General features: G+C 51.3%; 63 protein-coding genes and 4 pseudogenes (1 of these 67 only partly in view). 23 read left to right on the top strand and 44 right to left on the bottom strand.

Translation table 11 applies throughout. The features are described 5' to 3' along the window. From DQX05_RS31395 to DQX05_RS10590, 4 genes are all read left to right on the top strand, one after another. Nucleotides 1-212 (top strand): hypothetical protein (locus tag DQX05_RS31395; RefSeq protein ID WP_220483168.1); only part of this gene is annotated, 212 nt, incomplete at its 5' end. Between the two features lies 1 nt (nt 213). Then, a complete protein-coding gene (gene pepV, locus DQX05_RS10580) occupies nt 214-1,653 on the top strand; it encodes a dipeptidase PepV (protein ID WP_182914707.1) in 1,440 nt (479 codons plus the stop codon). A 112-nt stretch (nt 1,654-1,765) separates the two neighbouring features. Then, nucleotides 1,766-2,137 (top strand): phasin family protein, encoded by a 372-nt coding sequence (locus DQX05_RS10585; RefSeq protein ID WP_119793337.1) that lies wholly within the window; start codon nt 1,766-1,768, stop codon nt 2,135-2,137. After that, a complete protein-coding gene (locus DQX05_RS10590) occupies nt 2,127-3,791 on the top strand; it encodes an ABC1 kinase family protein (RefSeq protein ID WP_119793339.1) in 1,665 nt (554 codons plus the stop codon). Before DQX05_RS10585 ends, DQX05_RS10590 begins: the two co-directional genes overlap by 11 nt. A 56-nt stretch (nt 3,792-3,847) precedes the next feature. On the opposite strand, the gene DQX05_RS10595 is transcribed toward DQX05_RS10590, so the two are convergent. Next, nucleotides 3,848-4,396, bottom strand: coding sequence for a peroxiredoxin family protein (locus DQX05_RS10595; RefSeq protein WP_119793341.1), 549 nt, complete (start codon nt 4,394-4,396; stop codon nt 3,848-3,850). A gap of 269 nt (nt 4,397-4,665) precedes the next feature. On the opposite strand from DQX05_RS10595, the gene DQX05_RS10600 reads away from it, so the two are divergent. Genes DQX05_RS10600 through DQX05_RS10610 form a run of 3 tightly spaced genes read left to right on the top strand, consistent with a single transcriptional unit; the run spans nt 4,666 to nt 7,457 of the window. Next, on the top strand, nt 4,666-6,312 hold the full coding sequence (locus DQX05_RS10600) for an ABC transporter ATP-binding protein (protein ID WP_220483169.1): 1,647 nt from the start codon (nt 4,666-4,668) through the stop codon (nt 6,310-6,312). Nucleotides 6,313-6,314: 2 nt separating this feature from the next. Further along, nucleotides 6,315-6,854, top strand: a complete 540-nt coding sequence (locus DQX05_RS10605; protein ID WP_119793345.1) for a MauE/DoxX family redox-associated membrane protein — start codon at nt 6,315-6,317, stop codon at nt 6,852-6,854. 24 nt (nt 6,855-6,878) lie between these two features. After that, on the top strand, nt 6,879-7,457 hold the full coding sequence (locus tag DQX05_RS10610; protein ID WP_119793347.1) for a TlpA family protein disulfide reductase: 579 nt from the start codon (nt 6,879-6,881) through the stop codon (nt 7,455-7,457). Nucleotides 7,458-7,931: 474 nt separating this feature from the next. Here the strand turns inward: DQX05_RS10610 and thpD are convergent, their stop codons facing one another. The 9 genes from thpD to DQX05_RS10660 form a co-directional block, all read right to left on the bottom strand. Then, nucleotides 7,932-8,834, bottom strand: a complete 903-nt coding sequence (gene thpD / locus DQX05_RS10620; protein ID WP_310735658.1) for an ectoine hydroxylase — start codon at nt 8,832-8,834, stop codon at nt 7,932-7,934. A 97-nt stretch (nt 8,835-8,931) separates the two neighbouring features. Next, complete coding sequence (locus DQX05_RS10625) at nt 8,932-9,315, bottom strand: ectoine synthase (protein WP_119793463.1); 384 nt, start codon at nt 9,313-9,315, stop codon at nt 8,932-8,934. A 114-nt stretch (nt 9,316-9,429) separates the two neighbouring features. Next, on the bottom strand, nt 9,430-10,713 hold the full coding sequence (ectB, locus tag DQX05_RS10630) for a diaminobutyrate--2-oxoglutarate transaminase (protein WP_119793352.1): 1,284 nt from the start codon (nt 10,711-10,713) through the stop codon (nt 9,430-9,432). Next, complete coding sequence (ectA, locus tag DQX05_RS10635) at nt 10,710-11,255, bottom strand: diaminobutyrate acetyltransferase (RefSeq protein ID WP_259391900.1); 546 nt, start codon at nt 11,253-11,255, stop codon at nt 10,710-10,712. The genes ectB and ectA overlap by 4 nt, the downstream gene beginning before the upstream one ends. After that, nucleotides 11,252-12,118, bottom strand: a complete 867-nt coding sequence (gene ehuA, locus DQX05_RS10640; RefSeq protein ID WP_119793354.1) for an ectoine/hydroxyectoine ABC transporter ATP-binding protein EhuA — start codon at nt 12,116-12,118, stop codon at nt 11,252-11,254. The genes ectA and ehuA overlap by 4 nt, the downstream gene beginning before the upstream one ends. A gap of 16 nt (nt 12,119-12,134) precedes the next feature. Further along, entirely contained in the window at nt 12,135-12,785 is a 651-nt protein-coding gene (ehuD, locus tag DQX05_RS10645; RefSeq protein ID WP_119793356.1) for an ectoine/hydroxyectoine ABC transporter permease subunit EhuD, read from the bottom strand. A 3-nt stretch (nt 12,786-12,788) separates the two neighbouring features. Continuing rightward, nucleotides 12,789-13,451 carry an ectoine/hydroxyectoine ABC transporter permease subunit EhuC gene (ehuC, locus tag DQX05_RS10650; protein WP_119793358.1) on the bottom strand — a complete coding sequence of 221 codons (663 nt, stop codon included), beginning with the start codon at nt 13,449-13,451 and terminating at the stop codon, nt 12,789-12,791. Between the two features lie 4 nt (nt 13,452-13,455). Then, nucleotides 13,456-14,358, bottom strand: coding sequence for an ectoine/hydroxyectoine ABC transporter substrate-binding protein EhuB (gene ehuB, locus DQX05_RS10655; RefSeq protein WP_119793360.1), 903 nt, complete (start codon nt 14,356-14,358; stop codon nt 13,456-13,458). Nucleotides 14,359-14,694: 336 nt separating this feature from the next. Then, nucleotides 14,695-15,588, bottom strand: coding sequence for a DUF2268 domain-containing putative Zn-dependent protease (locus tag DQX05_RS10660; RefSeq protein WP_119793362.1), 894 nt, complete (start codon nt 15,586-15,588; stop codon nt 14,695-14,697). Between the two features lie 361 nt (nt 15,589-15,949). Between DQX05_RS10660 and DQX05_RS10665 the strand changes: the two genes are divergently transcribed. The 3 genes from DQX05_RS10665 to DQX05_RS10675 all read left to right on the top strand — a co-directional run bounded on the left by DQX05_RS10665 (nt 15,950) and on the right by DQX05_RS10675 (nt 17,230). Further along, nucleotides 15,950-16,252, top strand: coding sequence for a hypothetical protein (locus tag DQX05_RS10665; RefSeq protein ID WP_119793364.1), 303 nt, complete (start codon nt 15,950-15,952; stop codon nt 16,250-16,252). Nucleotides 16,253-16,686: 434 nt separating this feature from the next. After that, nucleotides 16,687-16,950, top strand: coding sequence for a hypothetical protein (locus DQX05_RS33410; RefSeq protein WP_472924367.1), 264 nt, complete (start codon nt 16,687-16,689; stop codon nt 16,948-16,950). Nucleotides 16,951-17,044: 94 nt separating this feature from the next. Further along, nucleotides 17,045-17,230: a CGNR zinc finger domain-containing protein gene (locus tag DQX05_RS10675; RefSeq protein WP_259391901.1), complete on the top strand. Its 186-nt coding sequence runs from the start codon at nt 17,045-17,047 to the stop codon at nt 17,228-17,230. A gap of 62 nt (nt 17,231-17,292) precedes the next feature. Here the strand turns inward: DQX05_RS10675 and DQX05_RS10680 are convergent, their stop codons facing one another. The 11 genes and pseudogenes from DQX05_RS10680 to DQX05_RS10725 form a co-directional block, all read right to left on the bottom strand. Further along, entirely contained in the window at nt 17,293-17,541 is a 249-nt protein-coding gene (locus DQX05_RS10680; protein ID WP_259391902.1) for a Fic family protein, read from the bottom strand. Then, a complete protein-coding gene (locus tag DQX05_RS31925) occupies nt 17,475-17,642 on the bottom strand; it encodes a hypothetical protein (RefSeq protein ID WP_259391916.1) in 168 nt (55 codons plus the stop codon). Before DQX05_RS31925 ends, DQX05_RS10680 begins: the two co-directional genes overlap by 67 nt. Before the next feature lie 143 nt (nt 17,643-17,785). Continuing rightward, nucleotides 17,786-20,368 carry a metallophosphoesterase gene (locus DQX05_RS10685; protein WP_119793365.1) on the bottom strand — a complete coding sequence of 861 codons (2,583 nt, stop codon included), beginning with the start codon at nt 20,366-20,368 and terminating at the stop codon, nt 17,786-17,788. After that, on the bottom strand, nt 20,352-21,635 hold the full coding sequence (locus tag DQX05_RS10690) for a class I SAM-dependent methyltransferase (protein WP_119793367.1): 1,284 nt from the start codon (nt 21,633-21,635) through the stop codon (nt 20,352-20,354). The genes DQX05_RS10685 and DQX05_RS10690 overlap by 17 nt, the downstream gene beginning before the upstream one ends. 837 nt (nt 21,636-22,472) lie before the next feature. Continuing rightward, nucleotides 22,473-22,912 (bottom strand): annotated as a pseudogene (locus tag DQX05_RS10695) (helix-turn-helix domain-containing protein); the annotation flags it as partial. Nucleotides 22,913-23,151: 239 nt separating this feature from the next. Then, the gene (locus DQX05_RS10700; RefSeq protein WP_119793369.1) at nt 23,152-24,114 is read right to left on the bottom strand and encodes a siderophore ABC transporter substrate-binding protein; all 963 of its coding nucleotides are present in this window, start codon (nt 24,112-24,114) and stop codon (nt 23,152-23,154) included. A gap of 123 nt (nt 24,115-24,237) precedes the next feature. Beyond that, the gene (locus DQX05_RS10705) at nt 24,238-24,996 is read right to left on the bottom strand and encodes an iron ABC transporter ATP-binding protein (protein WP_119793371.1); all 759 of its coding nucleotides are present in this window, start codon (nt 24,994-24,996) and stop codon (nt 24,238-24,240) included. After that, nucleotides 24,990-25,940: an iron chelate uptake ABC transporter family permease subunit gene (locus DQX05_RS10710; protein ID WP_119793373.1), complete on the bottom strand. Its 951-nt coding sequence runs from the start codon at nt 25,938-25,940 to the stop codon at nt 24,990-24,992. Before DQX05_RS10710 ends, DQX05_RS10705 begins: the two co-directional genes overlap by 7 nt. Next, a complete protein-coding gene (locus DQX05_RS10715) occupies nt 25,930-26,883 on the bottom strand; it encodes an ABC transporter permease (protein WP_119793375.1) in 954 nt (317 codons plus the stop codon). Before DQX05_RS10715 ends, DQX05_RS10710 begins: the two co-directional genes overlap by 11 nt. A 459-nt stretch (nt 26,884-27,342) precedes the next feature. Continuing rightward, nucleotides 27,343-28,527, bottom strand: a complete 1,185-nt coding sequence (locus DQX05_RS10720) for a dicarboxylate/amino acid:cation symporter (RefSeq protein ID WP_119793467.1) — start codon at nt 28,525-28,527, stop codon at nt 27,343-27,345. A gap of 184 nt (nt 28,528-28,711) precedes the next feature. Continuing rightward, the gene (locus tag DQX05_RS10725; protein WP_119793376.1) at nt 28,712-28,981 is read right to left on the bottom strand and encodes a YqkE family protein; all 270 of its coding nucleotides are present in this window, start codon (nt 28,979-28,981) and stop codon (nt 28,712-28,714) included. A gap of 238 nt (nt 28,982-29,219) precedes the next feature. Here DQX05_RS10725 and DQX05_RS10730 point away from each other — a divergent pair, with 238 nt between their 5' ends. Both DQX05_RS10730 and DQX05_RS10735 read left to right on the top strand, forming a co-directional pair. Further along, a complete protein-coding gene (locus DQX05_RS10730) occupies nt 29,220-29,774 on the top strand; it encodes a PadR family transcriptional regulator (protein WP_119793378.1) in 555 nt (184 codons plus the stop codon). Between the two features lie 12 nt (nt 29,775-29,786). Beyond that, nucleotides 29,787-30,260 (top strand): DUF4188 domain-containing protein, encoded by a 474-nt coding sequence (locus DQX05_RS10735; RefSeq protein ID WP_111156642.1) that lies wholly within the window; start codon nt 29,787-29,789, stop codon nt 30,258-30,260. Nucleotides 30,261-30,318: 58 nt separating this feature from the next. On the opposite strand, the pseudogene infC reads toward DQX05_RS10735, so the two are convergent. Next, nucleotides 30,319-30,808 (bottom strand): annotated as a pseudogene (gene infC, locus DQX05_RS10740) (translation initiation factor IF-3). 63 nt (nt 30,809-30,871) lie between these two features. On the opposite strand from infC, the gene DQX05_RS10745 reads away from it, so the two are divergent. The 3 genes from DQX05_RS10745 to DQX05_RS10760 all read left to right on the top strand — a co-directional run bounded on the left by DQX05_RS10745 (nt 30,872) and on the right by DQX05_RS10760 (nt 32,931). Then, nucleotides 30,872-31,204 (top strand): hypothetical protein, encoded by a 333-nt coding sequence (locus DQX05_RS10745; RefSeq protein WP_119793380.1) that lies wholly within the window; start codon nt 30,872-30,874, stop codon nt 31,202-31,204. Nucleotides 31,205-31,584: 380 nt separating this feature from the next. Then, entirely contained in the window at nt 31,585-32,037 is a 453-nt protein-coding gene (locus DQX05_RS10750) for a GNAT family N-acetyltransferase (protein WP_119793382.1), read from the top strand. 225 nt (nt 32,038-32,262) lie between these two features. After that, complete coding sequence (locus tag DQX05_RS10760; RefSeq protein WP_119793386.1) at nt 32,263-32,931, top strand: DUF559 domain-containing protein; 669 nt, start codon at nt 32,263-32,265, stop codon at nt 32,929-32,931. A 351-nt stretch (nt 32,932-33,282) separates the two neighbouring features. Here DQX05_RS10760 and DQX05_RS10765 read toward each other — a convergent pair whose 3' ends face one another. The 20 genes and pseudogenes from DQX05_RS10765 to DQX05_RS10860 all read right to left on the bottom strand — a co-directional run bounded on the left by DQX05_RS10765 (nt 33,283) and on the right by DQX05_RS10860 (nt 45,709). Continuing rightward, entirely contained in the window at nt 33,283-33,978 is a 696-nt protein-coding gene (locus DQX05_RS10765) for a preprotein translocase subunit SecA (protein ID WP_147385171.1), read from the bottom strand. Between the two features lie 403 nt (nt 33,979-34,381). Further along, a pseudogene (locus DQX05_RS33415) lies at nt 34,382-34,639 on the bottom strand (preprotein translocase subunit SecA); the annotation flags it as partial. 223 nt (nt 34,640-34,862) lie between these two features. Further along, nucleotides 34,863-35,327, bottom strand: a complete 465-nt coding sequence (locus tag DQX05_RS10780; protein ID WP_119793393.1) for a flavodoxin — start codon at nt 35,325-35,327, stop codon at nt 34,863-34,865. Nucleotides 35,328-35,436: 109 nt separating this feature from the next. Continuing rightward, nucleotides 35,437-36,114 carry a cobyrinic acid a,c-diamide synthase gene (locus DQX05_RS10785; RefSeq protein WP_119793395.1) on the bottom strand — a complete coding sequence of 226 codons (678 nt, stop codon included), beginning with the start codon at nt 36,112-36,114 and terminating at the stop codon, nt 35,437-35,439. A gap of 189 nt (nt 36,115-36,303) precedes the next feature. Continuing rightward, nucleotides 36,304-36,819, bottom strand: coding sequence for a GNAT family N-acetyltransferase (locus DQX05_RS10790; protein WP_119793396.1), 516 nt, complete (start codon nt 36,817-36,819; stop codon nt 36,304-36,306). Nucleotides 36,820-36,885: 66 nt separating this feature from the next. After that, complete coding sequence (locus DQX05_RS10795) at nt 36,886-37,569, bottom strand: HAD family hydrolase (protein ID WP_259391904.1); 684 nt, start codon at nt 37,567-37,569, stop codon at nt 36,886-36,888. Nucleotides 37,570-37,834: 265 nt separating this feature from the next. Further along, the gene (locus DQX05_RS10800; protein WP_119793400.1) at nt 37,835-38,716 is read right to left on the bottom strand and encodes a DMT family transporter; all 882 of its coding nucleotides are present in this window, start codon (nt 38,714-38,716) and stop codon (nt 37,835-37,837) included. A gap of 105 nt (nt 38,717-38,821) precedes the next feature. Then, on the bottom strand, nt 38,822-39,079 hold the full coding sequence (locus DQX05_RS10805; protein WP_259391905.1) for an MmcQ/YjbR family DNA-binding protein: 258 nt from the start codon (nt 39,077-39,079) through the stop codon (nt 38,822-38,824). Continuing rightward, a complete protein-coding gene (locus DQX05_RS10810) occupies nt 39,076-39,285 on the bottom strand; it encodes a hypothetical protein (RefSeq protein ID WP_147385172.1) in 210 nt (69 codons plus the stop codon). The genes DQX05_RS10805 and DQX05_RS10810 overlap by 4 nt, the downstream gene beginning before the upstream one ends. 315 nt (nt 39,286-39,600) lie before the next feature. Continuing rightward, a complete protein-coding gene (locus DQX05_RS10815) occupies nt 39,601-39,840 on the bottom strand; it encodes a hypothetical protein (protein WP_147385173.1) in 240 nt (79 codons plus the stop codon). 248 nt (nt 39,841-40,088) lie between these two features. Continuing rightward, on the bottom strand, nt 40,089-40,451 hold the full coding sequence (locus DQX05_RS30270) for a hypothetical protein (protein WP_147385174.1): 363 nt from the start codon (nt 40,449-40,451) through the stop codon (nt 40,089-40,091). 253 nt (nt 40,452-40,704) lie between these two features. Next, entirely contained in the window at nt 40,705-41,376 is a 672-nt protein-coding gene (locus tag DQX05_RS10825; RefSeq protein ID WP_259391906.1) for a carboxylesterase family protein, read from the bottom strand. Between the two features lie 109 nt (nt 41,377-41,485). Further along, nucleotides 41,486-42,033: pseudogene (locus DQX05_RS10830) on the bottom strand (hypothetical protein). Nucleotides 42,034-42,060: 27 nt separating this feature from the next. Continuing rightward, on the bottom strand, nt 42,061-42,357 hold the full coding sequence (locus DQX05_RS10835; protein WP_119793409.1) for a DUF6509 family protein: 297 nt from the start codon (nt 42,355-42,357) through the stop codon (nt 42,061-42,063). 87 nt (nt 42,358-42,444) lie between these two features. After that, the gene (locus tag DQX05_RS10840) at nt 42,445-42,804 is read right to left on the bottom strand and encodes an SH3 domain-containing protein (protein ID WP_119793411.1); all 360 of its coding nucleotides are present in this window, start codon (nt 42,802-42,804) and stop codon (nt 42,445-42,447) included. A gap of 18 nt (nt 42,805-42,822) precedes the next feature. Then, on the bottom strand, nt 42,823-43,410 hold the full coding sequence (locus tag DQX05_RS10845) for an RCC1 domain-containing protein (RefSeq protein WP_147385175.1): 588 nt from the start codon (nt 43,408-43,410) through the stop codon (nt 42,823-42,825). Between the two features lie 62 nt (nt 43,411-43,472). Further along, entirely contained in the window at nt 43,473-43,559 is an 87-nt protein-coding gene (locus DQX05_RS33080; RefSeq protein ID WP_397335257.1) for a hypothetical protein, read from the bottom strand. After that, nucleotides 43,547-43,882, bottom strand: coding sequence for a hypothetical protein (locus DQX05_RS10850; RefSeq protein WP_119793415.1), 336 nt, complete (start codon nt 43,880-43,882; stop codon nt 43,547-43,549). Before DQX05_RS10850 ends, DQX05_RS33080 begins: the two co-directional genes overlap by 13 nt. 235 nt (nt 43,883-44,117) lie before the next feature. Then, nucleotides 44,118-45,140, bottom strand: a complete 1,023-nt coding sequence (locus DQX05_RS10855) for an HD-GYP domain-containing protein (protein WP_259391907.1) — start codon at nt 45,138-45,140, stop codon at nt 44,118-44,120. A gap of 107 nt (nt 45,141-45,247) precedes the next feature. Then, complete coding sequence (locus DQX05_RS10860; RefSeq protein WP_119793417.1) at nt 45,248-45,709, bottom strand: 2-thiouracil desulfurase family protein; 462 nt, start codon at nt 45,707-45,709, stop codon at nt 45,248-45,250. A gap of 347 nt (nt 45,710-46,056) precedes the next feature. Between DQX05_RS10860 and DQX05_RS10865 the strand changes: the two genes are divergently transcribed. The 6 genes from DQX05_RS10865 to DQX05_RS10890 all read left to right on the top strand — a co-directional run bounded on the left by DQX05_RS10865 (nt 46,057) and on the right by DQX05_RS10890 (nt 55,186). After that, nucleotides 46,057-47,790 carry a sensor histidine kinase gene (locus tag DQX05_RS10865; RefSeq protein WP_119793418.1) on the top strand — a complete coding sequence of 578 codons (1,734 nt, stop codon included), beginning with the start codon at nt 46,057-46,059 and terminating at the stop codon, nt 47,788-47,790. After that, nucleotides 47,783-49,408, top strand: a complete 1,626-nt coding sequence (locus DQX05_RS10870; protein ID WP_182914699.1) for a response regulator — start codon at nt 47,783-47,785, stop codon at nt 49,406-49,408. Before DQX05_RS10865 ends, DQX05_RS10870 begins: the two co-directional genes overlap by 8 nt. Before the next feature lie 172 nt (nt 49,409-49,580). Beyond that, nucleotides 49,581-50,492, top strand: a complete 912-nt coding sequence (locus tag DQX05_RS10875; protein ID WP_259391908.1) for an ABC transporter permease — start codon at nt 49,581-49,583, stop codon at nt 50,490-50,492. Nucleotides 50,493-50,504: 12 nt separating this feature from the next. Then, on the top strand, nt 50,505-51,398 hold the full coding sequence (locus tag DQX05_RS10880; RefSeq protein WP_119793423.1) for a carbohydrate ABC transporter permease: 894 nt from the start codon (nt 50,505-50,507) through the stop codon (nt 51,396-51,398). A gap of 61 nt (nt 51,399-51,459) precedes the next feature. After that, complete coding sequence (locus DQX05_RS10885; protein WP_119793425.1) at nt 51,460-53,112, top strand: extracellular solute-binding protein; 1,653 nt, start codon at nt 51,460-51,462, stop codon at nt 53,110-53,112. Nucleotides 53,113-53,167: 55 nt separating this feature from the next. Continuing rightward, nucleotides 53,168-55,186, top strand: coding sequence for a glutaminase family protein (locus DQX05_RS10890; protein ID WP_472924369.1), 2,019 nt, complete (start codon nt 53,168-53,170; stop codon nt 55,184-55,186). A 110-nt stretch (nt 55,187-55,296) separates the two neighbouring features. Here DQX05_RS10890 and DQX05_RS33085 read toward each other — a convergent pair whose 3' ends face one another. Both DQX05_RS33085 and DQX05_RS10895 read right to left on the bottom strand, forming a co-directional pair. Further along, complete coding sequence (locus DQX05_RS33085; protein ID WP_397335247.1) at nt 55,297-55,404, bottom strand: hypothetical protein; 108 nt, start codon at nt 55,402-55,404, stop codon at nt 55,297-55,299. After that, on the bottom strand, nt 55,359-56,108 hold the full coding sequence (locus tag DQX05_RS10895; RefSeq protein WP_472924368.1) for an ABC transporter permease: 750 nt from the start codon (nt 56,106-56,108) through the stop codon (nt 55,359-55,361). Before DQX05_RS10895 ends, DQX05_RS33085 begins: the two co-directional genes overlap by 46 nt. A gap of 199 nt (nt 56,109-56,307) precedes the next feature. Here DQX05_RS10895 and DQX05_RS10900 point away from each other — a divergent pair, with 199 nt between their 5' ends. Both DQX05_RS10900 and DQX05_RS10905 read left to right on the top strand, forming a co-directional pair. Next, nucleotides 56,308-56,883: a TetR/AcrR family transcriptional regulator gene (locus DQX05_RS10900; protein ID WP_119793429.1), complete on the top strand. Its 576-nt coding sequence runs from the start codon at nt 56,308-56,310 to the stop codon at nt 56,881-56,883. A gap of 23 nt (nt 56,884-56,906) precedes the next feature. Further along, nucleotides 56,907-57,671: the beginning of a cation-translocating P-type ATPase gene (locus tag DQX05_RS10905; RefSeq protein WP_119793431.1), read on the top strand. Its footprint extends 1,884 nt past the window's final position; 765 of the gene's 2,649 nt are visible here — the first part of the coding sequence; it begins with the start codon at nt 56,907-56,909; its stop codon lies beyond the right edge, outside the window.

The following is a 57,671-nucleotide window of genomic DNA, read 5'->3' on the forward strand; positions in this document are numbered from 1 at the left end:
CGAAACGGACCGAAGGCGAGCAGCGGACTGGAGCGACAGCAAGCGGCGAAACGGCGTTCAGACGGGGAAAGTTGAGTATTTTGCGCCTCCCGCTTTATACTACGTATAGAGCGAAGCTTGACTTGGCTTGCATCCGTTCCCGCATTCGGGAAGGAGAAGGGCAGATGGATACATTACATGAATTCGAACGCCATGCTGAAGGAGCGTGTTGACATGAACTGGTTGGCGGAAGTCGACAAGAGAAAAGAAGAACTGCTGCAAGACCTGCAAGGCCTGCTCCGCATTGAGAGCACGAAGGATAACGCTACGGCCGGGCCGGGACAGCCGATGGGCCGAAATATCGCCCAGGCGCTGGACTACATGCTCGGGCTGTCGGAGCGGGAACAATTCCGCACTGGCAATCTTGACGGCTACGTCGGCTATGCCGAATACGGAAATGAGGCGGCGCTGGAATATGTGGGCGTGCTCTGCCATCTGGACGTCGTCCCGGCGACCGGGCAGTGGACCACTCCGCCGTTCGAGCCGGATATCCGCGACGGGAAGCTGTTCGCCCGGGGCGCGATCGATGACAAGGGCCCGACCATGGCCGCCTTCTACGGTCTCAAGCTCGTCAAGGATCTGGGCCTGCCGCTCAAGCGCCGGGTGCGCGTCATCTTCGGTACGGACGAAGAGAGCGGAATGGAATGCATGAAGACCTATACGGAGCGGGAAAAGATGCCGGTATCCGGATTCGCTCCGGATGCGGACTTCCCGATAACTCATGCCGAGAAGGGGCAGATCAATACGAAGTTCTACCTGCGCGGCTTCGGCAGCTCTTCAGCCAGCGAGGGTGCGGCCCCGCAATACGAGCTCGTCCGCTTCGATGGCGGGGGCATCGCCAATATGGTGCCGGAATCGGCCGTCGCCGTCGTCGCAGGCGAACCGGAAGCGCTCGCCTCCCTCGCCAAGCGCTATGAGGCGTACTGCGCGGATGCGGGACTGGCCGGCACCGTAGAAGTGAGCGCAGGTCAAGCGACACTGCGCATGCGGGGCAAATCGGCTCACGGGATGGAGCCGCATGTCGGCGTCAACGCCGCGTTGAAGCTCATCCGCTTCCTGGGCGGATACAGCTTCCAGCCGGACGCCGCCCGGTATATCGGGTTCATCGACAAGCATCTGGTCGATGACCATCTGGGCACCGCCCTTGGCATTGCCTGTGTCGATGACATTACCGGGCCGCTTACGGTCAATGCCGGGATTTTCCAATACAATAGTGCGTCGGCTCCGTTCTTCCATCTCAATATCCGCTTCCCGGTCTCCTACAGCTCTGCCGATGTGCTGAAGCCGCTCGAGGAGAAAATTGCGGAATACGGCATCGAGATGGATCGCGAGATCGATCTGAAGGAACCGCATCATGTCGATCGGAACCATCCGATGATCCGGACACTCCAGACCATCTACGAGGAAGAGACTCAGTTGGAGCCTAAGCTGCTTACGACCGGCGGCGGCACCTATGCCGCCTTCCTCGACAACGGTGTAGCCTTCGGCGCCCTCTTCCCGGGACGCGAAGAGACCGCGCATCAGGTCGATGAGTACATTATTATTGACGACCTGCTGAAGGCAACGGCTATCTATGCCCGCGCGATCTATGAATTAGCCAATCTGGAAGACTGATCGAAGCAGATGCTCGCTGATCCCTGTCCTCCCTCCGCCTCTAGGGTGTATCAATGAAATCGGACCCTCCTGGGCATATTAGGGATATAACGATGAGGGAGGGATTGGGAACGTGAGTGATTTGTTGAAAAAAGCGGTCTCCCTGGGCTGGGGCCTCGCCGTGGTCAGCAAGGAGAAAATCGAGGCGGTCGTCGACGAGCTTGTCCAGAAGGGAGAGATCGCTCCCGAGCAGTCAAAAGCACTGGTTAACCAGCTCGTGGAACGGGGGGAAGAGGAGCAAGCCTCCTTCAACGCCTCGATTCAGGATACGGTGAAGCGCAAGCTGCAGGACTTCGATGTGGCCGCCAGCTCCGACCTGATCGCGCTGAAGCAGCGGGTGATGATGCTGGAGCAGCGGGTTGCCGCGCTCGAAGGGGCTGGCCCGGATGAACCCGGCGATGAGGATGGACAGCCGAATATGGAGACGGACGGCCGTGCGGATTAGGCATGCGGGCCGCTACCGCGATATCGCCATGGCGCTGATGCGTCATGGCTTCGGCTATGTTGTGGAGGAAATCGGGCTGAGCCGGGTATTGTCCCTGCCCCGCCGCTGGATTACGCACGAGACGCCGCAGACGAAGACGCTGGGCGAACGGCTTCGCCTCGTGCTGGAGGAGCTCGGCCCGGCGTTCATCAAGCTCGGCCAATTGCTCAGCACCCGGGCCGATCTGCTGCCGGACAGCATCATTCAAGAGCTGGAGAAGCTGCAGGATCAAGTGCCGCCCTTCACCGGCGCCGAAGCCGGCCGCATCATCGAGGACGAGCTGGGCCGGCCGCTTGGGCAGCTTTTTCGGCGCTTCGATGACACCCCGCTCGCCGCCGCCTCCATCGGCCAGGTTCACAGGGCTTGGCTGATGAACGGCGAAGCGGTAGCCGTCAAGGTGCAGCGGCCTGGCATTACCTCCATCATCGAGCGGGATCTAGAAATACTCCAGGGGTTGACCGAAGCGGCAACGCGCCGTTGGGCCTGGGTGTCCGAGTATCAGATCCCGGAGATGGTTCGGGAATTCGCCAAATCGATGATTGCCGAGCTCGACTATCAGCATGAAGGGCGCAACACCGACAAGATGGCGCAGCTGCTGCGCAGAGATCCCGGCATCCATATTCCGCGTATCGATTGGGAACGCTCCTCGGCCAAGGTGCTGACGATGGAATATGTGGACGGCATGATGCTGAACCACTATACGGAACGGTTCCCGAAGGGGCCGGAGCGCAAGTCGATCGCCGAGCGCCTCGTGCATGCGATGCTGCACCTGATCTTCATCGACGGCTTCTTCCACGCCGACCCCCATCCAGGCAATATTATGGTGCTCGATCAGAATCGGATCGCCCTGATCGACTTCGGCATGGTCGGACACCTGAACGGGGAAATGAAAGAGAATTTAGCGGAGCTGATTATTGCGCTGATGCAGCACCGAACGTCGGGCATGCTCCGGGCGATTGCCCGGCTCTGCCTCATCTCCGACAAGACGGATATGGATGCGCTTCGCCGCGACCTGGATCAGCTGCGGGACCGGTATTACGACGTGCCGTTCTCCGAGGTGAGTCTCGGCCAGTCCCTTCACGACTTGTTCGCCGTCGCCGAGAAGCACCGGATTGTCTTCCCTCCCGATCTGATTCTGCTGGCCAAGGCGCTACTCACCTTGGAGGGCATCGTGGAGAGGCTCGATCCGACCATCTCTATCCTCGATATGGCCGAGCCGTTCGGCGTCAAGCTGCTGAAGGAGAAGTACAGCCTTCGCCGCATCCAGAAGAAGGTGGTCGGCGGCGCGCTCGATCTGGTGCAGGCGGTGTCCGATCTGCCGATGCAGGCGAACCGGCTCTCCTCTCTGCTCAGCCGGGGCAAGATCAAGGCCGAAATGGAGCTGCGCGATCTGGAGCATGTGCTGCACAAGCTCGATCAGATCAGCAACCGGCTCTCCTTCAGCATCGTGCTGCTTGCCTTCAGCATCATTATGGTCGGGCTGATCGTCGGCTCCTCGCTCAGCAGGAGGCCGACGCTGCTCTGGAACATTCCCGCGATCGAGATCGGCTTCCTCATCGCGGCCTTGATGTTCATCTGGCTGCTGCTGTCGATTTTCCGATCCGGCAGGTTCTAGCAAGGCAATGCGGGGAGTTGTGCCGAGGGCGCAGCTTCTCCGGCATTGATTCCTCTTTACTCTGCGCAGCTTTGAAGCGGGATGTCCTTCCTTCCCCAGCATCCCTCCGGATCCGGAGAGGCATATACAATCTCTTGCCTGGAATTCACATAGACAAAGTACGGATATTCTGTAATCTGGTAGGATTCAAATATTTTCTCGCCGGCTTGCAAAAATCGGATTCCTTTACTAGTGCTATACAGTTCTTTGTAGCCTGCAATTCCACTTTCTTTTAGCAAAACTGCAGTATTTAGGGCGGTTCCCCGTTCCAAACTTGCTTGAATCCATCTCTCTAATGAAGGGATGCAATAAGGGCAGTGTGAATCGATAAATATAAGCAGGATTCCATTCTTCGCTATGGCATGGCTTAAATCAAAGCTGGTACCGCCGGCATCCGGCAAGATAAACGAGGGAGCTTCCTGGTGCAGTAAGGGGTATAGGCGGCGACTCCCCCCTTCTCCCTCCATGCTTTTCGTCCGATGAAGCATAGAAGACAAGGATTTGTAGACAACAATAGTTGCAAATAGAACGCATGCTAGCAAAGTACATTGAAAATAGATAGCCACATTCAACCTCCGCCATAAAAAATCTCGTCCTTGCGCGTTTGCCATATTATGTATATACTCAATTTATATCATACTTATTTTTTACTAGGATGGCAAATATTGATGAAAGGCGAGAAATGATGTATTCTTTTTCAAATATTTGGCGCGGTTCCTGGTTTGCCATTCTTTATATTTGGAGATTGAACAAACCCTATTTTTACATTTCCGTTGCGCTCCATCTCACGCTAGGTTTATTGCCTCTGCTTAGCGTATGGACGATGCAAGAACTCGTGAACGAGGTTATTGTAATCGCTCAACCCGGGCATGGTTTTGCCACAGCGTTATCGATTTTAAGCTTCCAAATGGTCATTATTTTGTCTGCCTATATTCTTCAATTTTTATCTCAATTAAATGATCAAAAACTTGAAAATCTGCTCGGTCTGGTGCTCAAAAAACAGATATTCCGCAAAATTATGAATCTGCCCTACTCCACCTTTGAGGACCCGTCTTTTTATGACCAGAACCAGCGAATTATCAATAGCCACTTCCAAATCGTGTCGATGGTTAAGGCCATCATGTCTCTTGGAAGCACCATGATCACGGTTGTGTCGTTGGTGGGCTACATTACCCATATCCATTGGGGATTGCTGGTCATTATCTTTTTATTTTCGATTCCGATCCTGATGATTCATATCCGTTTCGGCAATAAAAGATATGCGCTCACTCGATTTCTGACTCCTTACCACAGGAGAGAAATGTACATATCCGATCTCCTAAGCCAACGAGATTCCTTGAAGGAAATTCGCCTCTTTGGACTGGGCTCGCATCTGATCGAAAAATGGTCTTCATTCTATAAGAGGAGCGCGCAAGAAAAATATAATTTATCCAAAAATCAAGGCATATGGGAGCTTGCCGGCAGCATGCTGCTCACGTTGACCTATATTGTGTCTGGGATTCTCATTATCCTGCTGATCTCGGCCAAGAGAATAGAAATAGGGGCGTTCGTGGCGGCCCTGCAATCGATTCAAAATATTCAATCCAGCTTGACCGAAATGTCCGCTTCACTATCCAATATCTATGAAATCAGTTTGTATATCGAGGAGTTCAAATCTTTTCAACAAAAAAAGGAGCTGACAAGCTCGCCTTCGCAAATCAAATGCGGCGCCATCAACCAGATCAGTGTGCACAATCTCACGTTTACTTATCCAAATCAAATAGAACCGACCCTCAAAAATATTCATCTGTCTATTAAAAAAGGACAAAAGATAGTCATCATCGGAGAAAACGGCTCCGGCAAGACCTCGCTGATCAAATGCATACTAGGTCTAATTGATACGGGAGAAAATACGATATGCGTCAACCAAATTCCTTTGCACAACTATGCTATTGGATCCTACCATCAACGGATTGCCGCTTTATTTCAGGATTTCATTGAATATGAATTCAGCGCCCGGGAGAATATCGGCTTTGGCAATCTGAACAACCCGAGCAAGCCCGAAGTGATAGCTGCCGCCAAAAAAACGAAAATTCATGAGCACATATCCAAGCTGCCTGAGCATTATGAGTCATTGCTAGGACGTCATTTTGAAGGAGGCCATGAATTATCCGGGGGGCAATGGCAAAAGCTGGCCTTATCAAGAGCTCTATTCAAAAATAGCGATGTGATCATTCTTGACGAGCCCACCTCATCCATGGACCCGGAATCGGAGCTTGATATTATTCATGAATTATTCCAAGGGAACAATGACAAAGCAGTGCTGATCATTACGCATCGTCTTGGCGTCGCCGTGCAGGCGGACTATATTTTGGTGATGAAGGAAGGCCGCATCGTCGAGGAAGGCACACATCAAGAGCTTTTGCGCCGACAGGGAGAATACCATCGTTTATATCGCGCGCAAACCAAAATTTATAACCAGGAAAGCGAGGTTGTCGTGTAAACATGGCTCTCGTTGTTATGTTCCAAAATGTGCTTGCCTTTTTGTTTCTCTCCACCTTTTTGCATAAAACGCTGAACTACCGTGAACATATTCGCAACATGAATGCTTATCACCTTGTGCCCTCCCGATTTATAGTTCCGTCTTTTATATTATTTGCCGCGGTCGAGCTTGCTATAGGCCTCTCGCTTCTCTTGTCCAGAATCACGCTTTATCATGTGGTTTCCATCGGTTCACTGCTAAGTATTTATGCCTTTGCAATCGGTTTCAATTTGATGCGCGGGCATCGGCATATAAATTGCGGATGTGGCGGGATTCTTGAAAATGAACAGCTGAGCTGGGGATTAGTGCTTCGTAATCTTCTTCTCGGCTTTTCGGTTGTAGGTCTATGGAAATCTCAATCCTTGTACACAGGAGAGATTGCTTTTATCCATAAACTTGGGCTGCTCATGCTCTCGCTCATCCTTTTTTCACTGCTCTATCTATTCAAGGATTTGTTCAACATCCAAAAAAAACTTGTTCGCCTCATGAGGATGTTTATCTGAAAACCAACGAGGAAGGAGATTCGAATGACCGATTTTATCATTATCCTCACTTTAGTGCTGGTGCTCATCCAATTGCTGCTTATATTCATGCTGGCGAGACTCCTTGGTCAATTTCTTGCGAAAATAAAAAGCGTGGGCGGGATTTCGTTAACCGAGCTCCAAATCGGTGAGCAAGTTCCACTTTTTCGTGAATGGGGCTCACAGGGGCGCAAAGTGATTCTAAGGGAATTGTTGAGCCACAGAAAAGTGCTGCTTCTCTTTATCAGTACGACATGCCAAACCTGCAAAAGCATATTGCCCGACTTAAAAAGAGTGGTTGAAAATTGGGATATACACATCGTCGTTATCAATACGGATAAGCAATCCAATGACGAAGAGATTCAGGCGATGCTCCCTTCCGGCATCGAATATATTCGTTCTGTGGACATTATGGACGCTTATGGGGTAAGCAAAGTACCCTATGCTTTTCTAGTGAATCAAAACGGAATCCTAGAATCCCATCATTCGCTAATGAGTCCGAACATGCTGTGGAACATGCTGGAGAATGAAGCGACGCGTTCCCATGGACGGGTCCCAAGCCCCTTATCGGTTATGAATGAGTAGAGTTAGCACGGTAAGAAAAACGGCCACAGAAAGAAGCGATTTTGCATCTTGGCAGAGGCAAATCGCTTCCCTTGTTCATCCCATTCCTATTCTGGCGAAAATAGGCTTGTTCCTAGCAACCGCATCTTACTTTTGTTGGCCTTGTACACTCTTCTCCCGTATCTCGATCAGCATAGTACTCCCAGGAGGACACTTTTTGCATAATGCACAGGACGTCGGAGCGGCAGGAGACAACTCTGCGCGTTAAGATGCAGCGCGCGGCAGCAGGCTGGAATCCTGTCAACTTGCTCAAAAAATTTTTCACCCTCATTACCTCCATTACTAATATTTTTATTACATACATATTATATTTTATTTATATCATAAGATCCATATTTGGTTTTATTATCAAGTATAAAGCACCCATGCTGGATGTACGGTAAAAGAAGACCCATCGCGCGATGGGTCTTCTCCCTATTGATTAACCGTCTTCTGCTAGGATGAACGGGCCGCAATAAAGTCAGGTCTCGGCGGCTTGCCTGAGTACGGCGGTTCAAGCGGATTCTCGACACTGTTATAGACGATGAATACATTGCTGCGCGGGAACGGCGTAATATTGCTGTTCGAGCCATGCATCACATTGCAGTCGAACAATAGAATGGAGCCGGCCTTGCCCGTAGGCGCCACAATGCCGCCTTGATTGGCCAGATGTATGAGACTCTCCTGATCGGGAATGCCGTATTCCTGACGGCGCAGCGATGACTTATAATGATCGTCCGGCGTGGCCCCGATACAAGAGACGAACATGCGGTGCGATCCGGGGATGACCATTAATGGGCCGTTGTTCGCATTATTCTCTTCCAGCGCAATGGAGCAGCTCAATGCCCTCATGCGCGGCATGCCGTCTTCCACATGCCATGTCTCGAAGTCGGAATGCCAGTAGAACTCTTTGCCTGTAAAGCCTTGCTTGAAATTAATGCGCGATTGATGCACATAGACTTGACTGCCGAGAATCTGCTGCACGATCGGCAGGATTCTCGGGTGGTTCGCCAGTTGGCGGAATAGGCCCTCCCGATGCACGGCAAAAATCGAGCGTATCTCGTCGCTGCCCGGCTCCCGAATCACTTCCGGCTTCGTGCTGTTCTTATGATCCTGGAACAAGCGGAGCAGCTCCCGCTTCCATACCTGCACTTCATCCTCGCTGAAGAACGAATCGAGAAACAAGTATCCGTCCGCTTCATAGGAAGCAAGTTGTTCGGCTGTTATCTCTGTTTGCCCGATCCTATGGTTGTAGACAACCGGATCCGGGCGCTTTAACAATAAGGTCTCCGTATTCACTCTGGACGGATACATATCCGGCGTTCTTATAGCCTCCTGCGCTTGGCTTTGTCCTCTCAATATGATCATGCTCCTTCCGTGAAAAAGTATGGCGGTTCGCGTTCCAGCTTTTTATGTCAGTCGTCATAACCTTGTCTTCGTCCGCATGCACCTGCGGCTAGACTTCTAACGGATATGTGCCTTCCGCATCATGCACCTCATGGCCCGTGCAAGGCGGGTTGAATACGCACAGCATGCGCATCTGGCTTTTCCCTCTCAGCAGATGCTTCTCGTGACCATCGAGCACATATAACGTCCCCGGTTGAATCGGATAGACAACTCCGCTCTCGACTACCTCGATTTCCCCTTCTCCTTCGATGCAGTAGACCGCCTCCACATGATGTTTGTACCAGATTTCGGTCTCCGTGCCTGCCTTGATCAGCGTATCATGCAAGGAAAAACCGACTCCGTCCTTCTTGAGCAGCAATCTGCGGCTGTTCCATGTCTCTGCCTTCACATCATGTTCCGTGCCGAGAATATCAGATAATTGCTTGACGATCATCGTAAATTCCTCCCTTTTGGTCGTGTTCTCCATAATTTCGCGTTTCCCATAATATCGTGTTCTCAACAATATCGTGTTCTCCAAAATTTCACCGTTCGCCGATATGACGGCTTGCTACAGCTCTTCCGCCATTTCCTTCATGCATGTTCGCAAAATATCCAAGCCTGCAAGCAGACCCGTGTCATCGATCGTGAGCGGCGGCATAATCTTCGCCACTTCGCTGTCTGTGCCCGATGTCTCCATGATGAGCCCTTGCGCAAAGGCTCTGGCGCAGAGCCGCTCCGCCATGCCTGGGATGCCGAAGGCAATCCCCTGCATCAATCCTCGGCCTCTCGCCGTTCCTTGTAGTTCAGGATATTGTGCGACTAGCTCTTCCAAGCAAGAGCGAACCATCGTTCCTTTTTCCATAATTTCTTGCGTAAATCGATCATTGCTCCAATAATCAAGCGCCTCGGCCGCGGTGATGAAGGCCAAATTATTGCCCCTGAACGTGCCGTTGTGCTCGCCGGGCTCCCAAATATCCAGATCGGGGCGGATTAACGTAAGCGCCATCGGCAGTCCATATCCGCCTATCGATTTGGACAGACAGACGATGTCCGGCGTAATGCCCGCCCGCTCGAAGCTGAAGAAGGTCCCTGTGCGGCCGCATCCCATCTGCACATCGTCCACGATGAGCACAATCTCGTGGCTGCGGCACACCCGCTCCAGCCGCTGCAGCCATTCATTGCTCGCCTCGTTAATCCCGCCTTCACCCTGAATGGTCTCGACGATGACGGCAGCCGGCCGCGACACCCCGCTGCCGCTGTCATTCATATAGCATTCCATATACTCGAGCGTATCGATATCCGGTCCCAGGTACCCGTCATACGGCATCGTGACTGCGTGATGAAGCGGTATGCCCGCCCCTTGCCGCTTGAACTTGTTGCCCGTGACGGATAAGGCCCCAAGCGTCATGCCGTGAAAGGCGTTCGTGAAGCTGAAGACGGTTGATCTCCCCGTTACCTTGCGCGCCAGCTTCAAGGCGCTCTCCACCGTGTTCGCGCCTGTCGGCCCTGGGAACATTACCTTGTAGTCCAGTCCTCGCGGCTCCAATATGACCCGATGGAATTTCTTCAGAAATTGTTCCTTCGCCCTCGTGGCCATGTCCAAGCTATGCGTCACGCCGTCTTGCTGAATATAGTCCAGCAGCTTCCGCTTCATCGTTCGATTGTTATGCCCGTAGTTGAGTGCGCCGGCTCCGGCAAAGAAATCAATATACTCTCGATTGTCAGCATCCCACAGCTTATAGCCTTGCGCCTTCGTAAATACGGTCGGGAACGACCTGCAGTAGCTTCGAACCTCGGACTCCAACGATTCGAATACTTGTAACGATGTTGTTCTTGCATCCAATACCTTCATGTCACCGTCTCCATTCTATCGTGTATATTGTGGCGCAATGGCCCTATGCGGATCAGCTTCTCGGTCTCATGCGCTCCTTCCGGAAATAGCTGAGAGGAGAACCCCTCCTTGGTCACGAGCGCGCTCTTCCATGTCTTCGCCATCTTGGCGAACAGGCGCTGGGATGCCTTGTTGCTTGGCGCGATCGTCGTCTCCATGAATCGCACCCGATCCCGGCATGCCGTCTCGTACAATGTGCGCAGCAGCGCTTCGGCGATCCCTCGGCCTCGATAGCCCGCACGCACCGCGATTTGCCAGACGAATACCGTGTCCGGCATCTCCGGCGGCCGAAGCGCGGATACGAAGCCGATAATATTCCGATTGTGCTCAGCTACGATGCAACTGTCGGCGAAATATTCGCACAGCATGATATAACAATAGGCCGAGTTGACATCAAGCGTTCCGCTCTCTTGCACCAGCTTCCAAATGTCCGTTCCATCGCCCTTCCGCACGTTGCGGATCGTGCAGGGCAAGGATTGCGTGACGTTGACATTCATGCTCATCGTCCCCCCTCTTCCGCAGATGGTGAAGCTTGTTGAGTTCCTCCCATATACCACGTCTGCCTGAACCGGCTCAAAAAGGCTTGCAGGCGCGGGCTTTGCGGGTTCTCGAATATTTGCTCCGGCGTTCCCTGTTCGACGATGGAGCCGCCATCCGTAAATAGGATCCGATCGGCAATCTCCCTGGCAAAATCCATTTCATGCGTGATGAGCATCATCGCCATGTCGCCTTCAGCCGCCAAGTCCTTGATGACCGTAAGCACCTCGCCGACCAGCTCCGGATCGAGCGCGGAGGTCGCTTCGTCGAAGAGCATCACCTTCGGACGCATGACTACGGCTCTGGCAATCGCCACGCGCTGCTTCTGCCCGCCGGACAAGCGTGCAGGGTATTCCTTCACCTTGTCTGCCAGTCCAACCTTAGCCAGCATCTCCAGCGCGTGCGCTTCGGCTTCCTGCTTGCTCCATCCCAACACATGCACCGGCGCTTCCGTCACATTGCGCAAAATGGTCATATGCGGAAAAAGGTGAAAGTGCTGAAAAACCATGCCGATCTTGCTGCGTACGTTGTGCAGATGTTTTTCCTTCGCCGCCACAAGCTTGCCCTTCACTTCTTGGTGCCAAAGCCACTCCCCGTCGACTTGAATCGTTCCCGAGGTGGGCCGCTCCAATGTCATGAGAATGCGGGCCAACGTCGTCTTGCCGGATCCGCTCGGGCCGATGACGGCAACCTTTTCCCCCGGATAAATGGATAGATTGATATCTTGCAGCACCCTCACAGAACCGTACGACTTGCATATATTCCGATACTTGACGATTGGATCGTGTGCCGCTTGCGAGGCCAGCGGCCTGCATTGGACGCTCTCCATCTTCGCTTTCCACCCCCTATTTCGTCTGAAATCTCTTCTCCAATCTGCTGACAAGCAGAGAGGAAGGATAGCTTAGCAGCAGAAATAGTAACCCGACCATCGTAAAGGCCTCCAGATAGCGGAATGAGCCTGAACCTATCGCTTTGGCCGTTTGCAGCAGTTCGACAAGCGTGATCGCCGATAAGACGGGAGTTTCCTTGAACATCGTAATCAAATAGTTGCCCATAACGGGAATAATTGGCGGTATCGCCTGGGGAAGGATGATATTCGTCCATGAATGCCGCCTGCCGAAGTTAAGCGCCTTGGCCGCTTCCCATTGACCGGCGGGCACCGCCTCAATCCCCGATCGAAATACTTCGGATAGATAAGCGCTATAATGTAAGCCCAATCCGATGACTCCGGTGACAAACGGAGAGAATGAGATGCCATAAAGCGGTAATGCGTAAAAGAGCACGAACAACTGAACGAGCAGCGGAGTGCTGCGGATGAATTCCATCCACGCATTCGCAAGCACGGATACGGCTCGATATCGGGATCGGCGAGCAAGAGCCAATGGCAACCCAAGCACGCATGCCGCCGCAAATCCAAGCAGCGTCGCGCCGATCGTGATCGGGAGCACCTGCAGCAGCTGAGGGAGAATCTCCAATGCGTAGTCCCAACTCCACATACGCTACACCCTCCCCTTCACGGCTCTGCGCTCCACCCATCGAATGCCGAGCGTCAAGGAGTAGGCCATGATGAAATAAAGCAGGAGCAGTAAGGCAAAAATCTGCGGTGTGCTGGAGTTGTCAAAGGAGCGTAATACCATGCCTTGGTAGGTCAAATCCATCAAGGTGATGAAGTACACAAGCGATGTTCCCTTCAGCAGCTCGATGAGCAGATTGCCGAACGAAGGCAGCATGAGCGCCATCGCTTGCGGCAAAATGATTCTTCGCATCCGCAGCCACGGACTCATATTGAGCGCAACGGCCGCTTCGTACTGCCCCTTGGGCACGGACAGGATCGACCCCCGCACCACTTCAGAGCCATAAGCGCCGTAGTTCAAGCCAAGCGCCAGCACGGCTGCGGCCATCGCCGACATGCGGATGTCGAGCAGCATGGGCAGCGCAAAATATAACCAAAACAACTGAACCAGCAAAGAAGTGCCTCGAAAGACCTCAACGTAAACCCCGCTGACCAAGCGGATGATACGGTACTTGGACAGACGAGCCAATCCCGCTATAAAAGCGCAGAAGAAAGCGAGCAGCATGGAGAAGCATACAATTTGCAGCGTGACCCACGCTCCTTGCAGCAGCGCAGGCACATATTCAAGCATGGCGGAAGCGCTCTTCATGGCTTCACTCTTGCGACAGCCGTTCAGCCGTCATATCTCCAGGCATCTCCTGCTCCGTGAACCCGAACGGCCTCAATAGTTCAAGCAGCTTGCCCGATTGCTTCAACGCTTCCAGCTCTTGATTGAATGCTTCCCGGAAGGCGGTATCTTCCTTGCGGAACGCCGCCGCGCCATAGCCTCTTACGCTTTTGCCGTCTATCTCCGGCTGCTGGAAGTCCATGACTCGCTCCAATTGATCATCCTTCGTGGAGTCAAGCATCGCCTGCAAGGATGGTCCCGTCATCGTCACCGCATCCACGCGCCCCGCCTGCAAAGCCGAGATAGCCGACGGTTGATCCGGCACCGTTACGATTTGTTCCTTCGCGACACCAGATTTCGCTAAATATTCAAGCTCGATGGCACCCACCATGACGGCGACTGTGACATCCTTGTTGCCAGCAATATCCTCGTAGCTGCGCAGATGGGACGGGTTCCCCTTCTTGACCGCCAGCGCCTCGCCAATGCTGTATTCGGGATTGGCGAAGGCAACCTCCTTGCTTCGCTCCGGATTGATGAACATTCCTGCAGTGATGATGTCGAACCGCTTCGCCTTCAACCCCGGAATGAGAGAACCGAATTCCGTCAGGACGCCGTTCATCTCCTCAATGCCCATCCGCTTCAACACTTCCCGGGCTACCTCCACGGCCTCGCCCGTCAATTGGCCATCCGGCGTGGCATAAGCATATGGCTTTTCATTCGCGAACCCTACGGTAATGTATCCTTCCCGCCTCGCTTTGTCCAGCTCCGTCTCCTGCTGGGGCGATGTCCCGCCGCCGGCTTCAGTCTGGCTGCCGCCGCTCTTCGGCGCGCAGCTTACCAGCATAATGGCCAGCGTGCAGCATAACGCATACGAATACCATTTCTTCATCCGACAACTCCTTTTACCTTTTTTTGGGGCCCTATTTAAGGGTAACATGTTCCTTCCGGTATCTCACCCTTGATATTCCCACTTAATTCCTCCTCAGCCCTCCTGACCTTGGAACAGGGGAGATTAGAGGAGGGATCCAAAAAATCCCTCCCATATCCTTCCTTATAGGGCATGATATGAGTTTTAAAAAGCCGTTTCCGGAAGAGAAAATAAATAAAAAAACCTCGTAAGAAAATAGTTAGTTCAATAAATTTGCCGTAAATGAACGTTTTTCGCTTATATTAGACAAATTTAGACTTTCGTTTACTTGCAAAATAAAAAAATGAAAATTCTTCCTCAAAACAGGCCGCATTCCCGGACAATATCCCAGCTGTCCAGCGTCGTCGCTTCTGCAGCGGTCATGCCGGTGCGAGCCAGGAACGACTGCACGGCCCGGTATCCGACGGCATAGCCAGAGCATGCCGACAGGCCCACCGGCGGGAAGCCTTGCGCCTGCGCGATCTCGTCGCCGTACATATAGGCGGCCACTTCGTCGAATCCCTTCGTCGTGAGCCGTTCCCCAATCACCTCGATGGAGTAAGCGAGATCCTCTTCGTCGAACAAGGTGACCCATGGCCCCAATTGCTCCTCCCCGTACATCTCCTTGGCGAACGATTCGGCCAATCCTTCAATGACGAGGTATTCACCAAGCGTCACATTTCCATGATCCCAATCGGTGTATGAGAAGCGGAGATTGTGGTGGAATTCATGAGCGAGGATCGACGGCAGCCGAGGCAAATTATATTCCGTAGGGTACACGATAATCTGGATATACCCGGGGATGCCGCCGAAGCCGGTGTAGCTGCGCTGGAGGCGAAGCTTGTCCGGATCGGCGAGGAAGAAGCCGCACAGGATCTCGTCCGCCTTCACCTTCAGCCCGAAGCGGCCGGCATAGGCGGCGCACTGCTCCAGCACTTGGCCTGCCTTCTCCGGCCAGCCCTGCTCCCGCAGCGTCTTCACCGCAGGCTGTCCGAAGTCATCCCGCCCGGCATCGAGGCAGCCGAGCATCCCGGCCGCCATCACGACATCATATCCGCCGGGCTGCGCCGCCTGGAGCGGCACCTGTATCGTCGTCCACATCGGCTCGAACGGCTTCATCAGCTCATAACGGAACAGTTGCTCCCGCATTCCTGCGGGTTGAGCGTACATTCGCTCATACGTGGCCATCGTATCGATGACGTTAATTTTCATGGTGATTCCCTCCTGTTATGTCACGCCGTTGATGCTCTGACTGCACATCTGTAGCTCTGGCTGCGCATCTGTAGCTCTGACTGCGCATCTGTAGCTCTGGCTGCGCATCTGTAGCTCTGACTGCGCATCTGTAGCTCTGACTGCGCATCACTGCGATGAAGTGGCGTCTCCATGCAGTGTACGGGGTGACGCAGCGAGAGGGTCAAGCCGGACATGCAGAATGAAGGGAAGCGATGGCCGGGATGGTATATAATGAGGAGTAGAAGGGGGGCCGTTCCGCAGCCGGCATCATTCCGTTCTTAAGGAAGATGCTCAGGACACGGCTTGCGCCGGCACTCCATAGCAAGAAGGATGATGTAAGATGGCCTTCGGCATATCCCGCACGGAGCTTAACGAGTGGAAGCGTCGCGTTGCCCGCGGGGAAATCGCTTATTTGACGCATTATTGGCAGGATGAACGCTTCCCGGGAATCACGACCGTCACCAAGGTCGGCTGTGCCGACATGGCCCGCTTGACCGCCTGGTGCGTAAAGCATGGTCTGAACCCGCGCTATATCCATGCCCGCCGCCCCTTTCCCCACTTCGATCTCATCGGCCCGCGCCAGCGTGAGATTCTGCGGCAGGAGCAGCAATGGGATCAGCTCGAACGGTTCCGGCTGACATAGAACAAGCGGGGCGCCTCATGCGCCCCGCTTCAGACTGTCGGCAAAGTCCTGTCGACAGTCTTTTTTCTTATGAAGGGCGGGGCCGGGAAAGGCAGGTTAAGTTGGGGTAGCTCCTTAGGTTAGGGCACGCTGCTCCACATGAAAAATGCTGCACCAGCGCAGCATTTATAATCTCAAGAGGCTAAATTCCGAGAAAATCCTGTAAAATTACATCATTTCGCCACTTTGAACGCTATCTATACCTTGCCGCAGGGGAATTGATGTATTTTTGCAGCAATCCTATTTTCGCATACTCGTGTCAATGAAATTGCTGCATTCTTGCAGTATTGGCGGAGCAGACTGCGTCAATCCGCGGCAATTGCTCGACCAATGGTGCCTGCTCGCCGACCGGTCCTGCGTTACTGCGTCAATCGTTACGGCCCAGAGGGAAAGCGGTGATCTGGAAGCTCGGGTTCTGGAATGAGCCGGAGCTGCAGACGTTCTGGCCGGGAACGATGGAAGAATATATGGAGAAATGTATCGCTCGAACCCAGCCATCTGTAAAGCTTGTCCGTTCCGGGCCCGATGTACCGAAAGCAAAGATGCAGCAAAGCGCAAGAGTCGACGACACGTTAGGGCTGAATATGTTGAAGAGGCGGATCATCTTCACCATACCGAAGAAAACAAACAGATGTAAGCGCAACGGAAAGAAACAATAGAGCGAGTTTTTGCTGATTTATAGGAGAAGCATGGTATGCGGCGGACGACATCGCCTAATCGCTCCCGGCGGGGCTGGCCAATATCCTGGCGCAGGTGTTCGATCTGAGGCGGACGAACCTGTGGCATCGCCTTCGCGTATGCACAGCCGAGGAGTGCCAGTGGGTCTTCGTCGATCGCTCCCGGCCGGGAACGGGCAGATGGTGCTCCATGAAGGCATGCGGCAATCGGGCGAAGAATAAGACATTTCGGGAGAAAAGGAAGTCGGAAGCGGGGATGTGAGCACGCACAAAAGCCACCCCTGCTCTCCGGCAGAGATGGCTTTTCCCCAGTTACGATACACCTTACTTCACGGCAAACAAATACGCCTGCAGGCTCTCGGCCACACATTCCATAATCAAGCTGACAAAGGGTTGCAGGTGACCCTGCACGCTCGCTTCTTCCCATGTCTCGTAATACCGCAGCCGAGCGGCATCGGCCGCCTTGACTATCGCTGGCGGATAGCCATGCTCCATCAGGATAAGGTTCATAAGAAGTCGCGCAGTCCGGCCATTTCCATCTGAGAACGGATCGCATTGGAATTGTAGGTCCACTCCACACGGAATACCTTTTCCAGATTGTGAACAGCCGCAGCAGGCAAGGGTCGAAGCGAATCCAATTCTTGCTTCAATCGATTGATTTGTTCAAGCTCCACACCGTTCACCTCATTCTCGTTTTTATCTTCTGATTATTATAAAATCAGCTCTGGAATGGATCTAGTCATCGGAGATAATATCTGTTTTTCAAGCGTTCCGATGCAGTACAAGAATAGAAGCCCGCTCTGCCTCGCCGTACTGCCTACAGTCGCGGATCGATTTCTTTTTCTCCAGCCACTTCGAATAATAGATTGGCCGCCACGTCCTGGTACCCCTCATTTCCCGGAGAAATCTCTTCCCACCTCACGGCCAGCATCTGCTGACCCCATCGGTATTCATTGATGGATGCGCGAAGCTTCGGGTTAATATTTTTCTGCTTGATCAGCTTGTCGTACTTGTGCGGGAAGCGATAATCATATCCGTAAATAATGGATAAGTAATCGGCATTCCTCACCTTCATATAAGGCACGGCGTGGTCAACGATGTGCTCGGGCTTGATCACGACCCCTTCCATACGCTTCTCTATCGTCAGCTTGGAGAAGAACCGCTCGGCCTGCTCGCCGCAATCCGGCTCCGTAAGATCCAAGACAAGACATTCATCCTCGGATACGAACCGGTACATGTCGGATGTGCTCTCCTCTGGAATTCGCTCTTCCCCCGACTCATATATTTCCTTGAGTAAGGCAAATGGTTTGTATTCCAGCTTGCTGTCCCCCGCATATAGCTCGAGCTGTGCCTTATACGTCTCATAGGCCTGCTCATGCTCATGCAGCGGCATATACGTCTTGAGCAAATCATGCATATATTTATAGCTGTGATAGATATGGCTCCCATATTTCTCATTCAGGGCAGACTTCGCCATATGATGCTGATCCTGCTCAAATCCGCTCCGTTGATAGTCTTCGGCAAGAGTTCCCCATGCCCGTTCAAATTCGTTCTGCTTCAGGAACGCAAGCTCGCTCTCCAAGGCCGACGCAATCGGCTTGAACTGCCGTTCAATCAATCCGTCTCCCATCGCTTTCCAAGGGAGGAGCTCCCCGTCCAGCAGAAGCATCGCAATCCCGCTGTCTTCCATATACCCGGCGAATTTCTGCAGCAGTTGTTCGTAAATCTCCGTTAAATCAACCTGTTTTACCCGATATCCGTTCCGGCTGACGGCGAAGCACTGCTCGATGTCCCGGTGAAGATAAATATTACACCGCGAGCCCATATATTTCGGCTGCAGGACGACCTTATTGACCCGCTGCGCCGCGAAATAATCGAGTCCCCGCTTCAACGATTCCAATTCATGAGACGTCTTATCTTTGTCGGCGGGCGACATCGTTCCCGATATGAAATTAATCTTGTGGCGCGAGCAGTAGTGCAGTCTCCGCACTTCTTCATCATCCAGATCCTGAACCGAGACTTTACGCTGCACGGCAAATAACGTTTGCAGCTCTTCCGGAATAACGGCTTGCTTGGATGGCTGCGATTTGAAAAACGGCTTGAACGACATACTTACCGCCGTCAGTCTGTTCCCGTGCACGCTGCCGGTATCGAGATGAATTTTGTTTTTGATGCGGAAGGCCGACTTGGCGGCGATATGACCGAATAGATGATAGGGCTGGTTGCTGACCGCTTCTTCGGCCAGGAAGTTCAACTGCTCCTCCAGCGGCGCATCCCGATCGATGCGGAAGTTCCGTTGATGACGAACCGCCTTCTCATCCAGCTTGCCGATATATTTGTTCCTGCAGGGCGCATGGGTGACATAGAACGAAGGCATATTCGATCCCCGGTATTGATAAAAAGGCTTCGCTTGCCGCACCAGATGGCGGAATCGTTCCAGCAGCTCCGGATCGCTCATCAGCACTTGAATCGAGTCGAAATACGTGCGCACCAGCTCTTGATCCGCACCGGTAATTTCCCCTTGCGTATACTTGTATACGAAATTCTCGTGATTGCCCAAGACGAACCGGAAATGCTCCTGATTATGATACAGGAACTCAATCGTCTCCTTCGTTGCCTTGCCTTTATCAATCCAATCGCCAACCAGAATAATTGCCGTATCTCTCACTTGATCCGTAGCGACAAGCTTGCCTGCTTCGATCCGATAGCCATAGCTTCGCAGCAGAGCTTGCAGATCATTAATACATTCGTGTACGTCCCCGACGACGATATAATTCTTGTCCGGAGGCAAAAAGGTAGCCGCATAATCTTCATAATCCTCAACAACTACTCGATATTCTGCATGCACGCTCCCATTTTCCATGGAATAAAAATCTTTCCCCCGCACCCGATGAACCCGGGCATAGCCTTCACGCGCCAATGAACCGAGAACATCCTTCTTCAACCGGTTCATATGATTCGTGATAAGCCGCTTCGAGCGTTCGGAAGCGTAGTAGTCCTCACGTGTGCGATAATCGAACAGGATGACCTCGACGTTATAGTGATTCTGCAGGGCAATCTCCCTGACCTTCGTGCGGAAGTCTTCGGCAAGCCCGGTCGTATCCAGGATGACGAACTCTGCATGAATCGGAAAAGAGGTCACCATGTTCAGCTTCTCATACAGCAAGTGAAAGGCTTGCGAGCTTGCTTCCAGCATAGCCTGGTCATATTTATCGTAGTCATGCCCAAGGATGTCCTGGCGAATCCCGTCCGAAGACAGATATTGCACATTCACCGGAACAGGGGCTGCTGCATTTCCTTTTAATTGCGGGATCAGCACCTCTTGGGCAAACGTCGTCTTGCCGCATTCTGTGGGCCCGATCAATAGATAGATGGTATGAACGTTAGTTACAATTTCCATGCGAATCCCCCCTCTTCCTTACCAGCACGCCTTGTGTGGTCGGTATATCGTTCACCCGATCACCGATCCCCACAAACTCATATTGCAGCTCATAAGGCGACACTGCTTCCGCAAACCACGCCTCGAACGCCTGCTGTCCCATTTCCCATCGATGATCAAAATGCCGGTATTCCGTCAGCTCATAGTACAGATTAAAATCCGCGTTCGGTGTTGTCACGATAAAGTAATCAAAGTCAATATGCGCACAAATATCCCGGATTAGCTCCGACGCTTCCTCCTTGCTCATATGCTCGATTACTTCCGTCAAAATAACGTCAACTTGTTCCCCGTTGTACGATTCCATGAACTGAGCGATAGAAGAATAGGTCACGATATTATCCAGTTCTCTGGCACCGGCCTTCCGCTGTACGACAGTCAGCAGCTCCTCATTAATATCGATTGCATAATAGCTGCCCTCCACCTTCGCCGCGTATGGCACCGCATAGAACCCTTCTCCGCAGCCGACATCGAGAATGGATTTATTGAAGGGCAGCCGACTCCCGATAAAGCTTCTTCGCTGCATGGCCGTTCCGCCGTATTGGAACTGAATTGAGTAGCGGCTCGTCTGTTCCAGCTCCGCTTTATATTTGCGGAAATATTCTTTACTGGATAACATGATGCGAACAAATAAGCTGCGAATATAGTAAGGCGCATCGATGATGTTCATGCTTTTGATATATTTCTGAATGATGCTCTCCGAAATCTCGATATTTTCATGGCCGAACATCGCCAAAAACAAGCAAAGCACGCTCACGACATGGAGCAGCTCGTACAAGCTCTTATCCGTTGTTACCTTCAAGGCATAGCTTTTGTCTGCCCGGTGCTCAAGCTCGAAGGAATAATCAGGCAAATGCTTTTTGAAAAACTCGATATACCGCATTCTCTCAATATGGATCATATGGATATAGACCATATGCTGATAACCCGCGATATCGCGTTCCCCTTGTTCCTTCAACGGAGCCGAGAAGAATTCATTGATCGCGTTTAGCGGAAATAAGGGCGTATTATAACGAGATACATTCAAGTATTCGAATACTTCCTGCTTATGCTGCTTGTATGAGATTTCATTGTCTGCATCTTTAAAGTAGACATTATATGTCAACTCATCGGTATACCACCCGTATGCCATTCCTTTGCGAATTGCTCTCAATATCATTCCGTTATGCGGATTTTTCCGAATGAGGAACGAAAATTGAGGGTTCGTAGACGTCAGTTGTATGATAGCCATCTATGTCGTTGTCTCCTTCCCTGTCTCATTGCCTCTTTATCATCCTTTATTTTGGCTACGTCGAACATGGCGAAAGTATTACGACATCAGGAAATTATTTCATACTTCCTCCTTTGTTCGCCTGCTACAATAAATGGAACAGCAGTAGAAGGGAAGGGAAAAATCGTGGCAAAGGAGAGCTTTGATAAGGAATTAGGGAAGCCCCAAGACAGTAAAAGAATAGGGGAGATTGATTGCTAGACAGAGCGGATTAGGATAGTTATTATGAACGTGAAAACCGCTCCGCATTTGCTTCATATCGCAGGTTAAAATGGAAAGTAGGAGAACCACCCTTTCAGAGGATAAAGACAAAAAGAAATCAAAAAAGAAAAAGATTGCCATAAAATATTAATATGCCCTCTTTTTTGACGTTGGGGAGGGTGTTATTGGTCAGGTCAGTCAAGGTCAAAATTATGATAAAGACTATAGTACAAAATATGACTTTTGTTACACAATATATGAATATTTTCACATACAATTAACTATAATCATGATCCATCCGCTGCTGAATAAAACAATAAAATTTAAAAAGAGTACCATTAAAGGTACTCTTACCACGGATGGATACTTCCAGAGTCACCAGAGAATGCCGCTACCGCTGTGACAAGGACAACCGTGTAAAGAAGGGATTTGGAATATAATTTTTTAATCAAGTTCTTCATGTTTAACCCTCCATTTCTTGAGCGTAGTATGCGCTCAATTTTTCAAAAGTCATTTTCAGAGAGACTCCATGCTCTAAATGGATACGCATAACCTTGTTTAGACATTCTTTTTCTTTTGCTGAATCGTTGACTTTGGAGAACGTGAGTAATCAAGGATGAGGTCATACAACGCAAGTTTAATGGAGTTTTTATCGATGGAGTCAATATCGCGATATAGCTTTCCTACTAAATATATGGTGTCTTCATTTGGTGACTCAAGAAACTTTGCTGCTATTTTCGTTATCAGCGAAGGATGTTCAAGTGTTGTTAATTCGTTCTGAAATATAGCATATATGACTTCCGCTTTGTGTCCAATCTCGATGTACTGTTCTACGATGTCACTATGGGGAATACTCCAGCGATAGACAATATGGATTGAAAATCAGGGCGTTTAACCTCGCCGTTTTCAATTCTCGACAAGCTGCCCTTGTCAACGCCGACCGCTTCTTGCAGCTTCGACAGACTCATTTCTTTCTTCTTCCGATGGTACTGTATCAGCTCCCCCAAGCTCCTTGGCCTCGCAGCAACGGTACTCACAATCTCACTCCTTCAGTTTCAAATTACTGACCACCTATATATTACCATATAATTCGGGGAAAACAAACATTTGTTTACATATTATCCATTTAGAAAGAGAAACAAAAAAGGCAAAACACAAGGTGGTTTTGTCATGTCGATTGATATCGTCTTACTATCTCTTTCCATCAAATAAAACAACCGGGACGCACGAGGCGCCCCGGTTGCTCTAATCCGGCTTGCAGCAAGCCGGCGATTGCTTATTGAATTGCAGCTCCGATTTCTTTCACCATTTCCTCTACGGAGACGAGGCCGCCACCCGACAGATACCAGTAGCTCGGATCGAGGTAGACGATATGCCCTTCTTTGAATGCCTTGGTCTTCTTGACCAGTTCGTTCTCTACGACTTGCTTCGCAGACGATTCGCCGCCGACTACAGCCCCTCTATCGATAACGAACAGATAGTCCGGATCCTTCTCTACAATATATTCGAAGGACACAGGGTCTCCATGAGTCGATGTTTTAATGTCCGGATCGACTGGCGGGAAGCCGAACACATCATGGATAATGCCGAAGCGGGAACCTGCGCCATAGCCGCTGATTTTGCCGTCGTTCGCCAGAATGATGAGCGCGTTTTGGTTCGACGCCGTCACTTTCTCATTCAATTGCTTGATATCTCCATCGATCTTCGCAAGCTCCGCTTGTACTTCGGATTCTTTGTTGAAAATTTTGCCAAGGTTTTCCGCATTCTCTTTGAAGGACTCCATATAACGATCCGTGTCAATATCCATGTAGATCGTCGGCGCGATGGCCTTGAACTCTTCATACGACGATGCCTGTCTTCCGGCAATGATGATCAGGTCCGGCTTCAGGGCGTGAATCGCCTCGAAGTCCGGCTCCTTCAAGCCGCCCGCATTCACATACTTCTCGTCTTCGAATTTTTTCAAGTAAGGAGGCAGGCTGTTCTTCGGCAATGCCGCGATGTCTACACCCAATTTGTCCAGAGAATCGACGACTCCGTAGCTGAAAACAACGACTTTAGACGGATTCTTCTTCACCGTCGTTTCGTCAAGCTCATGCTTAATAACGATTTCTTCCACTGTGTTGTTCGCTTCGGCTCCAGTAGATGTCGAACCATTGCTGCTATCTGTCTTATTGGAACCACATGCTGCAACAAGGGTTGCCATCATGGCTATGACTAGAATTAGGACTGTTTTCTTCAATTTCTTTCACCTCTACCACGTATTTTTATAAAATATATTTATCGCCGTTAATATCACAAATTCGTACTATTATGGCACGGCAATGCGATATTACCGAACGGTGTGACCCCTTTTTGTGTCGAGCTATGCATAATAAACGCAGATCTTGTTATCATTGAAGTTCTCGATGCTCATGTCCATATCATAAATGTCATGGAGAACCGCGCTGTCGATAATGTCATCGGTCGCGCCCTCCTTGATGACTTTGCCATTCTTCAATGCCACGATATAGTCGGAATAGCAGGAGGCAAAGTTGATATCGTGAATGACGATGACGATCGTTTTGCCGAGCTCATTGACGAGTCTGCGCAATATTTTCATAATCTGCACGGAATGCTTCATATCCAGGTTGTTCAGCGGTTCGTCAAGTAAAATATACTCCGTGTTCTGCGCGATGACCATCGCGATATAAGCCCGCTGCTTCTGCCCGCCGCTCAGCTGATCCAGATACTTGTACTGCATCTCGGCAAGTCCCATATATTCAATCGCCTCATCGACGTACTTCCAATCTTCGTCTGACAATCTCCCTTGCGAATAAGGGAAGCGCCCGAAGGAGACCAGCTCCCGAATCGTAAGCCGCAGGTTGATATGGTTCGACTGCTTCAGAATCGAAATCTTCTTCGCCAGCTCCTTGCTGTCCCACTGGCTGATTTCTTTCCCGTCAATGGTCACTTCTCCGGAATCCTTCGAAATGAGCCTGCTTATGATAGACAGCAGCGTACTTTTGCCTGCGCCATTCGGACCGATGAACGACGTGATTTTTCTTTTGGCAATCGTAACCGAGATGTCCTCGATCACGTTTTTGCCGCCATATTGTTTGGATACGCCTCTTACTTCTACCATGATTTGTTCTCCTTCAATAGAAGATAAATAAAGTAGACCCCGCCGACGAAATTGATAATGACGCTAAGCGTCGTGGAGAAGGTGAATATCCGCTCCACAATGAACTGGCCGCCCACAAGGGCGATAATGCTGATGAGGACGGAGCCGGCGATAAGATAGCTGTGCCGGTACGTCTTCAGAAATTGATACGTTACGTTCACGACGAGCAAGCCAAGAAAGGTAATCGGCCCGACAAGCGCCGTGGAAATGGAGATAAGTACGGCGACGATAAAGAGCAGCCGCTTCACGACATAGTCGTAATTGACGCCGAGGTTGATCGCCTGCTCCCTGCCCAGCGCAAGCACATCCAGATACTTGATGAAGCGCAGAAAGTAGAGCGTGACGAGCAGAAGCAGCACGCCTCCCATAAGAAGCAGCTTCGTATTGACATGAGTGAAGCTGGCGAACATTTTGTCCTGCACGATCATGAACTCTGCCGGGTCAATCAGAACCTGCATGAAGGTGGACATGCTTCCGAAAAATGTGCCAAAAATAATGCCAATAAGCAGCAGGAAGTATATATTCTGATTCTCGCCCTTGAATATAAGCTTGAACAGCAGGCCCGAGAACACAACCATCAGTCCGACGGACACCAGGAAGTCCACATTGCTGTTCATCATCATCAATGTCTTCGAGCCAAATACGAAGATGACGATGGTCTGAATCAGCATATACAGCGAATCCAGGCCCAATATGCTCGGTGTCAGTATGCGGTTGTTCGTAATCGTCTGGAATACGGTTGTGGCAAATGCGATCGAAGCGCCGGTCAGGACAATCGCCAGTACTTTGATTGTTCTTTTCGGCAGCACGTAGTCCCAGTTGTCCCCCAGCTTGAAGAACAGGAACAACCCTATCAGCGTGAGAGCAAGGACAGCAAGAACCCCCGTTTTCGCTTTATAACCCATGTGCCCTTCTCCTCATTAACATATAGACGAATATGGCACTTCCGATGACGCCGACCGTCAAGCTGATCGACAATTCATACGGGAAGATGATGATGCGTCCCAAAATATCGCAGAACAGAACGAATACGGCCCCGAGAAGCGCGGTATGCGACAAGCTATTCCTCAAATTATCGCCTCTGTAAATGGAAACGATATTCGGAATAATAAGACCCAGGAAAGGAATCGTTCCAACGGTAAGCACGACCGTGCACGTAACGAGCGCCACCAGGATCAAGCCGATGTTGACCACGCGCTTGTAGTTGAGCCCGAGATTTTTCGAGAAATCCTCGCCCATCCCCGCTACCGTGAACTTATTCGCATACAGGTAGGCAATCACGATAAGCGGAATGCTGATATACAGCAGCTCATAGCGCCCCTTGATAATCATCGAGAAGTCGCCCTGCAGCCACGAGGACATGTTCTGAATCAAATCATACTTATACGCGAAAAAGGTGGAAATGGAACTAATAATATTGCCAAACATCAATCCGACGAGCGGAATGAAGATGGTGTCTTTGAATTTGATGCGATCCAATATCTTCATGAACAGCATCGTGCCTGCCAAAGCGAAGACGAACGCAACGAGCATCTTCACCAACGGGCTCGCCGTCGTGAACAGCATCAAAGAGACAAGTATCCCCAAGCGGGCCGAGTCAAGCGTCCCTGCCGTCGTGGGCGAGACGAACTTGTTCCGGCTAAGCTGCTGCATAATCAGGCCGCATATGCTCATGCTGACCCCGGCGAGGACGATACTGATAAGCCTTGGCACCCGGCTGACGAGAAAAGTATGAACCTTGTCATCGTTCAGATTGAACAAATCCCATGGCTTAATGTCTATGACCCCGATAAACAGGGAAATGAAGGCAAACAGGATAAGCGCAATAACCAGATATCTCTTCTTCATGTCTCTTTCCTTACAATTAAGAGTATAGGCGTTCCGGATGTATGGTCTGCATTTCCCCATGTTCACCCGCATGCATAATAATGATATTCATTATCATTAACGCGTTGTAACAGTTATGATTATAACGGTTCCCCCGGGAAAGTCAATGGATTTGGCCAAAATAATTGATTATCATTCTCAATTAGAATTATTATTATAATGAAATTATTTGATAAAAACGATTAGATCGGCTGCGAAAAGCGTGATGCTTCAACAGGACGCCGCCCCTGCCAGTTCATGAACGATGCTGCGGCGCCTCGGCTCTGCAAAGGGTAGCCGACCAGCCTATCCTGAGTCACGGGGATACCGGCCAAAAAGAACCACGAAACGGATACTCCCGCTTGTGAGGCCGGATTCATCTAAGAAAAAAGCCCGGTGAACGCATCACCGGACTCTCATCTTGTCCGAGCAAGGATAGCATTATGAGCTGGCTGACAGACGGTTCTTGGCGGCCCGCTTCTTCTTCACGGCGTGAATGATCTGGGCAATCGCACCGTCTCCGGTTACGTTGGCTGCCGTTCCGAAGCTGTCCTGAGCGATGTAGAGCGCGATCGCGAGGCTAACCATGGCTTCATCGAAGCCGAGCATCGACTGGAATAAGCCGATGGCCGCCATCACTCCGCCGCCTGGAACGCTGGGAGCGGCGATCATCGCGATGCCGAGCATGAATATGAAAGGCACCATGGTGCTCACCGTCAGCGGCACACCATGAATGTAGAGTATGGCGCTCGCGACCGAAGTAATCGTAACCGCCGATCCGGTAATATGAATCGTCGCACATAACGGCACGACAAAGTTCGTCACTTCTTCGTCTGTCCCGAGCTTCTTCACTTGCTGCATCGTCACCGGAATCGTCGCCGCCGAAGATTGCGTGCCGAGCGCCGTGAGGTATGCCGGGAGCATCGTGCGCAGCAGCGCCAGCGGGTTGCGCTTGTTCACTGCACCTGCGATCGCATACTGGCACAGGATGACCACGAAATGTAACACGAGTATGACTGCGAACACCTTTACGAACACTTGTAGAATGAACGCAACTTCGCCTGCCTGCGTCATATTCATAAAGAGCCCCGCGATATGAAACGGCAGCAACGGAATAATAATCGCCTGTATCGCCTTGGCTACGATATCCTTGAATTCCAGTGAAGCGGTAAGAAGCGCGTTCGTCTTCACGAAGGTGATTCCGACCCCGATCAGGAAAGACAACAGCAGCGCCGTCATAATATCGAACACAGGCGGCATAGGCAGCTCGAAGTAGGTGGTCAGCAGCATCTCCTCCGGATTCTTGGCTGCCAGCCCGGAAGCCCCGGACAGCAGCCAGGGAAAAGACGACGACGCAACACCATAAGCGAGCATCCCGGATAATACCGTAGATACATATACGATAAATGTTGTCAATCCGAGGAGCTTCCCGGCTCCCCTGCCAAGCTCCCCGATCCCCGGAACAATAAAGCCCAAAATAATGAGCGGAATAAGAAAGCTCAGAAACTGACCAAATACATGATTTAATGTCGCAAAAATTCGTATGAACCAGTCCGGCATAATAAGCCCTGCTCCAATGCCGAGCATAATCGCAATGACAATGCGCGGAAACAATCCCAATCGCATATTCATAGACCTTCTCCCCTCTGACTACCTGAGAAAAACAAGATTACAATTTTGTCTCCCCAGTGAATACAAATGTTCCTCTTGTGAGTACATCTCAATATACTAACATATCATGCATCAAATTGACAATTCCCGCATACAAAAAAAGCCCGATGAACGGATCATCGGACCTTCTCTTACCATGTTATTTATACTTGCGCCAATCCATGCTGCTATTGTTCAACAAAAAATCGAAGTCATTGTCCAGCCGCTTCTGCTCTGCCGCCCGGGCTTGCTCCGCCTCGCGTCTCGCGTCTTCCTTCCGCTGCGCTTCCTCCGCCTTCAATGCAGTAGCCTGCTCCTTCAGCTGCGCTACGATATCAGGCCGCAGCAGATCCTTGAGCGTTGCCGGCTTATCTTGGGCAGATTGGGCAGTCCCTTCCGGAGCGGCGTTCCGGCCTCTTTTCTTCGCCATCGCACTCACCTCATCCCCATTATAGCAGAATCTCCCTTATGCGGCACCGTGGCATGAACTGCGGGGAGCCTTGCTGCCTGCGCGCGTTACGTCGATCGGTCCGTATTCGCTCCCCAAATACAATTTGGGCGCCGCTCTGCCCGAATCCACTTGCTCAGGAAAATTCCCCCTTGCCACCTTTCAAGCGATAATATATCCTTATGATATATATCATTATGATACATTAGAAGGTGATACAATGGCTGCTAAGCACAGTGACACGACCTATGCGATTCTCGGGCTGCTCACGACCGATTGCCACACAGGCTATGACATGAAGCAGATGATGGACACCAGCCTCAATCATTTCTGGAAGATCAGCTACGGACAAATCTATCCGACGTTGAAAAAGCTGGTCGAGGACGGCTGGGCTGTGGTAACTGATACCGCCCAGGAATCGAAGCCCGACAAAAAAGAGTACCATATTACGCCCCAAGGAATGCAGGCGCTGCAGGCCTGGCTGCAGGAACCGCTTCAACAGCTCCATACGTACAAAAATGAATTTTTGCTCAAGCTATTCTTCCACCGTCATCAAGAGCCGGACGCAACGCTCGGGCAGATCGAGCGGTTCCATTCGATGCTCCAGGAGCGGTATCAGATGTACGAGGCGATCGAAAACCAAATCATGACGCATTGTTCGGATGAAGAAGATTTGCAATATTGGCTGCTTACGCTCGACTATGGCAAGCGTGTCGTTCGGGCAGAGATGGAATGGAGCGATGCGGCGATGCGGCAGATTCAACAGAATAGATAAGGAGGAGACACGATGGGAAAATCAATCTTTGGCGGGCGCTACACGGTAGAGGATAGAGAGCAGGATATTGTCGTGTTCCTAATCGGAATGAGGGTGAACAAATGGTGGGCTGTTCATCAATGGTGGCCGGTCTTTACAGCGATGCCGCCAATGATTCGGGAATTGTATACGAACCCGGAGCTTGGCTTCCTCTCCTTGGAGACGACCGTCAATCTAAGAACGATATTGATGGTTCAATATTGGCGGTCCTTCGAGGATCTGACAGCCTATGCGCGGGGGCCGGAGCATTTGAAGGCATGGCGAAGATTCTATCAGGCGGTCGGGAAAACGAATGCGGTCGGCATCTATCACGAGACGTATATCGTACGCGGAGGCCAGTTCGAGGCCGTCTACGGCAATATGCCGAAGTTCGGCCTGGCCAAGGCGCGGGGACATGCGCCAATCACGCCCCGGACCGATTCCGCTGCGCAACGGGTCCGGGCTTGAATGAAGACTCCCATCTGTCCAGTGCACGGGCGGATGGGAGTCTTCTGCTTAGCATAGGCTATGCTTCCGCACCTGACACCGGATCGACCTGTACCATCGCCTGCTTGCCGCTCAATTGAATGCCGGTGCGTTTCGTTCCCGCCGGACGCAAATCCTGCAGCAGCCGTTCGAGGATCTGCTGCGCCAGAGCGCCTTCCTTGCCCTTGATGCGGATGACGAGCTGTACCGAATCTCCGGCGCGCAGGATCCGTTCCGCCTGATTTTTCTTCGTCTCATAGTCATGATCCTCGATCTGCGGCGTCAGGCGAATCTCCTTCACCTTCGGCTGCCGCTCCGCCTTGCGGGCCTGCTGTGCCTCCTGCTTGGCCGCTCCCGCTCCAATCAGCTTGCAGGGAGGCGGGCTGCTCATCAGCGACAGGCAGACGAGATCCACCTTCAGCTTTTTCGCCATCGCGAGCGCCTCCGAGGTCGGCACGATGCCCGAGCTTTTCCCCGTTCAGACCGGTCAATTCGACTTCGGCAGCCCGTATCTTCTCGTTCTTAATCATTGTGAATCCTCCTGCCCATTCGCTATAATGAACCCATATTACCGCCTGGAAGGAGATATATCAATGTCTCGCAAAGAAATCGAAGAACAGATTATCCGCAACTATGAACGGGACGAGCAGATGATGATCCTGGTGTTCGCCCAGTGGTGCGTCAATCATCAGCTTGATCCGGCCGAGCTCTATCAGCAGGCCTATCCGCAGCAGGGCGCCAATCCGGCGCTGCAGCAGGCCATCGGCCTCACGGTCCCGAAGGAAGAGGCCGGCGACATTCCGGACGACACGGTGCTCGGCGTCCTCGCGCTCTACGGCAACGATGATCTGGCCTTCGTCGTGACGGAGGCGATTAAGAATCGGGCCGCACGTGCCAAGGCTGCCGGCGGCAGCGGAGCCTCCTGACAGACGCGGGACGCTCACTAGCCACCCGCCAATTCGCGCCGTTAACGCTGCTCTGCCGATGCAGCAGGAGTCAGACAGTCGTGCTGCGCATACTGGACGCCCGCTGTGCAGCACGGAGCAGAAGTCGTCCGGCGCATGCTGACGACCGCTGTGCAAGCACGGCCCAGACGTTGTCCGGCGCATGCTGACGACCGCTGTGCAGCACGGCCCAGACGTCGTCCGACGCATGCTGACGACCGCTGTGCAGCACGGCTATCCCCGCCTAGCCCATCGGGAGAGGCGAATATTTTCAGCAAGAAAAGGAAATGCGCGAAGCCGCCCCGAAGTAGGAAGCAGATAATGATAGATCAGGCTGTTAAGCACCAAAGGAGAACAATACTATGCAGATTCGAAAATGGAATACGGAGGAACAGCCTCCGATGGAATTGCTGCTGCTGGCAGACCCTTCTGCCGAGCTCGTGCAGGAATACCTTGGACGGGGGACATGCTTTCTTGCGGAACAGGACGGGCAAGTCATCGGTGTCTATGTGCTGCTGCCGACCCGGCCGGGCACAATCGAGCTGGTCAACGTGGCTGTCGCAGAGAGTCATCAAGGACAAGGCATCGGCAAGCAGCTCGTCCTTCACGCGGTCGAGACCGCCAAGGCGCTCGGCTGCCAGACGATAGAAGTAGGTACAGGCAGCACCAGCATAAGCCAGATCGCGCTCTACCAGAAATGCGGGTTCCGAATGACGGGCATTGACCGCGATTTCTTCGCTCGCCATTATGATGAGGAAATCTACGAGAACGGCATGCTGCTGCGGGACATGGTGCGTCTTGGTCAAGATCTGTGACAGTCGAGCAGAGAACAAGATGCCCGTGGTCGAGTTGTCTGCCGCAGCCGAGCGGGTGTGGGATGCAAGCGACTGCCACCATGTCTGCCTCCCTTTGCCTGCCATGAAGCCGGACTGGTCAAGAAACCGCATCAACAGTATAATCAATGGAAGAGACGAAGAACGTCCCGATCCTTTCCGCGCGAAGGGTATCGGGACGTTTTTATTTTGGGAGGAGGCGGTAAGGTGAGTTTTGAAGAGGCGCATGAGGCGTTCATTCAGCACCATTTGCAGAGAAGAACGGGAGAACGAAGGGGACGGCTGGAGCGAGGGCATCGGGAGGCCGAGAAGCTGTTTTGCCGCAACGTATGGTGGCCCCTTCGAGGTAGCTTTGACCAGTTGCATCCGGAATACGAAGTGCTTGATTGGCGGGGCCTGGCCTATTTCTGCGATTTCGCCTGGCTGTCCCCGCAGGTCAAGCTGATCATCGAGATCAAAGGCTTCGTACCCCACGTCAGAAATATGGATAGGCAAAAGTACTGCAATGAGCTGAATCGGGAGACGTTTTTGTCCTCTATTGGTTTTCAGGTAATCTCCTTCGCTTATGACGACGTCGCTGACCGCCCTGAACTGTGCATGGCGCTGCTGCGAATGGTGATTAGCCGCTATCACGCGGACTCCGCGCCTGTGAGCCTGCACAGTCTCGCGGAACGGGAGACCATCCGGCTCGCTTGCATGCTCGGCCGTCCGATCCGTCCCATCGACGTGGAGGCGCATTTGTGCATAAACCATCGCAAAGCGGTGCGAACGCTGCAGTCGCTCTGCTCCAAGGGATGGTTTACGGCTGTGACCGGAGGGGCAGGCAAATATGTCGTGCGTTATGAGCTAAGGCCGGGCGCGCTGCGGCATTGGTAGAAATCCTGCAAATTTACATCATTTCTGAACGACAATATGGCGCTCTGAAGGATTCCTGCAAAAATACATCATTTTCGTGCTCAAATTGAAGTATAGCCAGTCAGAGCATGAAATTCCTGCACCCCTGCATTATTTTTCCTCAAATCGGCGTTTTCAGGTGAAAAATACTGTAGTTTTGCAGCTTTGGTCTATCGGGGGGGGCGTTCGAGGGTACGTTGGAGGGCACGTTCGAGGGGGCTTCGAGGGGACTTTCGGGGGGGACGTAATGTACGCACATTCGGGTACATGCGCGAACAAATGTAGATGAAAGTGGCACTACGAGAAAAATAGATATACCTGAAAGCGAAGGGCTCATGAAAGAATGAAAGTACGAGTAAACGAGTGTACGAGAAGGAGAAGGTGATGACGAGGAAACGGGGACACGAATGCGGGTATACGCGAATGTAAGACGTACACGAAGGCGGGCGTTCCCGAATGCAGGGGTACGCGAATGCAAGACGTACACGAAGGCGGGCCTTCCCGAATGCAGGGTACGCGAATGCAAGACGTACACGAATGCGGACGTTCCCGAATGCAGGGGTACGCAAATGCAAGACGTACACGAAGGCGGGCGTTCCCGAGTGCCGGTGTACACGAAAGCAATGCCAAGAGACCGCATCGCCGACAGCGATACGGTCTTAGGCATTCTCGCTCCCCCGCCTGCGCCCCGATAAGCCGCTGATGGTACAGATCGAGCGGATCCTGGCGGCTCAGCCCCTCCAGGTGCAGCCCTTCCCTTACCGCAGACACATATTCCACATAATCGGACCAACGCTGATCGATATGCCGCAAGGTCACCCGCTTCTCCAGACGGCGGGCCCGCTCTGCTCCCCACCGCCGGCACAAGCGCTTATGCCGCGCTGCATCTTCAGCAAGCTTCAGCAGCGGCGGCGTCTCCTCCATCAGCACATCCCGGCGCCAGACGGCGATGATGCGCCGCTGCTGCTCCAGCACATCGGCGTAACGGTTCAACATGAGCCGTCTCGCCGTATTCCGTCCTTCCGCCATGCGCTGAATATGGGAAATCAGGCGGTGGACGGCGGGCGCTCGCAGCGGCTTGTCCGGATTCGCGGACAGCCATCGCTCCGGGAACGGATACGCTCGGCCATAGCGATGGAGCAACGGATCCTCCAGACTGGCGAAAAAGCGAGACCCCCCGGATCGCCCTGCCTGCCCGCGCGCCCCCGGAGCTGATCGTCGAGGCGGCGGCTGTCATGCAGATTCGTGCCAATGACGTACAAGCCCCCAAGCTGCGCGATCTTGGCATATTGGGCCGGATCCCCGCCGCCGAGCACGATGTCGACGCCCCGGCCGGCCATGTTCGTCGAGATAGTGACCGCCGCGCCCCAGGTCCCTGCCGCGCGATCAGCTCCGCCTCCTCCGCGTCATGCTTCGCATTCAGCACGCAGCAAGGCACGCCAGCCTGCTCCAATTCGCGCTCCAACCGGTCCGATTCCGCCACGCTTGCCGTTCCTACCAGAATCGGCCGGCCCGTGCGGTGAACCGAAGCGATCTCGGCCAAGAGCGCCCGCTGCTTTCCCGGCAGGCCCGGACAGACGAGCGGGGGCTCATCCTGCCTCCGGCATGGCCGGTTCGGAGGAATGAGGGCCACCTCCAACTGATAAGTATCCCGCAGCTCGTCCGCCGCGGAGCGGAGGGTGCCCGACATGCCACAGATCGACGGATAGAGGCTCACCCGTCATCCCCTGCCAAATATCCGCTTCCATTGGCTGCACCCATAGCCACAACCGCTTCCCGATCTGCAAACGGTTCATCCCCATTTCTGTCATAGGCTCCATACCTTCGCTTCCCGCAGGTTTACATTATGTACGGCAAAAAGAGCCTTCCGTTCCATCTCGGAAGACTCCTTTCCATAACTCGCATGTATTCAACTATTGCTGCAAAGCCTTCCCCTGAACGACACTCTTGGCAAAATTCCTTCCGAACTCCCGGCATAATTCTCTGTCCGAGTCGGACGGGGTCAGCTCGACTTTCAAGCCGTCCTGGACGATGTCGCTCCCCAATTCCCGCAGCCGATCCATTAGAATATCGACCGCTTTGCCTACCTGGGCATAGCATGAATCGCATGAGCCGAACACGGCTGCATGGGTGCCGCTCAGATCAAGGTCTTCCATATCATCGTAAAAATCGAGAAATTCGTACGGCAGCTCCCCATCTCCCCAAGTGTAAGCGCCAAGCAGGATTCCATCATATCCGGACAAGTCGGCCGCATTCGCATCCATAACCTCCATTACCGCGAGATCCTCTCCGGCTTCGCGAACCCCTGCTGCAATCGCATCAGCCATCTCCTCGGTATTCCCGCTCATACTGGCATATATCAAAATGATCTTCGCCATCCTCTCATCCCATCCTTTCCTTATCTCGACCATAATCCCCCGCTAAGGGGACTGAACTGTCAAAGCTCATAAATCCCCTTTTCCAGCAAAAACCCGCAAGTGAACTAAGTTAGTGATAAAGCCCACTGCCCGCCGGCCCCTCATTCATGACCCCGAGCATCAAGCGCACAAAATCAAGCGAAGAATGATAATGCTCCTCCTTCGGGCGGAAGGCATACGCCGAGCCATTCATCAAGGCATAAATTTCGATTCGGTCCGGCAGCCGGCCAAAAGCCTTGTATGCGAAAACAAGCACAAATTGAACGTAGGCTTTAAATACTTGCGGCTCATCGGCGACCACATACCTCCGTATGACGAGGGACGAATCCGAGCACTCGGCAACTTGAAGCGTCATCGACAGATCTGCTCCCAATTCCCCAGCCTGGACGTTCAGCTTCTCTCCCAGCAGCAGCGCATGACCAGGTGCTTCCCCAGTCAAATATTCATCCAAAAAGTGAAATACCGAACGCTTGATTCGCAAATAATGCTGCTCCGACGGGAAACGCTCCTGCTCCGGCGTCCAATAGCTCTCCATATCGGACAGGACGGAAGCAGCCGTTCTTGCCTCGGGAGCACGTGAATAATACGCATGCACGATCTGATTGACCGACGCTTGCGCCGCATATACCCAGCTCGATTCATGAGCATTCCGGCACTTGCGATAATAACAATGCCGGCAGCGGACGAACCGTTCGATGTCCTCATCACTTAGCCGCTCCTTCGGCACCGGTATTCCCGGCAATGACATGGGATTCCTCCTTATCGCTCAATCTATTGATAATGATTATCATTATTAATCATAGCTCTATTTTATTACATCCCTAGCTCCGCTTCAACCGCAAAATCGCAGCATCCCTGTTCACAGCAAAAAAACACAGGCGGTCCACCGCCTGTGTCTATCCCTTCTATGCCCCAAATATAAAATAATACAGGGCGTTTATCCTAGCTTCTTTTCATACAAATTGGCGCTCCAGCCTTCTCCGACTGCTGTCCGCACAAAAGCAAAACCGGCCTCCGCATAATATTGGTTGAGGCCTTCGTTTTCGGTCATGCAATCCAGACGGAAAAATCGTTTTCCTTGGCTTTTCACATAGTTCTCGGCCCATTCCAGCAACCTATATCCTATTCTCATCCCGCTATATTTTCTGGTGACGACGAGCCGATGCAGGTAGCCTGATTCCTCATTGTCAAGCTCTCGCCATATCTCCGGATCGCTCCATTGGATGGCAAAGCATCCGATTCCATCCCCGCCTGCCAAGGCAATGAAGACTTCCCTCTCTTGCATGAAGCGCTCTATATACACGGTGGTAAAGGCATGCTCATCCCAAAGCATAATGCCACGCGCGGTTCTCCAGCGAGCAGCTTCCACATACAGCTCTTGCAGCAGGGCAACGTGCTCCGAAGCGGCCCGTTGAATCACAAGGGAACCGGCGGCGTCATTCACGGCAGCCATCGATCCATTCGCCTGACCTTTCTGACGATAATAGAAGGGCGGATAATGTTACCGGGAGGAACGGCCTCATCCTTGGGCCGCGTCCCGGGACTGCTCCAACGTGCGGATGATCTCCTCCAGACTCATATCGGCCAATGAGGCCAATTGCAGATCGACATGCTCGAACGAGAAAAGGCCGGTCACCCGATTCGGCACGGCGACGCAAGACAGGCCGGCTGCCTTCGCCGCGAGCGTCCCGACAAGGGAATCCTCGAATGCAATCGTCTCCTCCGGCTTCACGCCGAGCTTCTCCACCGCCTTCCGGTATATCTCCGGATCCGGCTTCACCTTGGCGGCATCGTCACGCGTCTGCAGCACATCGAAATAATCAATAAGCCCGCAGCGCTTAATATGCTCTACGGCCCAGGCGGCCGAGGCGCTGGAAGCGAGAGCCACGCGCAGGCCGATGCGGCGCGCATCCTCCAGCAGTTGCTTCACGCCCGGCATCACATCCAATTCCTCGATTAAGGCGGTGTACATTTCCCGGTGACGGCGGTGCAGCCCCTCCCGATCGACAGGCTTGCCGAGCTGCGCATCCAAGTAATCACAGGCCAGCTGCCATGTCTGAATGCCGCCGACCCACTCCTTCCATACCTCCAGCGGCATGTCCAGATCGAAGCTCCGAACAAGCTCGCAGAAGGAATCGTAGCTGGCCGTCTCCGTATCTACAATGAGTCCGTCAAAATCCAACGCAATCGCCTTGATCGACACAATCCCGCCTCCTTCCCAATCCACTCCGTTGTTTTCCGTTATACAGAACATACTTCCATACCGCGCGGCTTTTTTCCTTCTATGGCCGCTGATTTCGAACAGGATCTATCAGGATTGCAGACGGTACGGCAGAACTCCTCCCGCATCCGCTTGGTTGATCGCACCGCTAGAACCGAGACGGTGTACGGCACTGCATTAGGTATCCGCCGAATTTGAACCTAAGGATTCAAGGCGCTCTGCCGTATCCTGATCCAATTCATGAGTGTCAACTCGTAAGGTATTCTTGCTTGGATTCCGGCTTCCACAGCGAACCGGCCATCCCGGCAAAAATAAGCGCGATGCCGGCAACCTGCAGCAGAGTCGGACGGAATCCGGTAAGGACCGTGTCCAGCAAAATGGCGACCGCCGGATCGACAAAGATGAGTGCGGATATAATCCGGGCCGACAAATTGCGGAGGCTGTCAAAAAACAAATAATAGACAAAACCGGTATGGATCAGCCCGGTGGCCGCAATATACGCCCAATTCTCCGGCGTCAGGCTGTGGAACGCGCTGAAGTCCACAAAAGGCAGCAGCAAAAACACGCCCAACAGCGTCTGTAGCACCGTCATCAAGTACGCGCTCATAATGTTGATGCCTTTGCCCAGCAGCGTCGTCCCGGCATAGAACAGCGCGGCCAGCAGCGCCCAGCCGGCGCCCGTAGACCACACCTCCCGCCACGACAATCCCTGGTCGATGCCGATGACGAACAGCGTGCCGACGAAGCAGACGAGGATGGAGAGCGCCGCCAGCAGCGTCATTTTCTCACGGAACAGGAAGCTTCCCAGGATGAGGACGAAGACAGGCGCGAGATGATAGATCGAAATCGAGATGGTGACCGACATCGTCTCGAAGGATCGGAACAGAAAGACCCAGTTCAGGACGAGGAACACGCCGCATGCCAGAACCTGAATCACTTCTCTTCCGATAAGCCGCTCCCGCTTGGCCTGGCCGGTCAGCACCCAGCACAGGCAGAGGAACAAGGTCGCGCAGATGCAGCGGACGAACACCAATTCAAGCGCAGGCAAGCCCGTCTGCTGCGAGAAAAAGCCGACAGAGCCGAAGATAGCCATCGACAGCGTCAACTTCAATTTGGGGAATGAATTCATATGCAAGTTCAACTCCGCTATAAAGACTGATGTATTTCCCCATCATACCCGTTCTTGTGCGAGGCGGCAATGGCAAGGTGTTATCGCGCGAACTCCACTATATCGTCAAGCCTGCGGCTTCACTTGCTTCACGAGGCGCTTCGGGGCTGCGCGCAAATAAGCCTCCTCGATCAGGTCGCCCAGCTCATCCCAATCCAAAGGTTCATCTGTCTTGACCGACACCCAGCCGTGATGGCCGATATAAGGCGTCTTCACAAAGCCGCCCTGCTGAAGCAAAATGTCCTGCGTCTCCCGATCCGACTTGAAGGACAGGCCGGGCACTTTGCCATGCTCCCCCATTATGACGAATGATTTGCCCTTCACCTTGAAGGTGTTGTGGCCAAAACCTGCAGCATCGTGACCGTCATCTGATCCGTATACCAGGCGAGCGCAATGCTCGTCTTCAGATCGCCGTGAACGTCATATTGACGAGCCGCGGGGTCTGCCCCGAACGTCAATGCGCTCGCCTGCGATGCGCACGTCTTTGATGCGGCTGGAGCCGGCGCCCGACTCGCCGGGTGCTCTCGCATCCGAATGGACCACCCACCGTACATAGAGCAGCGGCTCGTTGTTCGCCTCCTACGGAAGCGGCTGGTTGATCAACTTGCATGCGTTGTTTTTACAGTTAAAATTATGGGTCTCCATCTTAAGTACGCCGCCCTGAATATCTGTCCATGTCCGGTTATCGAGACTGAATTGCGCCTTGAAATCCCCGCGGCCCCGTGCCTGAAGAGGTCTGGGTCGACGATACCGTAATATTTTTGAAGCCGGTGGTCGGCACTGTCGCAAGCCAATATTTCGTCCCTACACCGCAATCCCAGCCTTGGTACGTTCGCATTGTCGCTCTAGTATTCATAGGTCCCGCCCACATTCTCGAATAAGGCGGCTCTCTTGTAAGCCCCGAAGGCCGCGGGGAAAATTCCGTTCTCTCCCGCATCCTTGAACACCCATTGGGCAATCACTTCCTTCTGCGCAAGCAGCTGTTCCTGATCTCCTTCCGCCGCGGCGGATCCTGGGACAGGGATGACAGCCAGTATGATGAATGCCATCAGCAGGCATAGCATGCGATTTCCTGTTCGTCTCAATTCCTTCACCTCTCTCGCCTATGTGCACAACTTCTGACTTCGCTCGATGTTAAGGATGACACAGCCGTTCTGCTACAGGAAATCATCCACATCTCCCTCCCCTCCACGGTGCGGTTCCTATTCGCTTTTAGCCTACAACATAGGATTCCAGAACGTATCTTATCTAGTTTCCAAAATTTCAACATATCTTCTTGTCATTTTTCTTGTCATTTTCGACGTACGCAGCCATAACAAAAAGGGACTGCCCCCTACTTCATTAAATAATGGCGAGAGACAAGACGGGATAACGACGAAGGCGGGAAGTGCGGAAGACGGCGGCGGGTCATGCCGCGGAAAATGGATGAGGCAGCATAATCCTGCGTAAACGCAGCAATTTTCGCTAGTTGAGTTGCGATTTGATGAGATTCCTGCAAAAGCGCATCATTTTCGCCGAATTTTGCTTTCAATCCATTGGCATGGCTCAAATTACTGTTGTTTTGCAGGAATTCCTCCAACGGAATAAACGTTATAAGGGAAAACTGCATTTTCGCAGTTTTTTTTCGGGAAGTCGAGCCGTGGAAGGAAGGCGGGGCCGAAGGCGCCAGACAAGTAGAACGAACAAAGCGAACCAACCGTCACATCAAAGAATTGGAATGATGAATACTTGGACATGTCCGGCAAAGAAGCGCGGCTCTTTTACACTGGTTGGGGCCGGCTCACCGTAGCGAAGAACTGCTTGTGGGGCGTGCAGCCATAACAAAAAACCCTCCGTTATGGAGGGCCCGCTTGGTCTGTCTCTTTGGTCTGTCTCTTTGGTATGTCTCTTTGGTCTGTCTCTTTGGTCTATCTCTTGGTCTATCTCTTTGGCATGCTTCTCTCTTCGGCCTATCTGTTAGGCCTGCTGCGAAGCGAATGCTGCAGCAGCCATTCGTACAGCTCGTGATTGTTATACGTCTCGGTCCACGAATCATGACCGGCCTCGGGGTACACGGTCAGCTTCACATCGCCGCCCGCTTCCCGGAGCGCTTCAACCATCGCTTCCGATTGGCTTAGCGGGACGACCGTATCCTTCGCCCCGTGGAATCCCCACACCGGAACCTGCTTCAGCAGCGAGACCTGCTGCGGATTATAGCCTCCGCAGATCGGCACCAGCGCCGCGAACCGCTCCGGGTAAGCGATTCCGAGGCCCCAGGTTCCGAATCCGCCCATGCTTAATCCCGTCACATAGATCCGATCCGTATCCGCCCGGTAAGCGGCCGTCACCTCATCGAGCAGCGCGATCACCGCGTCCATCTCCAATTGCCAGTGCGAATGCTCCGGGCATTGCGGCGCGATAATGATGAACGGCAGATCGGCATGCTCCGCCAGCTTGGGAGGACCGTGAACCTTCACCTTCTCCAGATCGTTCCCCCGCTCGCCTGCCCCGTGAAGGAACAGAAGGACCGGCCATTTTTTGTCGGAAGAGGCATCATACTGCGCCGGCAAATACAGCAAGTATTGAATATGTACCGTTTTGCGAATCTGTGTATCCAGGGTATGCGCGGTTAGAGCCATCATTCGTCACCTCATGTGTTCGAATTCCGCCGCAGCGGCTTTGCTCCCTTCATTGTATCATGAATGCGTTCACAATAGCTGTAGAAGGGACGGCCCGCGCTCTCGTTCCCGGCTACTTCGTCCCTTCACTCCGGCCTGCGACGCTCCAGCGATGCGCATATTGCCGCAGCCGCGGATGCGTCTCCTCCGGCTCGGACGCCAACAGGAGGCGGAGCTTCCCGATCCATGCCGCGAAGGAAGAGAAGGAGGCGAGCTGGTTGGCTGTCTCCGGCGTCACATATAAGAAATAAGGAGAGGGATACTTCTCCGTCAGATGGCGAAGCGCGGCATCGAGCGGCGTATACTTCTTGCGCTTGCCTTCCCAATCTTCGATAGCCACCTTCGCACCGCCTCTGCCGCCCCGCTCCCGGGCCCATTGCTCCAACGGGTTCACCCGCTTATAATAGGCGGTCGCGGTTCCCTTCGCCATTCGCTTCAACGTCTCCTCGTGGATCGGGTACAGCACTAACATTTTGAAGGCATACATCACGGCATATTCGCGGCCCGATCGAGCTCTTCCGCTGTGGTCCGTTCAAAAGAATCGTAGTAAATCAGCGTTCCTTTCTCCTTCTCTACCGGCGGATCATAGCCATACGGTACGGTGATGTTGCTGCGTCCCATGGCTGCTCCCTTCTGGGCGGAGATTCGTTATTCATCCGCCTCGGCATAATGCTCGCTGCAGAACAAGTTCACCGCCGCTATCTCATCGTCTTCCAGATCGAACTCCAGATAGCGGTCACTCGTCCGCTCGTAGAGCTCGTGCTTCACAATATAGGCCCGCTCCGCCTCGACGGCATAGATAACTCTGACGTAGATGCCGTGTTCCGAATACAGTTCATCTTCCTCGGACACTTCGATATCGAGTCTGAATTCATAGCGCCGTCCGGCCAGAATGCGGAACGGATCCTTTACGGATTCTATGCTATAGTCTGTGATGTTCAACATGATCTCATCCCTTCGCTAGATTGCCTTCCAGGCAGCTTGACTGCCGCGCTTCGGTTCCTGCGACAGAGCCCGAGAGCTTCAGCCAAATTACTCTATCGGCTCCACATGATCCACGGGTACCCAGCCCCATTCTTCTTCCACTTCCCGCCAGCACCATACCCACTGGTTCAGCTCTCGGTGCACATTCACGATATCGCCGGGGTCGACATTCAATTCATGGGCGCAATACGCTTCGAGAATGATGCCTTCCTGATCCCGCTTCTCGATAATCTGCTCGGGCACCCAACCCTCCAGCTTCCGGTCGAGCGTATAACAGTAGCGCCAGTTGGGCCAGCCTTCCGGGCCATCATCCACTCTCCCCAGACTTACCCGCTGTCCAGCTGACAACCGGATCGGCTGAGGGTAATTGGAACGATGGGCCTTGATCACTCGATAGGGTCGGCTCATCCCGCTCTCCTCCTTCATTCAAGAACACACATTCCTATCATAGCAGAAATCGTCTCTTCTAAAAAATCCCGACGGCCCAAGCGACCATCGGGAACAAAGCTTTATTGCGAGAAACGAACCGGTCTGCGCCGTATCATAGTTCGCGCGCGTACCGTTCCCCAGTTGCCCATAATCATTATTCGTTCCGTAGGCCCACAGCTGCCCGTTCGAGATGAAGTTCCGGGTCGGCGCAGCGGACGCATCCGTACCCTTCTGCATCTTGAAGGGCAGCCCGAATCCGAGATTGCGGGCGGAATTGTCGCCCCAGGCCCACGGATTCCCCTTCTCATCCAATCCGACCGCGAAGTCTGCATTCCGGCTTCCGGCCGCGATCGTCGCCATCTTCGCAAATCCCGGCAGATGCGCCGCCGCATATTTTTTCTTCTGCACGATGTTTTTCCATGACCAGACCGTACCGTCCTTCAGCACCGCATAGCTTCGCATATTCCCCGCCGCGATCGCCTTCACTTGGCCAATATCCAGCTTCCAAATAAAATCCTCGGGATCAACCTCCGTGCCAAAGTAAAGGATGCCGCCCATCTGGTATACATCCCCGTTCGCCGTCAAGATGACGACACCGCGCTCATATGCGCTGATATCGGCAACCTTGTCCTGCCAGAACCGTTCGATTAAGGTTGGCGCAGCCGCATTCTCCAGCCCAATCCGCTGCAGATTCCCCCCCAGCCGTACAGTTGTCCGTTGTTCAGGAGCAGCAGCGAGAAGTCTTCCCCGGCCGCAGCTTCTTGACGCCGTTGTACCGGCCGATGAGGCGCGGCGTCACATCTTGCTCGGCTGATTCTGCGCTGATCTGGTGCGCGCGGTTGCTGCCCCATCCGTACAGCAGGGCCGCCCCTTCATAGGAATCAGCCACGACCTGCACCGCGCCGGGGATGGCGGAGACAGCTTCGGCGTTCTCACATACAGCGCTCCCGCGTTCCGGGAACGGATCCGTGCAGAGCCGGGCTCGGCTCGCCGAAGGCAGCAGCGCGATCAGCAGCATCAGCGCTGCCGTCCCGCTTCTTTTTCTCATGCCTGTCATTCCGTTATCTCCCCGGTATATATAGGTATATAGTCACAATCTCGCTATCGGGAAAGTATGCCTAGGTGATGAGACGTTAATCCCCTTCAAGCACAGAAATCAGCAGAGTAGGTTTACCATATTATGGATCACTAAGATGTGCGCATTAATTTAGTGTCACCTTAGAATTTCAATAGGATATGGAAAAGCGTTCGGTTAGAATGGGGGCCATCCGCTATGGAGGGTAGGCCCTCATTTACATTGATTTCGTAAGGATATTACGAGGGTGAGAAAAAATACGCTCGCCTTCCCGCTCGACAATCTGAATAAAGACATCGGCGATGTCGGGATCGAATTGCGTGCCTTTATGCTTGCGAATCTCATCAAGGGCATAGCGAATATCGGCCTCATGCCGGTAGACCCGCCTTGACGTCATCACGTCGAAGGAGTCGGCCACAGCCATAATGCGGGCCGCCAACGGAATGTCGGTACCCTGCAATCCATGCGGATATCCGGTCCCGTCATAGCGTTCATGATGGAATAGAATCATGTCGAGAACGCCGTTTTTTTCAAAAAAGGAAATATGCTTCACCATCTCATAGCCGATGACGGGATGCTGCTTAATCACCTCGTACTCTTCCTTCGTCAGCTTGGACGGCTTGTTCAAAATCGCTTCGGGCACGCCTATTTTTCCGATATCATGCAGAAGTCCGCCGATATAAATATGTCCGCACTGCTTGCGCTTCAGCTTCATCTCCATCGCAATGCATACGGCATAATAAGCCACATTGTCCGAATGGTAAGCCGTATACGGATCTCTCGAATCCAGCGATTTGGCTAAGGTCAGCGTCAAGTTCAGCGTATTCTCTTTTTCCCGGTTGTAATATTTAATGGCGAACGATATCGACAAGATCGCCAATAAATGAATGAGGGCTTGGGATAGAAACACATTGACATGCGGGAACGGAAAGGGTGCCAACGCGTAATCGAGCCATGTAATGACAGCCGCAGCGAGAACCTGCAGCATCACATTGCGCCAGAATACAAATCCGGCAAACACCGTATCGACCATGTACCAGATGAACATATCCCGCTCCGGGTACAGGAAGACGTCAATCCATATCGTAAGCGATAAACATAATCCGTACAGCACAATAAACAGAGCGGGCCGCTCCCACCATATTTTCAGTAATCTTTTTTGCTCAAAATAAACCATAATCCACCTTATCTCGGGATTCGGGGTTGAACGGAGAACGTACCCGAACCCCTTACCCTTCATTGCCTGGCATCCGACTCAGGCCGCATGCTGCAACCCTGATGTCACACCGAGCGATTCCCGAATTATGATACCTGCTTGTTCATACTTTCATATTGTAAAGCCGTTAATTACTCCAAAGTCCAATCGACGAACTGCTCCTCCGATATCACTTCGATTCCGTGCCTTCTCAGGAGCGCAGCGGTCACGCCGAGGCCAGACTTCGCCTTGCCTGCGAATTCTCCATTATAAATCATCGAGCTTCCGCAAGATGGGCTGAATTCTTTGAGCACGACCAGCGTGGCCTTCATCGCTTGGGCCTGTCTCAGCGTCTCGCAGGCTCCCTCGACATACATGGCGGTCACGTCTCTGCCTGATCGCTCGATGACCTGGGCCTTCCCGTCTAGGACCTCCTCCCCATCTCCGCCGAAAATCTCGGCTGGTTCCCGGGGCGTCGCGAAGCCTCCCAGCAGCTCCGGGCATGCGGTAACGGCCTTGCCTTCATCCACCAGCTTCGCAATGTGATGATCGAGACGGTGGGTACCATCATATCGTACATCCAATCCGGCCAGACAAGCACTGACGATAATCACGTTTCTTCCTCTTTTCTATTCGATCCGAATCTGCATCTAGCAAGCGCCTATCTATTTTACCTCGACAACCTGCAGGAATAAACAAAAAACCGAGAAAAAACAGGAGAAATTTCCTGAATTTCACCCGGTCTGCAAGCAAATTCATGACGAAACGCTACTTCGAAGCTCGCCTACGCGCGCGTATAGTCTGATTGGTCTTTTATATTGACGATCATATTCCTGGCTTACTGTATAAGTTATACTTTTGCTATAAGGAGGGGCGCACTCGCTCAAGATGGGTTGCCGAATCGCTTAACCGTATCGCGTTTCATAATTTGTGCACGGATAAGGACGTTAAGGAGCATATTATGCGAATTCATCAAAAACTCATGCTGGTATTCATTGGGACTACCCTGCTTCCAATCCTATTTTTATCAAATTATTTTTTTAAGCAAACAAGCCAGTTAATTACACGCTTTGTGTCGGATTCTTACCAACAAGTCCTTACGCAATCCAACAGCGGCATTGAATACAATATTCGGTTCTACGAGAGTATTCTGGACCGGCTAACGGTGTCGGAGAGTATTCAGAGCCTGCTTACGGACACTGAGAAGAATCAGCAAAAAGGATTGCTGCAAGTCCACAAGGAGATCAAAGAAGCGGTAAAGTATATCGAAGCTTATCAAGCGACAGACGTGGAGAGTATCGAATTTTACTCCTTGGGTTCGGATGTAATCTCTGACGGAAGGTTCCTATTTCCTTATGATAGATTGCGAAGGATGTACCATCTGGAGTCTCTTCCGGAGCAGAAGTTCTGGCGATTGGACCACATCGAGGGGAAGAACTATTATTCTCTCATTCGGCCTATCCATAGTCTAAAGGAGTTCGATAAGAAAATTGGATATATCAAGCTGACCATCGAGATCCCCTCCATCACGACAGTCAAAGAAACATCGTCTCTCGACAAAATGAGTACTTTGATCCTGACTGACCAGAATGGAAAGATCATGTATCACCCCCAGTCCAATCGGATCGGGGAGACCCTTGCGAGCGAGATTGTACAACTGTCCCGTACTAGCGCCCAGAGCGGCAAGGAGCTGCCGGTCACGGTTGATTCTAACGATTATGTAACTTGGTACCGCAAACTGGAAAATGTCGATTGGATGACGTTCCTGATCGTTCCCAAAAATGCTGTAGAAGAAGATATATCCAATATGCGGCGCACGACTGTCGTTATTTCCGCCATCTGCGCGATTGTGTTCGTGCTGCTTGTCCTGCTGATATCCAGAAAAATGACAAAAGGAATTCGGCGGCTACATACCAAAGTTTCTCGAATCGGAAGAGGAGTTTTCGATGATCGTCCTCCTAGCATGGTGATGAGTGGCAAGCTGGATGAAATCGCTTACCTGGAACGTAAATTTGACCATATGACACAAAATCTCCAGGAATTGATTCATCAAAATTATGTGATCAAGCTTGAACGAAGAGAGATGGAGATCAACTTCCTTCAAGGACAGATCGATTCACATTTTCTATATAATACGCTGGATGCAATCAAAAATGAGATCGATTTGGATGAAAAAGAGAATGCGACCAGGATGGTTGTGGCGCTGGCAGACTTATTTCGGGTTTCTGTCTCTAAAGGAAAGAGCGTTATTAGGTGGAACGATGAAATTATGCACGCTCGTCACTATCTGGATATTCTTAAGGTTCGCTTTGATACTCCCTATCGCATCCATTGGAATATGGACACACGCATATATGATTACTATACATTGAAAATCATTTTGCAGCCTATTCTTGAGAACGCCATCAAGCACGGCTTGAAAAACGGACACGGAGAAATATGGATTACAGGCAAATTGACGAGCCAAGCGGTGGTTATTCAAATCATGGATAATGGCGCAGGCATGAACCAGGAACAGGTCGATGCTGTATTTAGCCGGACCGAGTCTTCCAGCGGTGTCGGTCTTAAAAATATTCGAGAGCGTATTCAAATGTATTTTGGCAAGCAGTATGGCATCTGCCTGAAGTCTGCTCCTGATGAGGGAACAGAGGTAACATTAATCTTGCCCATTTTGGAGAGTGATAAGGGTGTATAAGGTATTGATAGCTGAAGATGAGGCCTCCACACGCAGATGGCTCTCGAAAATAATTAATTGGACCGCTTTAGGCTTTGAGCTGGTGGAAGTCGCCCGACATGGAATGGAAGCCTGGGAACTGCTCCAAGAACATACGGACATTGATTTGGTCATTACCGATATTCGCATGCCCGAGATGGACGGCATCGAACTCGTTAAACGTATCCGCTCTCATTCAAGTAACCGCTCTGAAATCGTCATCTTAAGCGGCTACGGGGAATTCAAATATGCGCAGGAAGCGCTGAGATATCAGGTGAACGACTACATCTTAAAGCCGATAACCAAGGAACAATTGACAGAATTGCTGCTGAACATCGTAATAAGACTAGAAAAGCGTAAGCTGATGTCGAACAATCTGCTATATGCCACTCAACAGCGAAAGGAAAATGAGGAAAGGGAGAAGCAGGCATTTTTTGCGCGCTGGTTAACCGGGAATAGCAACGGACCTGTTCGATTGAAGGAATGGAAAAAGTATGGGATTCCTTATGAGGAGGATGGCATGCTGCTGTACGTTGCAGAAGTGGATGGCTACGACCAACTGGCCACTGCCATGTCCGAGAAGGATAGGAGCTTATCCCGCTTTATGATTCAGAACATTCTGAATGAGGTAGCGTCAAGGTCTGGGATTTCACAGTGTATCGTCCTTGCGCCTAACCAATTTATCGTGATGATTCACACAAGGGACGGCATGGATACCTACGGGATGAAGCAGATAGGCCAAAGCTTTCAAGAGTCTTTAAAACGATATATACGCCTATTTCAGGTACAATTATCGATTGGATGTGTCAGAGTGTGCGGATCGTGGGAAGCTATACCCGAGTTCTATGCCCAGGCGAGCACCGCTCTCGCGTATAAGTTTTTTGCAGGCAAGGAATCCATCCATATCTTCGATCCGTCGATGATTCGCACGCGGGATATTCCCTACCCTGTTCAACGGGAAAAAGAAATCCTGAATGCGCTTAAACAGCACCAATACGAACAGGGGAAACAAATTCTGAACACGCTGCTGAAGGAGCTATATGATGAAGGCTCTATTCCATCGATCCGGTTTATTGCGAGCGAAATGCTCATTCAGCTTCTGAAGGAGCTTAGAGACATCAAATCACTGCCTGTCATGAGAGAAGTGATGGAGTCGCTCTGTCAGGAGGTTCGCTGCGCAGAGACCTTTGAAGACATGACCCATAAACTGCGTGAGCTGATTGACTTCATCCTGAATACAATTCAGTTGGAGAGCAAAACAATGGGACCGGTAACAAAAGGAATGGAGTATATGAAGCTGAAGCTCAACCGTGATATTTCCTTGTTAGAGGTGGCTGAATATGTAGGCGTCAGCCCCACCTATTACAGCACGTTGTTCAGGCAGGAAAGCGGCTATCGATTTGTTGATTATCTGACTAGGCTTCGAATGGAAAAAGGAATGGATTTGCTGGAAAAAACCGATAAAACGATTGCCATGATAGGAGAAGAGATCGGGTATAGCAATTACAGATACTTTATCAAAGTATTTAAAGACTATTACGGAATGACGCCCAGCCAGTACAGAGGAAAAATAAAAGACCCTTCAGCAAATATCAGCTAGCAATTCATTCACGCGGCCGTTCTCATCTCCGGGAACGGTCTATTTGCGCTGGAATGATGGATCCGAAAAAAGTATCACCTGAGCATAAGATTTTGGACTTTCGGCTACTTGGCAGCTCCTTTATCCTGAAAATATGACAGGTGACTACTTCAGAAGGAGGTTGAAGGTGCAGATGACACAATCGCAACTTTGGAAACGCATATGGAAGCACAAAGTCTTCTACTTGTTTTTGCTACCTGGAATTATATGGTTTATATTATTCAGTTATATACCTCTCTTTGGCATTCAGGTTGCATTTCGCGACTATACGTTTTCAGGCGGAATCACAGGGAGCCCGTGGGCGGGTCTGAAGTATTTCAAACAGTTCTTCGATTATTATCAGTCCAATGCGATTATCCGCAATACGATTATGATTAGTTTGTTGAAATTATTGATAGGGTTCTCGATGCCTATCCTATTAGCCGTGTTGCTCAATGAAGTTCATAACACGAGATTCAAGAAAGTGGTGCAAACGCTTTCCTATTTGCCTTATTTCGTATCCTGGATCGTGGTCGTTACCTTGCTGCAGCGGTTGCTCACCCCATACGGCGGTCCCGTCAACGGCTTGCTCGAATTATTCGGTATAGGCCCGATTCAATTTCTGTACAACAAGACATGGTTCTACCAGATTATCATTAGTTCGGACATATGGAAGAACATCGGCTGGAATTCAATCATCTACATGGCGGCCATCGCAGGGATTGACCAACAGCTCTATGAAGCAGCGAAGATGGATGGAGCGGGCCGATTCAGACAGATATGGCATATTACGCTACCAGGCATTCGCAATGTGGCGGTCATCTTATTTATCCTCTCTTGCGGCAGCATCATGAATGCCGGATATGAGCAGCTTCTGCTGCTGAATGGACCGGCAACGGCCAGTATCGGCAGTGTCTTGGATGTACATGTAATCACAGCCGGGTTAAGGGAAGGACGATTGAGTTATGCGGCAGCGGTTGGACTGTTCCAGAGCTTGATAGGACTCATCCTTATTCTGATCGTCAATCAAATCGCACGCAAGAAAAGCGACGTATCGCTGTTCTGAGGAGGTGGTGAGATGCTGCGAAAAATAAATGTTTTTTCGATAGTCAATTATACGATCTTAACTTTATTCGGTTTTCTGATGCTCTATCCCTTTATTTATGTTCTCGTGTATTCCTTGAATGATGGCAAAGATTCGATGATGGGAGCGCTCTATTTCTTCCCCCGCCAATTCACGTTAGATAATTACGCGGACGTGTTCCATAATCCGCGAATATGGCAAGCATACAAAATCACATTAACGAGAACCGTGCTCGGTGTGTTCCTGCACGTATCGTTATCTACACTCATGGCGTATGCCCTTTCCAAAAAAACGCTTCCGGGCCGATCGTTTTTTACTTTTTTCATCTTTTTGCCAACAATTTTTAGTGCAGGCTTCATTCCTTACTTTATCACGCTCCAGAAGCTTCACCTGATTAATACATTCTGGGTATATGTGATTCCGATGCTTTATAACTTTATGCATATTGTCATTATCCGTACATTCCTTCAAGGGATACCGGAGGAATTGGAAGAGTCGGCACGGATCGATGGATACGGAGATTTTCAAATCTTCCTCAAGATTATTCTTCCCTTATCCGGTCCCGTTCTGGCAACGATTGCGTTGTTCAATGGAGTGGCCCATTGGAACGATTGGTTTGCAGGCGCCTACTATGTGTCCGACAAAAATTTGCTGCCGGTACAGACCCTGCTTCAAGAAATGTTGATGGAGGCGGAATCCCTGGCATCTTCGATGCAGCGCGCTGCGCAGCAGGGGGGGCAGACGATGAGCGCGAGTACGGGCGGAAGCACACCGGAGTCGCTTCGGATGGCTCTTTTGGTGATTACGGTCTTCCCGATCCTGTGCGTTTACCCTTTCTTGCAGCGTTATTTTGTAAAAGGGGTTATGATCGGCTCCGTCAAAGGATGATGTCACCTTACGTCTCTCATGCTCTTTATATTTACTAAATTGATATCTAGGAGGAAGTACGATGGTTAAGAAATGGTACAAAAAAAGTTCACTCATTTTGTTAACGGCTGTCCTAATGTCAACTGCCTTGCTTGGCTGTTCTTCCAGCACGAACAAGAGCAGCGAGAGCGATAGCTTATCAGATGAAGATGTAACATTGACCATTCTTCATAACTGGAATGGATCCAGTGGTGCGGACATTGACATGACCCCCGTACAGGAAGTGATTAAGGAAAAGACGGGCGTCACCGTCAAATTCGATTATACGAAAGGCAGCGAGCTGGAAAAGATAAACGTCATGTTCGCTACCCAAAATCTTCCGGATATCTATACCGGGCCAGCTTGGGGCGGGGAGTTGGACGCCATTGTAAAGGCTGCGAAGGAAGGACAGTTGGTTGACGTGTCGGATAAGTTAGATCAATATCCTAACCTTGCCAAGACCATCGAGAAAGAGAACGTTCCCGAATCGATTTATAAGAATGCGATCGATGCTTACGATGGGAAAAAATATTTGCTATATCACAACTATCCTGCAACTGATCAGGATATTCAGGACTGGCTGTATGGATTCTATGTACGCAAGGATATTGCAGATCAAATTGGCGTTGATCCTCAATCCATTAAGACCGTTGAAGATTTCTATCAATTTCTGAAAAAAATAAAAGATGCCAATCTTGCGGTCAACGGAATGCCAATGATCCCATTAGGGGGATTTAGCAACGGTTGGGCAGTCAATTTAACGAACTCCGCCTTTTTTCCGGCAACTTATGTCGATAAGGGCGACGGGTCTTTTGAACACAGCTTTTTTACGAAAAGTTATGAAGATTACACCTTATTTAACCGCAAGTTGATTGCAGAAGGATTATTAGATCTTGAAGCTTTCACCCAGACTGATCAAATTGCCAAAGAAAAGATTAATCAGGGACGGGTAGCGGTTCTGGGAGCACACTTCCCGGCAATTTATGATGCTACATTGGATTATGCCAAAGCGCATCCTGGTGCAGAATTCGTCCCTGTCGGGCCATTGGAGCGTGCGGGAGCGGAACCGAATCAACCTGCTGATTTAAGTGCCCAGGGTTCTAACGTTACGGTTATCCCGAAAACGACGAAAAACGTCGATGCCGCTCTTAAAGTGCTGGACTTCCTGGCATCCGACGAGGGATTCTTGTTGTCTGTATACGGAGTCGAGGGTGTTCATTGGGAAATGGTAGATGGCAAACCGACAGCAAAACAAGAATGGTTTGATAAATTCGCGAATGACCCGACAGGCAAAGTTCGCCAGAATGAAGGGATTGAAACTGGTTTTAGATCTATCAGCGGACTTTTCCGTCTCGGATCCGTTGGCAACGGTGACATTTATGCTGACCCGGATCGCCAACAAGCGATTGAAGAGACGCGAAAGATTTTCCGCCCGAACGGTATTCACATGGTAACCGAGATCAGCCCTGGCGATGTGATTATCAACTCGCCGCAATGGGAGACGCTGAAGCCATCGATGGATAAGATAGGCGATGTATGGAGAGAAGCGGTATATGCCAAGTCGGATGAGGATGCGTTGAAAGTAATCAATGAGCTGAGAAAACAACTGATCAATACAGGCTATAACGAAGCAATGGAATATGTGAATCAGGAGCTCAAAGGCAAGGAAGTTAGAAGGTTCCAATTAGATAACTAGAAAACGAAAAGAGGAGAGCGTTCCTACGTTCTTCTCCCCTACAAATCACACCCAAATAAGGAGAAAAAATATGACGACAACCTTTAGACCGCCATCTGTCCCTCTTGTTACGGTAGATCCTTATTTTAGCGTCTGGTCTGGATCTGACCATCTCTATGATGATCACACCAGGCACTGGACAAATAAGCGACATGGAATGGTCGGTCTTATTCAGATAGACGGCAAGGTCAGAAGATTCATGGGGAAACTGGATCTGGAGGATGGCCCACAGCAATCCGAACTGGAAGTCATTCCACAGACGAATCTCCAAATCGATCCGCTCACGACAACATATACGTTCGAAGGAGATGGAATTGTACTGGGAGTCCAATTTACAACACCGCTATTAATGGATGACCTGGAGCTGCTCTCAAGACCAGCGACCTACGTTACCTTCCATACGTATGCGGTAGATGGCCAGGCACACGATGTTAAGCTCTATGTAGATGTTACGGGGGAATGGTGTGTTCATGAACCAGAGCAAGAGATAGAATGGAACCGCCATCTCATTGGCCGGCACCTGAATCTGATGACCATGGGAACGACAGATCAGCCCATTCTACGGCGTGTAGGAGACGATACCCGAATCGACTGGGGCTACTTATGTCTTGCTGTGCCTCAAGCAGACCATATGAAGACGGCTATTCATTCGTATGACATTCGAGCACAATTTATCGATAGCGGAGAGCTTCCTGCAGCAGATGATACGAGTAAGCCCCGGAAGGTATCTGACCATATGCCGGTCATGGCTGCCGTGATTGACATGGGTCAGATTGGTGCCGCTCAAGTATCGGAGTACCTGATCCTCGCTTATCATGACGTGTATTCCATTGAGTATTGCAATACAAGATTAGAACCTTATTGGAGAAGAACGGGTGCAACATTCAATGAGATGCTCCTGTCCTGCTCCCAACAATATGAAGAGATTATGCGCAGGTGTTCACGCTTTAATCAGCAATTAAACGAAGAGAGCCGGGCTGCTGGCGGAGATAAATACAGGGATATACTCGCTTTAACATACAGGCAGGCAATCGCGGCGCACAAGCTCGTCGAAAGCAAGGACGGAGAAGTGCTGTTTTTCTCGAAAGAAAACTTCAGCAATGGTTGTATCGCGACCGTTGATGTCAGCTATCCTTCTATTCCTCTCTTTTTGCGATATAATACAGAGCTTATTAAAGGCATGATGAGGCCGATCTTTGAATATGCCCGGAGCGGAAATTGGGAATTCGAATTTGCGCCGCATGACGTAGGCACATATCCGAAGGCGAACGGTCAGGTCTACGGTGAAAATAAACTGGAATTTCAGATGCCGATTGAAGAATGCGGCAACATGCTGCTGATGGCTGCTGCGGTATGCCGATTTGAACATTGTGCTGAATTTGCCAAGGAGCACTGGGAACTGCTTACTCAATGGGCGGACTATTTACTTAAGTACGGTCTCGACCCCGAGAATCAGCTATGTACGGATGACTTTGCAGGTCATCTTGCTCATAACGTTAATCTCTCGGTCAAAGCCATATTGGGAATTGGCGCTTATTCTTACATGTGTTCTCTGCAAGACCGCGAGGAGAGCGTTGTGTATCGAAGCGCAGCAGAGAAGATGTCGGAGCAATGGATGATGATGGCGAGTGCGGGAGATCACTTCAAGTTGACCTTTGATAGTTCCGAGACCACGTGGAGCATGAAGTATAACCTGATATGGGATCGTCTGCTGGGACTGCATTTATTCCCGAATCATGTCGTAGAAAAAGAACTCGCCTTCTACGAAGCAATGAAAAATAAATATGGAACTCCGCTTGACAGCAGAAATACGTATACGAAGTCAGATTGGCTTGTATGGTGTGCTTCGATGGCATCGAACCATGTACAATTCGAGCAGCTTATCTCTCCGCTGTGGGACTTCATGAATGAAACTCCTGATCGCGTTCCGGTTACAGATTGGTATGATACGATCACGGGGAAGCAGATGAACTTCCAGAACCGATCGGTTGTAGGAGGATTCTTCATTCGTCTTCTTACGAAGCATCAAACGTAACAGAATAAAGCCAGTATAGAAGAACTTCAGGGACTACCCTATTGTCATGCAGACAGTTAGGATAGTCCCTGTTTGTGTTCATCGTCTTCGTGTTGCAGTGCTGCTGCTCATTAAATACGGCCAGGCCATCGACAACGCTCCAGCACCTGTCTAATATCCAGATGGAGCTCCCCTACCCAATCTCCGGAATGCACCCATTGTCCGTCATTGCATTGCATGCTGCGCCCCTGATACCGTCTACGACAAGCTTGCATATTCCATAGGCCGCCGCGATTCCGAGAAGCGCCAATCCGATTGGCACGGCAATGATAGAATACAGCGAGAATCCGTCAATACTTTGACAGACGAGCATCACCACGAGAAGCGACGATAAGATGGTGGCCGCGATGGAATGCTTCCGCATGCCGAAGTACAACGGAATCAGGCTCAAAAAGCTGGTCGCCAAGGCGCTCATCACCATGGTTAGCAGGGAATGGGCCGCCACAGACACGGTTAACGGCTCCGGCACGATAGGCGTGACCAGATTCAATACATAGAAGCCTATCCCGACGAACAAATTCCCGGCAATGCCCGAACACAGCGTGAACAGCACCACGATAAGCAGTTTGGCTGCAAGAAGCTTTTTGCGGTTGATGGGGTACATGAACAGAAGCGCAATCGATTTGCTGCGGAACTCATCAATGACAATTCGTGACAGCAGCACTGCCGCGAACACGATGTAAGTCGCCCGCATTAGCGTATCGATGATGGAAAAAGCCATTCCGTAGTCGGTCAGAGGCATCTTTTCCTTCACTTCGACAAAGAAACTAATCAGGCATAGGAGAGCCAAAATCATGACATTGGCTATGAGTGCCGCGCGAATAAAAGGGCCGATGCGAAATTTGCGCATTTCGAGCCTCATCAGTTCAAGCAATGACGCCATCTCCGTGTCTTTACAAGCTCCATTATAGGAATCGATGTTTGCTTATTTCTTACAAATTTCTTATGTTGCGCTGTACGTTACAGCAGAGAATAAAAAAAATTTATAAAAATGCGATCTAGTTCACAGAAATATTCATCATCGATCCGTAAACTAAAATCAAGCAAGTACTTACTTGACGAAGAGAAAGGAGAGCTTATCCGTGAAACAGACGGTAAGAGAAAAAATGCTGTCGGCTGCCTTAGAAAATATGGCGGTGCATGGATTCAAGGGTACGACAACCAAATGTATCGCCCGGCAGGCAGAAATTAATGAAGCGACGATATTCAAGCATTTCAAAGGCAAAGATGATCTCATTCATGAATCATTAGCGCAGCAATTGACCATGATAAAAACAAAAATCGATACCTTTTTCCACACCGACCACGAAAACATTCGTGAACTGCTGCTGGCGAAGATTGATTTTATCAATGAGATATATGAACAGCATAAAGCTTTCTTCTTAGTCACCATTAGAGAAATGGGCAGCAAAGAGCTGGAATTTATGCATCCTTCGATCTTCCAATATATCACGGGGGAGTTCGAAAAGGAAATTGCCAAGATGGCGGACGGTTCCATCACTGAGGATGAAATCAACGGCATCGCGCTCATCGCGAACAGTGTGCTGCTGACCATTATTCTTGAAAAAGTGAAGGCAGAAAGCTTTGGGCATCCAGTTCGACTGGATATGAAAAAGGAAATGCTCGTTGAATTTTTGCTTCGCCTCTGGGGCGGATAGATTACAAAGGAGAGGTGCATTGAATGAAATGGATGGAGAGAACACTGGAAGATATCTTTAAGACGCTTCAAACAAACAGAGAGGACGGACTCAGCAGTAAGCAAGCGGCGGAGATGCTGGAGCAAAAGGGCTACAATGAGTTCGAAGAAGAGAAGAAAGAGAGCATCTGGGCGAAGCTCTTGCATCAGTTAACAGAGGTTACCACATTAATCTTGATCGTAGCCGCCATCATTTCCACTTATCTTGCGATAACAGAGGGACATGACTATGCGGAGCCGATCGTTATCATCGCCATCGTCATCCTGAACGCGGTGCTTGGCATTCGACAGGAGCTTAGCGCGGAAAAGGCGCTGGACGCTCTTAAAAATATGAACGCTCCACTGGCCAAGGTTGTGCGTGATGGAATGCTGCAGCCAATCAGTGCGAAAGAGCTCGTACCTGGTGATATTATCGTGGTCGAAGCTGGAGATATGATTCCGGCGGATGCCCGTATTATAGAGGGTTCCAATCTGCTTGTTGAGGAGTCTGCCCTGACGGGCGAGAGTGTGCCTTCGGAGAAAAACGCAAATGCCGAAGTCAAAGAATCCGCTCCGCTCGGAGACCGGGTGAATATGCTCTTCTCCGGCTGCCTGGTCACCAATGGACGCGGCAGAGCGGTTGTCGTAGCAACCGGAATGGAGACCGAGATGGGCAAGATCGCTTCCCTTCTCAACAATACGAAAAAGAGCAAGACTCCGCTTCAAAATCGCCTCATGGAGCTCGGGAAGAAGCTAAGTGTCGTTGCTGTT

The organism is Paenibacillus thiaminolyticus (assembly GCF_003591545.1).
GTDB lineage: Bacteria > Bacillota > Bacilli > Paenibacillales > Paenibacillaceae > Paenibacillus_B > Paenibacillus_B thiaminolyticus_A.

Bases quoted from the DNA above. Each gene is read 5' to 3' on its own strand.
- DQX05_RS10685 (WP_119793365.1), bottom strand. From the start codon at position 20,368: ATGGAAATTGTAACTAACGTTCATACCATCTATCTATTGATCGGGCCC.
- DQX05_RS10715 (WP_119793375.1), bottom strand. From the start codon at position 26,883: ATGAAGAAGAGATATCTGGTTATTGCGCTTATCCTGTTTGCCTTCATT.
- DQX05_RS10810 (WP_147385172.1), bottom strand. From the start codon at position 39,285: ATGCGAGAGCACCCGGCGAGTCGGGCGCCGGCTCCAGCCGCATCAAAG.
- DQX05_RS10725 (WP_119793376.1), bottom strand. From the start codon at position 28,981: ATGGCGAAGAAAAGAGGCCGGAACGCCGCTCCGGAAGGGACTGCCCAA.
- DQX05_RS10835 (WP_119793409.1), bottom strand. From the start codon at position 42,357: ATGTTGAACATCACAGACTATAGCATAGAATCCGTAAAGGATCCGTTC.
- DQX05_RS10895 (WP_472924368.1), bottom strand. From the start codon at position 56,108: ATGGCGTCATTGCTTGAACTGATGAGGCTCGAAATGCGCAAATTTCGC.
- DQX05_RS10800 (WP_119793400.1), bottom strand. From the start codon at position 38,716: ATGAATTCATTCCCCAAATTGAAGTTGACGCTGTCGATGGCTATCTTC.
- DQX05_RS10690 (WP_119793367.1), bottom strand. From the start codon at position 21,635: ATGGCTATCATACAACTGACGTCTACGAACCCTCAATTTTCGTTCCTC.
- DQX05_RS10710 (WP_119793373.1), bottom strand. From the start codon at position 25,940: ATGGGTTATAAAGCGAAAACGGGGGTTCTTGCTGTCCTTGCTCTCACG.
- DQX05_RS10605 (WP_119793345.1), top strand. From the start codon at position 6,315: ATGGCTCTCGTTGTTATGTTCCAAAATGTGCTTGCCTTTTTGTTTCTC.
- DQX05_RS10610 (WP_119793347.1), top strand. From the start codon at position 6,879: ATGACCGATTTTATCATTATCCTCACTTTAGTGCTGGTGCTCATCCAA.
- DQX05_RS10665 (WP_119793364.1), top strand. From the start codon at position 15,950: ATGGCCTTCGGCATATCCCGCACGGAGCTTAACGAGTGGAAGCGTCGC.
- DQX05_RS10705 (WP_119793371.1), bottom strand. From the start codon at position 24,996: ATGGTAGAAGTAAGAGGCGTATCCAAACAATATGGCGGCAAAAACGTG.
- DQX05_RS10730 (WP_119793378.1), top strand. From the start codon at position 29,220: ATGGCTGCTAAGCACAGTGACACGACCTATGCGATTCTCGGGCTGCTC.
- DQX05_RS10790 (WP_119793396.1), bottom strand. From the start codon at position 36,819: ATGGCTGCCGTGAATGACGCCGCCGGTTCCCTTGTGATTCAACGGGCC.
- DQX05_RS10880 (WP_119793423.1), top strand. From the start codon at position 50,505: ATGCTGCGAAAAATAAATGTTTTTTCGATAGTCAATTATACGATCTTA.
- DQX05_RS10875 (WP_259391908.1), top strand. From the start codon at position 49,581: ATGACACAATCGCAACTTTGGAAACGCATATGGAAGCACAAAGTCTTC.
- ehuB (WP_119793360.1), bottom strand. From the start codon at position 14,358: ATGAAGAAATGGTATTCGTATGCGTTATGCTGCACGCTGGCCATTATG.
- DQX05_RS10720 (WP_119793467.1), bottom strand. From the start codon at position 28,527: ATGCGATTGGGATTGTTTCCGCGCATTGTCATTGCGATTATGCTCGGC.
- ehuA (WP_119793354.1), bottom strand. From the start codon at position 12,118: ATGGAGAGCGTCCAATGCAGGCCGCTGGCCTCGCAAGCGGCACACGAT.
- DQX05_RS10785 (WP_119793395.1), bottom strand. From the start codon at position 36,114: ATGTCATTGCCGGGAATACCGGTGCCGAAGGAGCGGCTAAGTGATGAG.
- DQX05_RS10825 (WP_259391906.1), bottom strand. From the start codon at position 41,376: ATGATGGCTCTAACCGCGCATACCCTGGATACACAGATTCGCAAAACG.
- DQX05_RS10865 (WP_119793418.1), top strand. From the start codon at position 46,057: ATGCGAATTCATCAAAAACTCATGCTGGTATTCATTGGGACTACCCTG.
- pepV (WP_182914707.1), top strand. From the start codon at position 214: ATGAACTGGTTGGCGGAAGTCGACAAGAGAAAAGAAGAACTGCTGCAA.
- DQX05_RS10660 (WP_119793362.1), bottom strand. From the start codon at position 15,588: ATGAAAATTAACGTCATCGATACGATGGCCACGTATGAGCGAATGTAC.
- ectA (WP_259391900.1), bottom strand. From the start codon at position 11,255: ATGAGCATGAATGTCAACGTCACGCAATCCTTGCCCTGCACGATCCGC.
- DQX05_RS10750 (WP_119793382.1), top strand. From the start codon at position 31,585: ATGCAGATTCGAAAATGGAATACGGAGGAACAGCCTCCGATGGAATTG.
- DQX05_RS10885 (WP_119793425.1), top strand. From the start codon at position 51,460: ATGGTTAAGAAATGGTACAAAAAAAGTTCACTCATTTTGTTAACGGCT.
- DQX05_RS10735 (WP_111156642.1), top strand. From the start codon at position 29,787: ATGGGAAAATCAATCTTTGGCGGGCGCTACACGGTAGAGGATAGAGAG.
- DQX05_RS10625 (WP_119793463.1), bottom strand. From the start codon at position 9,315: ATGATCGTCAAGCAATTATCTGATATTCTCGGCACGGAACATGATGTG.
- DQX05_RS10745 (WP_119793380.1), top strand. From the start codon at position 30,872: ATGTCTCGCAAAGAAATCGAAGAACAGATTATCCGCAACTATGAACGG.
- ehuC (WP_119793358.1), bottom strand. From the start codon at position 13,451: ATGAAGAGCGCTTCCGCCATGCTTGAATATGTGCCTGCGCTGCTGCAA.
- DQX05_RS10855 (WP_259391907.1), bottom strand. From the start codon at position 45,140: ATGAAGGGTAAGGGGTTCGGGTACGTTCTCCGTTCAACCCCGAATCCC.
- DQX05_RS10840 (WP_119793411.1), bottom strand. From the start codon at position 42,804: ATGAGCCGACCCTATCGAGTGATCAAGGCCCATCGTTCCAATTACCCT.
- DQX05_RS33085 (WP_397335247.1), bottom strand. From the start codon at position 55,404: ATGCAATGCAATGACGGACAATGGGTGCATTCCGGAGATTGGGTAGGG.
- ectB (WP_119793352.1), bottom strand. From the start codon at position 10,713: ATGAAGGTATTGGATGCAAGAACAACATCGTTACAAGTATTCGAATCG.
- DQX05_RS10780 (WP_119793393.1), bottom strand. From the start codon at position 35,327: ATGGCGAAGATCATTTTGATATATGCCAGTATGAGCGGGAATACCGAG.
- ehuD (WP_119793356.1), bottom strand. From the start codon at position 12,785: ATGTGGAGTTGGGACTACGCATTGGAGATTCTCCCTCAGCTGCTGCAG.
- DQX05_RS10850 (WP_119793415.1), bottom strand. From the start codon at position 43,882: ATGACAGGCATGAGAAAAAGAAGCGGGACGGCAGCGCTGATGCTGCTG.
- DQX05_RS10765 (WP_147385171.1), bottom strand. From the start codon at position 33,978: ATGGCGGAAGGACGGAATACGGCGAGACGGCTCATGTTGAACCGTTAC.